The sequence below is a fragment of the Micromonospora sp. B9E7 genome (assembly GCF_039871815.1).
Taxonomy (GTDB): Bacteria; Actinomycetota; Actinomycetes; order Mycobacteriales; family Micromonosporaceae; genus Micromonospora.
The window spans coordinates 517,306-573,610 of sequence record NZ_JBDPLX010000001.1; the positions used below are offsets into that span (position 1 = coordinate 517,306).

General features: G+C 70.2%; 52 protein-coding genes and 1 riboswitch (2 of these 53 running past the window's edge). Of the genes, 25 read left to right on the plus strand and 27 right to left on the minus strand.

All coding sequences use genetic code 11. The features are described 5' to 3' along the window. A riboswitch (cobalamin riboswitch) is annotated at positions 1–175 on the minus strand; it reaches 40 nt to the left of the window's first position. A gap of 129 nt (positions 176–304) precedes the next feature. The 5 genes from ABGB10_RS02245 to ABGB10_RS02265 all read left to right on the plus strand — a co-directional run bounded on the left by ABGB10_RS02245 (position 305) and on the right by ABGB10_RS02265 (position 6,493). Then, positions 305–2,380: a copper resistance protein CopC gene (locus ABGB10_RS02245; RefSeq protein WP_347659129.1), complete on the plus strand. Its 2,076-nt coding sequence runs from the start codon at positions 305–307 to the stop codon at positions 2,378–2,380. Between the two features lie 65 nt (positions 2,381–2,445). Continuing rightward, on the plus strand, positions 2,446–3,048 hold the full coding sequence (locus ABGB10_RS02250) for a copper chaperone PCu(A)C (RefSeq protein WP_347659130.1): 603 nt from the start codon (positions 2,446–2,448) through the stop codon (positions 3,046–3,048). Next, positions 3,045–4,283: a Dyp-type peroxidase gene (locus ABGB10_RS02255; RefSeq protein ID WP_347659131.1), complete on the plus strand. Its 1,239-nt coding sequence runs from the start codon at positions 3,045–3,047 to the stop codon at positions 4,281–4,283. Before ABGB10_RS02250 ends, ABGB10_RS02255 begins: the two co-directional genes overlap by 4 nt. A gap of 23 nt (positions 4,284–4,306) precedes the next feature. Beyond that, positions 4,307–4,864, plus strand: coding sequence for a copper resistance CopC family protein (locus ABGB10_RS02260; RefSeq protein WP_347659234.1), 558 nt, complete (start codon positions 4,307–4,309; stop codon positions 4,862–4,864). 156 nt (positions 4,865–5,020) lie between these two features. Then, positions 5,021–6,493, plus strand: coding sequence for a PepSY domain-containing protein (locus ABGB10_RS02265; RefSeq protein ID WP_347659132.1), 1,473 nt, complete (start codon positions 5,021–5,023; stop codon positions 6,491–6,493). A 114-nt stretch (positions 6,494–6,607) separates the two neighbouring features. Here ABGB10_RS02265 and ABGB10_RS02270 read toward each other — a convergent pair whose 3' ends face one another. Beyond that, the gene (locus tag ABGB10_RS02270; protein ID WP_347659133.1) at positions 6,608–7,741 is read right to left on the minus strand and encodes a cupin domain-containing protein; all 1,134 of its coding nucleotides are present in this window, start codon (positions 7,739–7,741) and stop codon (positions 6,608–6,610) included. A gap of 13 nt (positions 7,742–7,754) precedes the next feature. Further along, on the minus strand, positions 7,755–8,015 hold the full coding sequence (locus ABGB10_RS02275) for a hypothetical protein (RefSeq protein WP_347659134.1): 261 nt from the start codon (positions 8,013–8,015) through the stop codon (positions 7,755–7,757). A gap of 199 nt (positions 8,016–8,214) precedes the next feature. Between ABGB10_RS02275 and ABGB10_RS02280 the strand changes: the two genes are divergently transcribed. Then, entirely contained in the window at positions 8,215–9,801 is a 1,587-nt protein-coding gene (locus ABGB10_RS02280; protein WP_347659135.1) for a helix-turn-helix transcriptional regulator, read from the plus strand. A 32-nt stretch (positions 9,802–9,833) separates the two neighbouring features. On the opposite strand, the gene ABGB10_RS02285 is transcribed toward ABGB10_RS02280, so the two are convergent. Beyond that, positions 9,834–10,844 carry an aldo/keto reductase gene (locus ABGB10_RS02285; protein WP_347659136.1) on the minus strand — a complete coding sequence of 337 codons (1,011 nt, stop codon included), beginning with the start codon at positions 10,842–10,844 and terminating at the stop codon, positions 9,834–9,836. A 91-nt stretch (positions 10,845–10,935) separates the two neighbouring features. Between ABGB10_RS02285 and ABGB10_RS02290 the strand changes: the two genes are divergently transcribed. Then, the gene (locus tag ABGB10_RS02290; RefSeq protein ID WP_347659137.1) at positions 10,936–11,544 is read left to right on the plus strand and encodes a TetR/AcrR family transcriptional regulator; all 609 of its coding nucleotides are present in this window, start codon (positions 10,936–10,938) and stop codon (positions 11,542–11,544) included. 75 nt (positions 11,545–11,619) lie between these two features. Here the strand turns inward: ABGB10_RS02290 and ABGB10_RS02295 are convergent, their stop codons facing one another. Further along, positions 11,620–12,237: a VOC family protein gene (locus ABGB10_RS02295; RefSeq protein WP_347659138.1), complete on the minus strand. Its 618-nt coding sequence runs from the start codon at positions 12,235–12,237 to the stop codon at positions 11,620–11,622. 31 nt (positions 12,238–12,268) lie between these two features. After that, positions 12,269–13,453 (minus strand): MFS transporter, encoded by a 1,185-nt coding sequence (locus ABGB10_RS02300; RefSeq protein ID WP_347659139.1) that lies wholly within the window; start codon positions 13,451–13,453, stop codon positions 12,269–12,271. Positions 13,454–13,644: 191 nt separating this feature from the next. Between ABGB10_RS02300 and ABGB10_RS02305 the strand changes: the two genes are divergently transcribed. Beyond that, the gene (locus tag ABGB10_RS02305) at positions 13,645–14,355 is read left to right on the plus strand and encodes a DNA alkylation repair protein (protein ID WP_347659140.1); all 711 of its coding nucleotides are present in this window, start codon (positions 13,645–13,647) and stop codon (positions 14,353–14,355) included. Here the strand turns inward: ABGB10_RS02305 and ABGB10_RS02310 are convergent. After that, entirely contained in the window at positions 14,352–16,631 is a 2,280-nt protein-coding gene (locus tag ABGB10_RS02310; RefSeq protein WP_347659141.1) for an LLM class flavin-dependent oxidoreductase, read from the minus strand. The two genes, ABGB10_RS02305 and ABGB10_RS02310, sit on opposite strands and share 4 nt — an antisense overlap. Positions 16,632–16,774: 143 nt before the next feature. On the opposite strand from ABGB10_RS02310, the gene ABGB10_RS02315 reads away from it, so the two are divergent. Continuing rightward, positions 16,775–17,302, plus strand: a complete 528-nt coding sequence (locus ABGB10_RS02315; RefSeq protein ID WP_347659142.1) for a MarR family winged helix-turn-helix transcriptional regulator — start codon at positions 16,775–16,777, stop codon at positions 17,300–17,302. Positions 17,303–17,441: 139 nt separating this feature from the next. Continuing rightward, entirely contained in the window at positions 17,442–17,705 is a 264-nt protein-coding gene (locus ABGB10_RS02320; RefSeq protein ID WP_347659143.1) for a hypothetical protein, read from the plus strand. A gap of 361 nt (positions 17,706–18,066) precedes the next feature. Here ABGB10_RS02320 and ABGB10_RS02325 read toward each other — a convergent pair whose 3' ends face one another. The 3 genes from ABGB10_RS02325 to ABGB10_RS02335 form a co-directional block, all read right to left on the minus strand. After that, a complete protein-coding gene (locus ABGB10_RS02325) occupies positions 18,067–19,233 on the minus strand; it encodes a hypothetical protein (RefSeq protein WP_347659144.1) in 1,167 nt (388 codons plus the stop codon). After that, on the minus strand, positions 19,230–19,745 hold the full coding sequence (locus tag ABGB10_RS02330) for a SigE family RNA polymerase sigma factor (RefSeq protein ID WP_347659145.1): 516 nt from the start codon (positions 19,743–19,745) through the stop codon (positions 19,230–19,232). The genes ABGB10_RS02325 and ABGB10_RS02330 overlap by 4 nt, the downstream gene beginning before the upstream one ends. A 193-nt stretch (positions 19,746–19,938) precedes the next feature. Beyond that, positions 19,939–20,667, minus strand: coding sequence for an alpha/beta hydrolase (locus ABGB10_RS02335; RefSeq protein ID WP_347659146.1), 729 nt, complete (start codon positions 20,665–20,667; stop codon positions 19,939–19,941). A gap of 208 nt (positions 20,668–20,875) precedes the next feature. Between ABGB10_RS02335 and ABGB10_RS02340 the strand changes: the two genes are divergently transcribed. Continuing rightward, positions 20,876–22,330 carry an alkaline phosphatase PhoX gene (locus ABGB10_RS02340; RefSeq protein ID WP_347659147.1) on the plus strand — a complete coding sequence of 485 codons (1,455 nt, stop codon included), beginning with the start codon at positions 20,876–20,878 and terminating at the stop codon, positions 22,328–22,330. A gap of 37 nt (positions 22,331–22,367) precedes the next feature. On the opposite strand, the gene ABGB10_RS02345 is transcribed toward ABGB10_RS02340, so the two are convergent. The 3 genes from ABGB10_RS02345 to ABGB10_RS02355 are packed head-to-tail and all read right to left on the minus strand — an operon-like array spanning position 22,368 to position 24,672. After that, positions 22,368–23,027 (minus strand): 4-carboxy-4-hydroxy-2-oxoadipate aldolase/oxaloacetate decarboxylase, encoded by a 660-nt coding sequence (locus tag ABGB10_RS02345; protein ID WP_347659148.1) that lies wholly within the window; start codon positions 23,025–23,027, stop codon positions 22,368–22,370. Continuing rightward, positions 23,024–23,740: a PIG-L deacetylase family protein gene (locus tag ABGB10_RS02350; RefSeq protein ID WP_347659149.1), complete on the minus strand. Its 717-nt coding sequence runs from the start codon at positions 23,738–23,740 to the stop codon at positions 23,024–23,026. Before ABGB10_RS02350 ends, ABGB10_RS02345 begins: the two co-directional genes overlap by 4 nt. Continuing rightward, on the minus strand, positions 23,737–24,672 hold the full coding sequence (locus tag ABGB10_RS02355; protein ID WP_347659150.1) for a DUF6282 family protein: 936 nt from the start codon (positions 24,670–24,672) through the stop codon (positions 23,737–23,739). The genes ABGB10_RS02350 and ABGB10_RS02355 overlap by 4 nt, the downstream gene beginning before the upstream one ends. A gap of 311 nt (positions 24,673–24,983) precedes the next feature. Between ABGB10_RS02355 and ABGB10_RS02360 the strand changes: the two genes are divergently transcribed. Continuing rightward, the gene (locus ABGB10_RS02360; protein ID WP_347659151.1) at positions 24,984–26,000 is read left to right on the plus strand and encodes an ABC transporter substrate-binding protein; all 1,017 of its coding nucleotides are present in this window, start codon (positions 24,984–24,986) and stop codon (positions 25,998–26,000) included. Beyond that, positions 25,997–26,776, plus strand: coding sequence for an ABC transporter permease (locus ABGB10_RS02365; protein ID WP_347659152.1), 780 nt, complete (start codon positions 25,997–25,999; stop codon positions 26,774–26,776). Before ABGB10_RS02360 ends, ABGB10_RS02365 begins: the two co-directional genes overlap by 4 nt. A gap of 94 nt (positions 26,777–26,870) precedes the next feature. Here ABGB10_RS02365 and ABGB10_RS02370 read toward each other — a convergent pair whose 3' ends face one another. The 6 genes from ABGB10_RS02370 to ABGB10_RS02395 form a co-directional block, all read right to left on the minus strand. Further along, positions 26,871–28,598, minus strand: coding sequence for an IlvD/Edd family dehydratase (locus ABGB10_RS02370; RefSeq protein WP_347659153.1), 1,728 nt, complete (start codon positions 28,596–28,598; stop codon positions 26,871–26,873). Positions 28,599–28,687: 89 nt separating this feature from the next. Further along, positions 28,688–29,572 (minus strand): carbohydrate ABC transporter permease, encoded by an 885-nt coding sequence (locus ABGB10_RS02375; protein ID WP_347659154.1) that lies wholly within the window; start codon positions 29,570–29,572, stop codon positions 28,688–28,690. After that, positions 29,572–30,513, minus strand: a complete 942-nt coding sequence (locus ABGB10_RS02380) for a sugar ABC transporter permease (RefSeq protein WP_347659155.1) — start codon at positions 30,511–30,513, stop codon at positions 29,572–29,574. The genes ABGB10_RS02375 and ABGB10_RS02380 overlap by 1 nt, the downstream gene beginning before the upstream one ends. Before the next feature lie 76 nt (positions 30,514–30,589). Continuing rightward, the gene (locus ABGB10_RS02385) at positions 30,590–31,930 is read right to left on the minus strand and encodes an extracellular solute-binding protein (protein WP_347659156.1); all 1,341 of its coding nucleotides are present in this window, start codon (positions 31,928–31,930) and stop codon (positions 30,590–30,592) included. A gap of 101 nt (positions 31,931–32,031) precedes the next feature. After that, complete coding sequence (locus ABGB10_RS02390) at positions 32,032–34,206, minus strand: alpha/beta hydrolase-fold protein (RefSeq protein WP_347659157.1); 2,175 nt, start codon at positions 34,204–34,206, stop codon at positions 32,032–32,034. Positions 34,207–34,291: 85 nt separating this feature from the next. Further along, positions 34,292–35,308, minus strand: coding sequence for a LacI family DNA-binding transcriptional regulator (locus ABGB10_RS02395; protein WP_347659158.1), 1,017 nt, complete (start codon positions 35,306–35,308; stop codon positions 34,292–34,294). Between the two features lie 775 nt (positions 35,309–36,083). Between ABGB10_RS02395 and ABGB10_RS02400 the strand changes: the two genes are divergently transcribed. Further along, entirely contained in the window at positions 36,084–37,559 is a 1,476-nt protein-coding gene (locus ABGB10_RS02400) for an alpha-N-arabinofuranosidase (protein ID WP_347659159.1), read from the plus strand. 404 nt (positions 37,560–37,963) lie between these two features. Here the strand turns inward: ABGB10_RS02400 and ABGB10_RS02405 are convergent, their stop codons facing one another. The 6 genes from ABGB10_RS02405 to ABGB10_RS02430 form a co-directional block, all read right to left on the minus strand. Continuing rightward, a complete protein-coding gene (locus ABGB10_RS02405; RefSeq protein WP_347659160.1) occupies positions 37,964–39,481 on the minus strand; it encodes an aldehyde dehydrogenase (NADP(+)) in 1,518 nt (505 codons plus the stop codon). After that, entirely contained in the window at positions 39,478–40,689 is a 1,212-nt protein-coding gene (locus ABGB10_RS02410) for a fumarylacetoacetate hydrolase family protein (RefSeq protein WP_347659161.1), read from the minus strand. The genes ABGB10_RS02405 and ABGB10_RS02410 overlap by 4 nt, the downstream gene beginning before the upstream one ends. Next, the gene (locus tag ABGB10_RS02415; protein ID WP_347659162.1) at positions 40,686–41,867 is read right to left on the minus strand and encodes a mandelate racemase/muconate lactonizing enzyme family protein; all 1,182 of its coding nucleotides are present in this window, start codon (positions 41,865–41,867) and stop codon (positions 40,686–40,688) included. Before ABGB10_RS02415 ends, ABGB10_RS02410 begins: the two co-directional genes overlap by 4 nt. Before the next feature lie 8 nt (positions 41,868–41,875). Then, the gene (locus ABGB10_RS02420) at positions 41,876–42,706 is read right to left on the minus strand and encodes a carbohydrate ABC transporter permease (RefSeq protein WP_347659163.1); all 831 of its coding nucleotides are present in this window, start codon (positions 42,704–42,706) and stop codon (positions 41,876–41,878) included. Continuing rightward, a complete protein-coding gene (locus tag ABGB10_RS02425; RefSeq protein ID WP_347659164.1) occupies positions 42,703–43,656 on the minus strand; it encodes a sugar ABC transporter permease in 954 nt (317 codons plus the stop codon). The genes ABGB10_RS02420 and ABGB10_RS02425 overlap by 4 nt, the downstream gene beginning before the upstream one ends. Positions 43,657–43,732: 76 nt before the next feature. Beyond that, entirely contained in the window at positions 43,733–45,010 is a 1,278-nt protein-coding gene (locus ABGB10_RS02430; protein ID WP_347659165.1) for a sugar ABC transporter substrate-binding protein, read from the minus strand. Positions 45,011–45,144: 134 nt separating this feature from the next. On the opposite strand from ABGB10_RS02430, the gene ABGB10_RS02435 reads away from it, so the two are divergent. Together ABGB10_RS02435 and ABGB10_RS02440 are read left to right on the plus strand one after the other, a co-directional pair. Then, positions 45,145–45,951, plus strand: a complete 807-nt coding sequence (locus ABGB10_RS02435; protein WP_347659166.1) for an IclR family transcriptional regulator — start codon at positions 45,145–45,147, stop codon at positions 45,949–45,951. A 254-nt stretch (positions 45,952–46,205) separates the two neighbouring features. Continuing rightward, a complete protein-coding gene (locus tag ABGB10_RS02440) occupies positions 46,206–47,219 on the plus strand; it encodes a hypothetical protein (RefSeq protein WP_347659167.1) in 1,014 nt (337 codons plus the stop codon). A gap of 27 nt (positions 47,220–47,246) precedes the next feature. On the opposite strand, the gene ABGB10_RS02445 is transcribed toward ABGB10_RS02440, so the two are convergent. After that, positions 47,247–47,681: a VOC family protein gene (locus ABGB10_RS02445; RefSeq protein ID WP_347659168.1), complete on the minus strand. Its 435-nt coding sequence runs from the start codon at positions 47,679–47,681 to the stop codon at positions 47,247–47,249. Positions 47,682–47,881: 200 nt separating this feature from the next. Between ABGB10_RS02445 and ABGB10_RS02450 the strand changes: the two genes are divergently transcribed. From ABGB10_RS02450 to ABGB10_RS02480, 7 genes are all read left to right on the plus strand, one after another. After that, on the plus strand, positions 47,882–48,718 hold the full coding sequence (locus tag ABGB10_RS02450; RefSeq protein WP_347659169.1) for a hypothetical protein: 837 nt from the start codon (positions 47,882–47,884) through the stop codon (positions 48,716–48,718). A gap of 12 nt (positions 48,719–48,730) precedes the next feature. Then, on the plus strand, positions 48,731–49,015 hold the full coding sequence (locus ABGB10_RS02455; protein WP_347659170.1) for a hypothetical protein: 285 nt from the start codon (positions 48,731–48,733) through the stop codon (positions 49,013–49,015). Between the two features lie 145 nt (positions 49,016–49,160). Further along, entirely contained in the window at positions 49,161–49,907 is a 747-nt protein-coding gene (locus tag ABGB10_RS02460) for an aminoglycoside phosphotransferase family protein (RefSeq protein ID WP_347659171.1), read from the plus strand. Positions 49,908–50,018: 111 nt separating this feature from the next. Further along, positions 50,019–51,257 (plus strand): MFS transporter, encoded by a 1,239-nt coding sequence (locus ABGB10_RS02465; RefSeq protein ID WP_347659172.1) that lies wholly within the window; start codon positions 50,019–50,021, stop codon positions 51,255–51,257. 156 nt (positions 51,258–51,413) lie between these two features. Beyond that, complete coding sequence (locus tag ABGB10_RS02470) at positions 51,414–51,770, plus strand: YciI family protein (protein WP_347659173.1); 357 nt, start codon at positions 51,414–51,416, stop codon at positions 51,768–51,770. Beyond that, positions 51,767–53,032, plus strand: coding sequence for a sigma-70 family RNA polymerase sigma factor (locus ABGB10_RS02475; protein WP_347659174.1), 1,266 nt, complete (start codon positions 51,767–51,769; stop codon positions 53,030–53,032). The genes ABGB10_RS02470 and ABGB10_RS02475 overlap by 4 nt, the downstream gene beginning before the upstream one ends. Next, complete coding sequence (locus ABGB10_RS02480; protein WP_347659175.1) at positions 53,029–53,535, plus strand: SRPBCC family protein; 507 nt, start codon at positions 53,029–53,031, stop codon at positions 53,533–53,535. The genes ABGB10_RS02475 and ABGB10_RS02480 overlap by 4 nt, the downstream gene beginning before the upstream one ends. Positions 53,536–53,558: 23 nt before the next feature. On the opposite strand, the gene ABGB10_RS02485 is transcribed toward ABGB10_RS02480, so the two are convergent. Both ABGB10_RS02485 and ABGB10_RS02490 read right to left on the minus strand, forming a co-directional pair. Beyond that, complete coding sequence (locus ABGB10_RS02485) at positions 53,559–53,774, minus strand: DNA-binding protein (RefSeq protein ID WP_347659176.1); 216 nt, start codon at positions 53,772–53,774, stop codon at positions 53,559–53,561. Between the two features lie 38 nt (positions 53,775–53,812). Next, positions 53,813–54,205 carry a nuclear transport factor 2 family protein gene (locus ABGB10_RS02490; protein ID WP_347659177.1) on the minus strand — a complete coding sequence of 131 codons (393 nt, stop codon included), beginning with the start codon at positions 54,203–54,205 and terminating at the stop codon, positions 53,813–53,815. A gap of 157 nt (positions 54,206–54,362) precedes the next feature. On the opposite strand from ABGB10_RS02490, the gene ABGB10_RS02495 reads away from it, so the two are divergent. Next, entirely contained in the window at positions 54,363–55,004 is a 642-nt protein-coding gene (locus ABGB10_RS02495) for a DNA alkylation repair protein (protein WP_347659235.1), read from the plus strand. 296 nt (positions 55,005–55,300) lie between these two features. Next, positions 55,301–56,305: the 5' portion of a family 43 glycosylhydrolase gene (locus ABGB10_RS02500; protein WP_347659178.1), read on the plus strand. Its footprint extends 510 nt past the window's final position; only the first 1,005 of its 1,515 coding nucleotides appear in the window; its start codon is at positions 55,301–55,303; its stop codon lies off the right edge, out of view.

Consider the following 56,305-nt stretch of genomic DNA (forward strand, 5'->3'; position numbering starts at 1 on the left):
CCTGACCGGTCGTGCCGGTCTCCTACCGGCCGTCGCTTCCCAGGCCGACGGCCCAGTGCTGATGACGGCGTTCGTTCCCACTCACCGCTGCGGGGCAGTCCCGGACTTCCACCGGGTTCCCTCTTACGACGCCCTGCCGGTCACGACGGGGCGAACCAGCGCCGCCCGCAGCATAGCTGGCCAGGGAAGTCGCGGCACCGGGGGCACGGTGCGGAGACAGCGGCGCGGCATCGTCGGCTTTTGCCATGTGAGGAAAAAGATCGCCAGCTCTTGAAAAAAGCCTCACTCCGGTCAGGATATTCAGATGCGTCGTCTCCCTCAGACTCCGGGGCGGGTGCTCTCGGGCGTCCTCGCGCTCCTCCTCGCCTCGGCGGTCGCTCTCCTCGCGTCCGCCCAACCCGCCGCGGCTCACGGGACTCTCGCCATGTCCACGCCGGCGGGTGGCGCCACGGTGAGCGAGCCGTTGACGTCGGTGCAGCTCTTCTTCACCGAGAAGGCCGCGCCCAACGCGTTCTTCACGGTCACCGCTCCGGGCGGCGTCCGCGTCGACAACGGCTGGTCGTACGGGGAGCCGAAGCCGCTGGACCAGCCGGTACGGGAGTACTTCCTGGTCAACGGGCAGTTCGAGCCACGTGAGTACACCACCGGGTTCCCTGCGGCGGTGGCCGTCACCCACCTGCCGGCCAAGGGCCAGTACTCGGTGAGCTACCTGTCGGTCGCCTCGGACGGCGACACCGTGCGGGGCACGCTGACCTTCCGCTACAACGGGCGGGTGACGGCGGCACCCAAGGGGTGGAGCCCACCGACGACCCAGCCGGACCCGGCGTTGGTGGCCGCCAGCGAGCAGCACGGGTCGTCCGGGCAGGCGTCGGCGGTGCCGACCACCTCGGCGCAGCCGGTGACCCCGCCGTCCGGGGCCGCGGCGGCCCCGCCGACCGGGTCGACCGACGAGGGCGGCTCCGGAGCACCGGCCTGGGTCGGCTGGGCGGTGGCGGTCGCGGCGGCCGTGGCGGTGGCCGGATTCGTCGTCTGGCGTCGGCGGACGGGGTCCACCGGCCAACCCACCGGCCGGGGCCGCACCTCGCCGGCGACCTCCGGTCGACGCGGCGGCGGTGCCCGTACCACGAACAAGGCCGCCGCCGGCAAGACCAGCGGGGGCAGGGCCGTCGCGGGAAAGACGGCTGCGGGCAAGACCTCCGCGGGCAGTGCCGGCGTGGCGAGCGGCGTCGGTGCGCAGCCCACGGGCGGTAAGCGGCGACCCGTCACCGTGCCGGCGGCGCGCACGGGCACCGCGGTCGTCACGGCCCGCGCGGGCGTCGCGGCCGATCCGACGCCTACCGATCAGGAGGCGAAGGCCACCGCCACCGCTGACGACGAGTCGACTGTCGACCCCAGAGCACGGCCCGACACGGACCTCACCGCCGTGACACCCGGGTCGCGGCTGAGCAACGGCCACCTGGCGCTGCTCGTCGGCGGGCTGGTGATCGCGCTGCTTGCCGGGTTCGGGCTGGCCCGCATCGGCACCGGCGACCAGAGCCCGGCGACCACCGCCCGACAGCCGTCGGGCGGTCCGCCCGACTCGGGGCAGGCGGCGTCCGCGACCGACGGGCACCAACACCCGGCGGGCACCGGGCCGCACACGCATCGCGGTGACGGCGCGGCGGGCGAGACGCTGGCGACCGGCACGACGGTCAGCGCCGGTGGGTACACCCTGCAACCGCTGGAGCGGTCCCAACCCGCCGGGGTACGCGCCGACTACCGCTTCCGGATCGTCGGGACCGACCGGCAGCCGGCGACCCGCTTCGCGGTCGTACACGACAAGCCGTTGCACATGATCGTGGTCGGCCGCGACCTGACCGGCTACCAGCACGTGCACCCGACGATGGCCCCCGACGGCACCTGGAGCGTCCCCCTGACGCTGGCCCAACCCGGCGGCTACCGCGTCTACGCCGACTTCTCCGTCACCGCGGCCAACGGCGCGCAGTTGCCTCTCGTGCTGGGCGTCGACCACACCGTGCCCGGGGCACACACCCCCGCCGCGCTGCCGCCCGCGCAGGCACAGGCGACGGCCGGACCGTACGCGGTGTCGATGGGCGGCACCCCGACCGTGGGAGTGACGGCGCCGATGCAGTTCCAGGTCCAGCGCGCCGGCTCGACGGCGCCCGTGCAGTTGGAGCGCTACCTGGGCGCGTACGGGCACCTGGTCGTCGTCCGTGAGGGCGACCTCGGCTACGTGCACGTCCACCCCGAGCAGGAACTGGTCGACGGAGCTGTCCAGTTCTGGCTGACCGCGCCCAGCTCGGGCCGGTACCGGGCCTTCTTCGACTTCCAGGTGGAGGGGAAGGTGCACACCGCCGAGTACACGATCAACGTGCCCTGAGCCCGGAACTTTCTCCCTGCTGCGGCCGACCAACCAGCCAGCAGCAATCATCGGAGGAAGAACACATGCTCAGCACCAGCCCGCTCGGTCCGCGCCGCCGCTCGGCCGCCGTCCTCGCCGCCGCGATCCTCGCGGTGGGCGCCGCCGGATGCGGATCGTCCGACTCTCCGTCGACCGGGCAGGCGAGTCCGTCCGTGTCGACCTCGGCCAAACCGGACGCCGGGGTGCTCGGCATTCGTGACCCGTGGGTGAAGGCCGCCGACAGGGGGATGACGGCGGCCTTCGGGACCCTGGTCAACGACGGCGACAGCGATGTCACGGTGACCAGCGCCGCGACCTCGGTGTCGCCGATGGAGCTGCACGAGATGACCATGAAGGACGGCAAGATGGTCATGCAGGCCAAGCAGGGCGGCATCGTGATCAAGGCCGGGAGCACGCACGCGCTGGAGCCCGGCGGTGACCACCTGATGCTGATGAACCTGGCCAAGCCCGTGCAGGCCGGGGACGAGTTGACCTTCACTCTCAGCTTCGCCGACGGCAGGACCCAGCAGTTCACCGCAGTGGCCAAGCCGTTCACCGGCGCGCAGGAGAGCTACGCCCCCGGGCACGGCCAGCCCATGCCCGGCATGAGCGTCACGCCGGAGATGAGCATGAGCCCGGCATCGTGACCGGGACGCCCCCTGCCCGGCCGCTGAGCAGGCGTGGCCTGCTCGCCGGTGGGGCACTGGCCGCCGGCGGGGCCCTCGCCGGCGGGGCCACCATCGCCGTGACCCGTGGCGTCGACAGCGGGCAACCACAGGCCGCCGCCGACGCCACGCCGGTGGCGAGCGTCGGCGCACTGGTCGAGCCGTTCCACGGCGTCCGACAGGCCGGCGTGGCCACCGAACCGCAGGCCCATGCGGCCTTCGTGGCGCTCACGCTGCGGGCCGGCTCCGACCGGGCCGCGTTGGGTCGGATGCTGCGGCTGCTCACCGACGACGCCGCCCGCCTCACCCAGGGCAAGCCGGCCCTGGCCGACACCGAGGCCGAACTCGGGCTGCTGCCCGCACGCCTCACCGTGACCTTCGGCTTCGGCCCCGGCCTCTACCGTGCCGCCCGCGTCGACGACCGGCGGCCGGCCTCGGTCGTCGACCTGCCCGCGTTCCGCGTCGACCGGCTGCAGCCGGCCTGGTCGGGTGGCGACCTGCTGCTCCAGATCTGCGCCGACGACCCGATCAGCGTCGCCCACGCCCAACGGGTCCTGATCAAGGACAGCCGGCCGTTCGCCACCGTCCGGTGGGTCCAGCAGGGCTTCCGACGCAGTCCCGGCGTCGAGCCGGGCGGCCACACCCAACGCAACCTGTTCGGTCAGCTCGACGGCACCGCCAACCCCCGGCCAGGGCTGCCGATGGACTCCGCCGTCTGGGTGCCGGACGGACCCGCGTGGCTGCGCGACAGCACCACCCTCGTCGTACGCCGCATCAGCATGAACATGGAGACCTGGGACCTGCTCGGCCGCACCGACCGGGAGCTCGCCGTCGGCCGGCGGCTCGACACCGGCGCCCCGCTCACCGGCAACGCCGAACACGACGAGCCCGACTTCGCCGCCACCGGGCCGGACGGGCTCACCGTCATCCCCGACTTCTCCCACCTGACCCGTGCGCACGTCACCGACGACCGGCTGAAGATCCTGCGTCGGCCCTACAACTACGACGGCGCGCCGACCGCGGAGGGGCACGCCGACAGCGGGTTGATCTTCACCTCGTACCAGGCGGACATCGCCCGGCAGTTCCTGCCGATCCAACGCCGGCTGGCCGACCGGGACCTGCTCAACGAATGGACCACCCCGATCGGGTCCGCCGTCTTCGCCATCCCACCCGGCTGTCGACCGGGCGGATGGGTCGGCGAGCAGGTGCTCGGATGAGGCACACCAACCGGAGTGTCGTCATGCCCGTACCGCCGTCCCGCCGCAGCGTCGTCCGACTCGGCGCGGCGGCGCTCGCCGTCCTCGTCGCGCTGCTCATTCCGGCCACCCCGGCGTGGGCGCACAACACGCTGCGGTCGGCAACGCCGATCCAGCAGTCGACGGTCTCCAGCGCACCAACGGAGATCGTGCTCGAATTCATGCAGCGGCTCGACCCGACGTTCACCACCATCGTGCTCACCGATGCCGCCAAGCGGAAGGTCGTCACGGGCGAGCCGGTGGTCGCCGGGGCGAAGAGCACGGTCCAGGTGACCGACACCCTGCCGAACGGGACGTACACGGTCGCCTACCGGGTGGTCTCCGCCGACGGGCACCCGGTGCAGGGGTCGTACCCGTTCACGGTGGCCGACCCCACGTCCAAGGCCACGCCGGTTGCCGGAGCCGCCACGTCGGCCGTGCCGGCCGCCGCCGTCGAGCCCGACGGCGGCCCGGGTGCCGGCGTACTCGGAGCGGGTGCCACGCTGGCCGCCCTCGTCGCGGTGGCGGCGGTGCTGTTGTGGCGGCGGACGTCCCGCCGCTGATCCGACCGGCTGCCCGCACCTGACCATCCGTGGGAACCCATGGGTCCCGCTGTCCGACTACCCCTCAGGGCCGGAACGACGCGACACCACACCGGGCGACCACGTCAGTACGGGAGACACCCTCGGGGGTATCCCGACTATCCCGATCGGATCACCATGTCTCTCACCGAGCTGTCCGGCGCGGCGACGCCGGAACCCTCCACAAGCGCCGAACCCCCGGGCCGACCGGCCCGGCGCGCGTCGCCGTTCGGCGCGCTGCTGCTCCGGCTGCACTTCTACGCCGGCATCCTCGTCGCTCCGTTCCTGGTGACAGCCGCCCTGACCGGGCTGGCCTTCACCGTCACCCCGCAGCTCGACCAGGTCCTCTACGGCGACCAGTTGACCGTCGCGCAGGTGGGTGACCGTCCGCTGTCCCTGGCCGAGCAGGTCGGGGCCGCCCGCAACGCCCACCCCGAGGGCAGTATCACCGCCGTGCAGCCCGGCGACGGGGACCAGACCACCCGGGTGACGTTCTCCCTGCCGGAACTCGGCGAGAACCAGCACACCGTCTACATCAACCCGTACACGGCCGAGTCGCAGGGGCAGCTCACCACCTGGTTCGGCTCCACCCCGGCCACCACCTGGCTGGACGACCTGCACCGCCACCTGCACCTCGGCGTGGTGGGCGAGAACTACTCCGAGCTGGCCGCGAGTTGGCTCTGGGTGCTCGCGCTCGGCGGGGTCGTCCTCTGGTGGCGCCGCCGCGGCACCGCCCGGGCCACCGCCCGCCACCTGCTCGTGCCGGACCTGTCCGCCGGCAGGGGTGTGCGCCGCACCCGGGGCTGGCACGCCACCACCGGCATCTGGCTCACCGTCGGCCTGCTCTTCCTCTCGGCGACCGGCCTGACCTGGTCCCGCTACGCCGGGGCCAACTTCAGCGCCGGCCTCGACGCGCTCGACGCCCGCACCCCGGAGATCTCCACCAGCCTCCTCGCCGATCCCGTCGCCCCCGACGAGACCGGCGGCGGCCACCACGGCGCCTCCGGGGCGGGCGGGGTGGTCGAGTCGGCGGCCTTCGACCGGGTGGTGACGGCCGCCCGTGCGGCCGGTCTGTCCGGCCCGGTCGAGATCGCCCCGGCGGCCGAGCCGGGCTCGGCCTGGACCGTCACCCAGGTCGACAACACCTGGCCGGTCGCGAAGGACCGGGTCGCCGTCGACCCCGCCGGGGGTACGATCACCGCCCGCAGCGACTTCGCCGACTGGCCCCTGCTGGCCCAGCTCAGCGGCCTGGGCATCCAGGCCCACATGGGGATCCTCTTCGGACCGATCAACCAGATCCTGCTCGCCGCGCTCGCCCTCGGGCTGCTCTGCGTCATCGTCTGGGGCTACCGCATGTGGTGGCAACGCCGGCCCACCCGCACCGACCGACGCGCCCTCGTCGGCACCCCGCCGGCCCGTGGTGGCGTCCGTGGTCTGCCGCTCTGGGCTCTGCTCGTCGGCGTACCGGTGGTCGTGGCGGTCGGCTGGGCGCTGCCGCTGTTCGGGCTCACCCTGCTGGCCTTCCTCGTCATCGACGTCGTCGTCGGCGCGGTGTCCCGACGCCGACGACCTGCCGAGGCGCCGACGTCTCCGGCACCCGCCGGCTCCTGACCCACCGGTCCGGCCGCCCGTCCGACGACGGGCGGCCGGATGCCGTACCCGACCAGTTCGTCAGGCCCGGACGGGCGCACGCGGTGACGGCCGCACGAGAGCCGGCCACCGTGGTCAGATCACCGTTTGTTTGGTGGTCGGCAGCGCGTCGACGATGGACTTCTGCACGTTGATCGTGTCCGCGATGATCTCGTGGGGCGTGTTGGCCATCCACTGCATCACCGAGATGTCCTCGAACCGCGGGTGCCGGAACATCTCCAGGAGCACCAACGGCTCGTCGCCGGTGTTCTCGATGTAGTGGCCGTACGCGAAGGGCACGTAACCCACGTCGCCGGCCTGGAAGTCGAACGTCCGGGCAGCGGCCTGCGACGCGAAGACACCCATCCGTCCGGTGCCGGAGATGTAGTACTGCCATTCGTCGGTGGTGGGATGCCAGTGCAGCTCGCGCATCCCTCCCGGCTCGACCTCCACCAAGGCCGCGGCGGTGGTCACGGACGCGGCGAAGTTGGTCGAGTCGGTGATCCGGACCGTCCCACCCCGGAAACGCTGCGGGGTCTGCGCGAGCATCCGGTGCTTGAAGCTTCGCGGGATGTCGCCGGTCGGGCTGACCACCCGGTCCTGTTGCAGGGGTGGCGGGACGTCGCCCTGGAAGATGTACTTCTCCCGCTCCGGGAGGTTCTCCATCTGCTCCATCGTCCAGCCGAAGTTCTTGGCCAGGACGTGCCGAGGCGTGTGGGCGAAGAAGTCACTGAGCAGGAACGTGTTGTTCTCCGAGAACGCACCGTCGTCGAAGACCAGCAGGAACTGGCAGCCGTCCGCCAGCGCCTGGATGTTGTGCGGGACACCCTGCGGAAAGAACCACAGGTCACCCTCCTTGACGTCCTCGATGAAGTTGCGCCCCTCCTGATCGACCGCGCTGATCCGGCAACTGCCGCTGAGCACGTACGCCCACTCCGACTGCTGATGCCAGTGGATCTCCCGGTACGCGCCCGGTTCGAGACCGAACTGGACACCCGACAGCTGGCTGGCGACCGGCAGGTCCCGGTTGGTGACCTCACGGGTCCAGCCACCCTTCTCCACCCGGGTGTGCGCCTGGGAGAACGAGAACTTCAGATTGGGCACCAGCCGGCTGTCCGTCGTCGGTGGCACCAACAGGTCGGGGTTCTGCCGTTCGAGTTCGACGTTGCGGCCTGCGAAGGGCGGTCCGCCCTGATCGCCGCGCCGCGGCTGAGGATCGCTGTTCGCCATGATCGCTGACTCCTCACTCGGGTTGGATCGGACCGGACGCGGAAACGGATCCGCCCCGCAGCCGTAGCCGGGACGACAGCCCCAGCAGGGCACGCACCCCGGTCCAGCCGTGCTGGACCGCGATCGCGACCGGAATTGCCGCTGCGGTCGCCACCAGCACCAGGCGGGTCCACAGCGGGGCGTGACCACCGGCCCCGGTGCTGGCAAGGAGTACGAACATCAGCAGGACGACGCGGAGCCGGTGCAGGCCGGGAAGTTCGGTCGAGTGGGCCATGCCTTCGATGATCGGCGGCCGGACGTCGTCGTCGCATCACGTGATCGCGCCATTGCGGCACGGCCGATCCCGGACGCCGCGGGCGAATCACCGCAGTCCCGCCGGTTCGTCGATCTGGACGCCCGGCCCTGCCGCCGTGGCTAGGCTCGGTCGCAGGACGGCAATTCGACGCGCCGGGTAACAACCGGGGAGAACGCCATTGTCCGGATCATCCTTCGACGCCGGCACGTTCCCGGCCGACCACGACGACGCGGAGCGACGACGCCAGCAGGTGACCGCCACGGCGGATCAGCTCCGACTCACCGGACGCGGGACGGCAGCGCTCGCCGTCCTGGCGGCGGAGATCGCCGCGAACCGGCACGGCCAGCGCCACCGCGGCCATCTGCTCGGTCACCTCGCGCAGGTCGCGGCGCTGGAGCAGCCCACGGTCGCCCTCGCCGGTCTGCGCGAGGCGCTCGACCAGCGGCTGGACGCCCACAGCCACAGCACCCTGCTCGCGCTGATCGCCGCGATCGCCGCCCGCGTGGGCCATCCGGACGCCGACGCCCTGCTCCGCGACGCGGGAACCGCGCACGCCGCGTCGGGGGACCACTCGTCAGCCCGCCACCTCGCCCTCGGCCGGGCCGCTCGCTCGCTGTCGCACGGCGATCTGCCGGGGGCTCACGCCGTGCTGGCAGCCCTGGACCCGGAATCCCCGGCGGCACGACACGACGCTCCGTCCATCCGGGCCGAACGAATCCTCGTGCAGCTCGGCCTGGGCCGGCACCAGGACGCCCGGACCGCTACCCGCCAGGCGCCCGACGGGACCGGGTCGCCCGACGCCCGGCTCAGCAGCAGGCTGACCGCGTTGGACTGCCTGCGGATGGTCGCCGTGGGAGAGCTGCCCGAGGCCGCCGCCCTCGCGGTCACCACGCTCAGCTCAGGCCGGGCGGACCTGAGCCCGGAGGTGCGGGCCCTGTTCGTCGCGGTGATCGGCGAGGTTCGCTACCGCCGCGGCGAGCACGACGACGCCCGGGCGGTCCTCCGCCCGTGCCTCGCGGAGGGCCGCTGGCCCGACAGCACGCTGTGGACGCCCGCCTTCTGTGCCGCCGTGCGCGACCCTGCCCTCAGCGTGCCGGCGAACCTGCTCACCAGGGTCGTCGCCGACCTGCACCGGTCGGTGCGGTCGCTCCTGCCCGTGCCGCACTTCGGCCCCCGGCTGGTACGCGCCGCGGTGGCCGCCGGCGACACCCCGGCCGCCCGCCGGGTCACCGAACTGGTCGAGTTGGTCGCCACCCGCACCCCTGTTCCGCTGTGGCGGGCACTGGCCGACCAGGCCAGGGGGCTGCGCGATCGTGACCCCGACGCACTGCGGTCGGCGGTCGTGGGGCTGCGTACCACCGCCGCGTGGCCGGCGCTTGCCGACGCGTTGCTCGACGTGGCGAACAGCCCGGGGCTGCGGTCCGTGGAGGCACGCGACGCCGCGCAGGAGGCGGCGGCCCTCTACGCCCGGATCGGCGCACCGGGTGACCAGTCGACAGCCGACCGCCGGTGCGCCGAACTCGCCGGCACCCCGCGCCACCGACAGTCGAGTGACGAGGCGCCGCGCACGGGCATCGAGGCGCTCACCCCGGCCGAGGAACGGGTGGCCGAGATGCTCGCCTCGGGCGCCACGAAGAAGGAGGCGGCGAGGAGCCTCTTCGTCTCCTTCCACACCGTCGACACCCAGCTCCGATCGATCTACCACAAGCTGGGGATCCACAACCGGATGCAGCTGGTGCGGGCCTGGGACAGCACCAGACGGTGATCAGCGGCGGACGGACCTGGCTGCTGGTCGGGTCACTTCTCGCTGTCGAGGAGGGACATCATCGCGGTCGCGTACCGCTGACCGGACGCCGCGCCGGCCGGTACGGCACGCTCGATCTCGTCCAACACGTCCCGGTCCAGCACCAGGTCGACCGCGGCCAGCGACTCGGCCAGCCGATCGCGCCGCCGTGCCCCGACCAGTGGAACGATCTGCTCGCCCTGCGCCGCCACCCAGGCGATCGCCACCTGACTGGTGGTCGCCCCCAGCCGCTGCGCGACCCGGCCGAGCGCGTCCACGAGTCGCAGGTTCGCGGCCAGGTGCTCGCCCTGGAACCGGGGGCTGTTCGCCCGGAAGTCCGTGCCGGGCAGCTCACGCTCGGCCGACCAGTGCCCGCTCAGCAGGCCTCGGGACAGCACCCCGTAGGCGGTCAACCCGATGCCCAGCTCCCGCAGTGTCGGCAGGATCGTGGCCTCGGGGCCACGGGACAGCAGCGAGTACTCGATCTGCACGTCGCTGATCGGTGCCACCGCCGCCGCTCGGCGGATGCTGTCCGCGCCCACCTCGGAGAGCCCGATGTGCCGGATGTAGCCGGCCTCCCGCATCTCGAGCAGCGCGCCCACGGTCTCCTCGATCGGCACCTGCGGGTTGAGCCGTGAGGGTCGGTAGATGTCGATGTGGTCGGTGCCCAACCGGCGCAGCGAGTACGCGAGCCGGTCCTTCACCGCCGCCGCCGACACGTCGTACGGTGCTGCCTGGAACCCGCCCTGCGGCGTCTTGCGCGCGCCGAACTTCACGCTGAGCACCACCTCGTCGCGGCGACGTTCCCGCAGCACCCGCCCGATCAGCATCTCGTTGTGACCCGACCCGTAGAAGTCCGCGGTGTCGACGAGGTTCACACCGGCGTCGATCGCCGCGTGAAGTGTGGCGACGCCCTCCTCCTCGTCTGCCGGCCCGTACAGGTCCGACATGCCCATCGCGCCGAGCCCGATGATCGACACCTCCGGCCCGGAGACACCCAACCGTCGCTGTCGTAGACCCGCCATGTCTCTCGTCTCCTTCGGTGGTCGCCACACTGTGTACGCTGTGTCCATATAACCAGCATGAAGACATCCTGTCCATATAACCGGAGGACCAGTGGCCCAGCTCACCCCGGACGCCAACACGCCACCCCGCCGGGGTCGTGGCCGCCGGCCCGCAGACCAGGTGCGGACCGAGATCCTCACGGCCGCGGGTGGTCTTCTGCTGGCCGAGGGCATGGCCGGCTTCACCATCGAGAAGGTCGCGGCCATCGCCGGGGCCAGCCGGATGACGATCTACAAGTGGTGGCCCTCCAAGGGAGCGCTCGCCCTGGACGGCTACTTCACCGTCGTCGCACCCACCCTGGCGTTCCCGGACACCGGCGACATCGTCGCCGACCTGACCGATCAGCTCGTCGCCTTCGTCCACCTCGTCCGGGACACCGCCGCCGGACGGATCATCAGTCAACTCATCGGGCAGGCGCAGACCGACCCGGAGTTGGCCGCCGCCTACCGGGAGCGCTACTCGTGGCCCCGCCGCGCCATCGCCGTCGAAACCCTCACCCGGGCGATGGCCCGTGGGCAGCTACGCGCCGACGTCGACCCGGAATCCGTGGTGGACCAACTCTGGGGTGCCTGCTACCACCGACTGCTCATCGCCGACCTCCCGCTCACCGAGGACTTCGCCCGCACCCTGGTCGACAACCTCGTCCGCGGGCTGCGCTGACCGGCCGACATGAAGGCGACGTTCATCGGAACGACTCACCGGCATCGCGCCGACCGACGAAGAGGGCGCGGGGGCTCACTCGGGCAGCTTGGCCCCCGACTGCTCGCTGACCATGTACGTCGCGTACCAGTCGGGCCAGTTCTCGTCCCGCTCGCCGGTGCGCTCCTCGTGCCTGCCGTGCGCGGCGGCCGCGCGTCGAAGGGCGCTCGCCAGGTCGCTCGCTGATCCGAACGACGTCAGCCCACCCTCGATGCGCCCCGGCAGCCTGGTCGTGATCTCCTGCATGAGCCAGGTGTTGCCGTCCGGGTCGCGGAACGTTGCGCGCGAGACGTAGCTGCGCCGCTCGGGGTCGAGCCCGTCGACCGGTCCGTCCGGGCTGACGTGGAAGAGCCCACCCACCTCGACGCCGGCGGCGACCAGGGCGTTGCGGGCCGCCTCAAGGTCGGAGACGACCAGGTACGCCATTGCCGAACCGGGCGCCGCCGGAGTGAGACCCGGGCCGAACTGTACGGAGCATCCGGATCCGTGCGGCGTCAACTGGACGATGCCGGGCGGTGTCTGGTCGAGCCGCCACCCCAGGCTCACGTAGAACGCCTTCGCGCGGTCGACGTCCGACACCGGGATGACCATCACCTCGAGTCCGACGTCGACGTCCTCGATACTCGCCTCGCCCTGGGCGCTCTTCGGGCTCATCTCGTTCCCCTTCCGGTCGCTGTGCTGCTGGCTAGGTGGTCCTCGTGGCCCGGCGCACCCCGAAGAGGGCAACCAGGGCGAGGAGGATGACGGCGACGGAGTACTCGTCGGCGGTCTGTGGCAGGCCGCCCGCGTACACCACGAGGAAGCCGGCGATCACCGTCGGGAGGCCGAACCCGATGTAGCAGATGATGTAGAGCAGCGACAGCACGCTGGCACGCTCGTGTGCCTCCACCAGGGGTGTGATCGTCTTGAGGCTGCCCTGGAAGCCGCCACCGAAGCCGATGCCGCCGAGTGCGAGACCGACGAAGAATCCCGGGACGGACTCCGCCATGACCGACACCAAGGTGACGATCATGCCCAGCACGAGGGCGACGATCCCGGTCACGATCACCGTCCGGGCGGCGGCGTTGCGCATCAACAGGACGGCGATCGACCCGAAGAGGGCGAAGACGAAGAGGACCAGGCCGCCGACCACGATCGACGTGTTCATGAGGCTGCGCACCAGCGCCGGTCCGAGCGCCCCGAAGAAGCCGGCCAGCGCCCAGACCGCGAACAGCACCGGAACGACGACCAGCAGCGGTCCGCGTACGGCGCGCGGCAGCGTGATCTCGGGCCGCAGACTTCGTCGCGCTCCCGCCATCGGCGTGACCGTCTCCGGCATCAGCGCCACCCCGACGATCTGGACCAGGAGGATCACGAGGAGGACGACGTACACCAGCCGCGTCGGGGCGGGCAGGAAGTCGATGAGCAGCGCCGAGAGCAGTGCGCCACTCCCGGTGCCGATGCCGGGGGCGATCGAGTTCGCGAGCGTCCCGCGGGCCCGGTCGATGTCGAGCATCCCGGCGCCGACGGCGCCGGTGGCGGCACCGGCGGCGAGCCCCTGGAGCAGGCGGGCGGCCAGCAGTGTGGGTACGCCGTTGGCGAAGATGAAGACGACAAGCGAGAGCATCTGCACCGCGATCGCCACGGCCAGGACCGGTCGGCGACCCACATGGTCCGACAACTTGCCGAACGTGAGCAGCGACGCCAGCACCGCGAGCGCGTAGACGGCGAACACCACGGTCGTCGTGACCGGTGAGAAGTGCCAGCGTTCCTGGTAGATGCCGTAGAGCGGGGTCGGCGCGGCCGACGCGGCCAGGAACGACACGAGAATCGACGCCAGCAGGACCAGGGAGACGCTCGGCGAGAGTCGGGCCCTCCCTGCGATGGGCATGTCGGTGCTCCTCGGCTGCGCTGACGACGGTGGAACCCGGAGGTCCCGTTGGTGAGCGACGGCCGCGTACCCGCTCTGCGCCGTCACATGCGGGCGCGACGGGCGACTCCGTCTGCCGGCCTCCGTCGTGGCCACCGGCTCGCCGTGGGAGCGGCGCCGTCGCGACCGGCCGTCGCGGTAGCTTGCACGTCATGGCCAGCAGCGTCGACGTCCGTCGAGACCTCGCCGGCCTCGCCGACCCACGTCGCGCCGAGGCGTCGAGCCGGTTCCTGCAGATGGTCCCCGGCGGGTACGGCGAGGGCGACCGGGCCATCGGTGTCACCGTGCCGGACCAACGCAGGGTGGCCGCCCGGTACTGGCGCGACCTCTCTCTGGTGGAGACGACGGACCTGCTCACCGGTGACGTGCACGAGGAGCGGCTGACGTCGCTGCTCATCCTGGTGCGAAAGTTCGCCAAGGGCGACGAGCAGGAACGCGGCGAGGTCTTCCGCATCGTCCTGGCCAACACCGGCCGCCTCAACAACTGGGACCTGGTGGACTCGTCCGCGCCGTACATCGTCGGCCCCTGGCTGATCGACAAGGAGCGCGGCGTCCTGGATCGGTTGGCCGAGTCGAGCCTGGTGTGGGACCGGCGCATCGCCATCATGGCGACCTTCGCCTTCATCAAGGCTGGGGACTACGAGTGGACCTTCCGCCTCGGCGACAAGCTCCTGCACGACCCGCACGACCTCGTCCGGAAGGCGGTGGGCTGGATGCTGCGCGAGGTGGGCAATCGTGACCGAGCGGCGGAGGAGGAGTTCCTGCTCCGCCGCTACCGCGTCATGCCCCGGGTCATGCTGCGGTACGCGATCGAGAAGTTCGAACCGCAGCGACGTCGGGACTACCTGTCCGGCGCGCTCTAGGCGGCTGGCTCGGCAGGTGGGATCGGGAAGTTCCGGTTGAAGACGTTCTCCGGGTCGTAGGTGGCCTTGATGGCGCGCAGTCGACTCAGGGTGGGCTCGGGCCAGGCATCCAGCAGTCGCGCCGGATCCGTGTCGGACTCGAAGCTGAGATACAGGCCGTCGAGGTGCGGGTACAGCTCGGCCCAGAGCTTGTCGAGTTGGGGCCTCCGCTCCGGGACCGTGGCGGCGATCACCGAGAAGTTCTGGTCCCGGTGTGGGTAGGCCGTCGCGTCTCGGGCGACGTCGTTGACCGCCGCGCCGACGGACCGAAGCTGCATGATCATCACGTCGCCGGAGTTGATCATCTGTGCCATCAGGTCGGCCGCCTGCGGGGTGATGTGGTGCGACAGACCGCTTCGGGTGTCCCGGAGTCCCTGACCTCGATGCTGGTTGCCCGGCGGGACGACGATCGCCGGGTACGGCACGAGCTGCGCCTGTTGGTCGAGAATCGGGCCGATCTCCAGGAACGGGCTCAGGGCGGACTGCGCCGCCTCGATGTCGTCACCGGCGTGGACCAGGGTGACCTGGGCCATCGGCGGGTTGCCCCGCCGGCCCGGGAAGAGCGACAGGAAGCTCGTCAGGTCCCGCGGCGCGTCCTCGACGAGTTGACCCCAACGGTGGAGCAGGTGCGCGGAGTCGGTCGCGTCCACGACGAGTTGGGCGTAGACGATCTTGTCGACCTCGTACGCCTCGAGTTCGAGGGCGGTGACGACGCCGAAGTTGCCGCCGGCGCCACGGATGGCCCAGAACAGATCGGGGTGATGCTCTTCGTCCACGCGGAGCAGGCGACCGTCCGCGGTGACGATCTCGGCGGCGACGACGTGGTCGATGGTCAGACCGTGCTTGCGCGTCAGGTAGCCGACCCCGGCGGTGGTGGCGAGACCACCGACGCCCACGTCGCCATAGTCGCCCGAACTCATCGCCAGGCCGTACGGGGCGAGCGTCTGGGCCACGTGCCCCCACCGGGCGCCCGGCTCCAACCGGATCCGCCGAGTCGCCCGGTCGAGCACCTCGACCCTGTTCATCCTCGACATGTCGATGACGATTCCGCCGTCGTTCGTCGACCGGCCGCTGATGCCGTGCCCGCCACTACGCACGGACAACGGGACGTCCTGGGTTCGCGCATACGACACGGCCTCGGCCACCTCGGCGGAGGTCTCCGGGCGGAGCACCAGGGCTGGTGCTCCCTGCCAGCTGTAGCTGTGGCGCGCACCCTCGTACTCCCGGTCCCCGGGCTGCACGGCACGGGCGGCCAGCGATGCCGGCAGCGCCTCGCGGTCCGGACCCGGGCGACCCTCGGACCGGGCGGCGACCGCACCGGCCCGTCCGGTGTCCGGTTCGCTCGTCGCACGCTCCTTGGCGACCGCCTCCCGCAGCGCCGGGGCGATCTCCTGCCCGAGCGTCTGGATCAGTCGCGGGTCGTCGCGGCCGACCAGGAAGGTGCTGAAGCCCTCCTCGACGACCAGCGGGAGGAGTTGCTCGACCCACTGCTCCGGTGGCCCCTGGAGGAAGCCACGACTGCGCGACGACACGTCGACCTTGAACAGGTTGAGGAGCCGCCGGATCTGCCGTGGGTCGCGTCCTGCCGCGACCGCCGCCTCGTCGATGAGTCGGTTGGCCGTCACCCGGTCCGGGGACCGTAGGTACTCCAGCGTCGGCAGCCAGCCGTTCGCCTTCTGACCGGTCAACGCCAGCATCTTCGGCTGGTACGCGCCGAGCCAGATGTCGATGTCGTGTGCCGGCGCGGGGCCGCGCTGCATGCCGGGGATCGGGTAGTACTTCCCGTCGTGGCGCAGCGGCCCGGCTGCGGCGTCGTCCCAGACCCCGCGCAGGACGTCGATCGCCTCGCGCAGCGCCTCGACGCCCTGCCCCGCCGTCAGCCGGCGGGCGCCCATGCCCTCGACCCCGTCCCAGAACGCGCCCGCGCCGAGGCCCAGCTCGAACCGGCCGTGGGACAACCGGTCCAGGCTCGCCGCCGCCCTGGCCAGGACGGCCGGCGGGCGCAGCGGGAGGCTGAGCACGTTTCCCGAGATCCGCAACCGTTCCGTACGGGCGGCGACCCAGCTCAGCAGGGTCCAGGTGTCGAGGTAGTCGGCGTTGTACGGGTGGTCCTGGAAGGTGGTGAGGTCCAGGCCGGCCGCCTCGGTCAGCTCGGCGAGGGCCACCACGTGATCCGGGTCCTGGGCACTGGGTGTCAGGAACGTCCCGAACTGGATTTCGTGACCGTAATCAGCCATTGCGTCAGCATCTCCGTGGTCGTGGTGCCAAAATATGATCTGTTCAGCAGATCGTATGCCTCACAACGCAGTTGCTCACCCACGCATTCCAGGCGACTCGGAACGTCGTTTCGATCAACACATCGCCTGTTAGCGTCCGGTGCATGGCCGCCACCGACCCGTGCGAACTGCCGGCTGACCGCAAGCGCGGTTCGACCTTCGGCTGGTCCCTCGGGGTGGTGCTGCGCCGCTGGCACGAGTACGTCGAGGAGATGTTGAACGACCTTCCGCACGGCAGCCGGGGCTACCACATCCTGGCCGTCGTCGTACACGAGGACGTGCCCACGCAGGGCGCCCTGGCGACCCGCCTGGCCATCGACCGCAGCGTTCTGACGTACGTGATCGACGACCTGGAGAACGCCGGTCTCATCGAACGGAAGCTCGACCCCCAGGATCGGCGCGCCCGCCGGGTGGTGGCCACCGACCAAGGGCGTGCGGCGCTCGCCGACGCCGAGCTGCGGGTCGCGCACGCCGAGGACCACGTGCTGGGCGGGCTGCCCGAGGATCAGCGCGGCGCCTTTCGCGACTTCGCCGCCCGCGCCGCCGAGGCGATCCACGCCGCCGCGCCCGCGACGGACCCCTGCGTCGCGGTGCGCAGCGTCCTTCCGCCGGACGAGCAGTCAGCCGGGTAACGCGGAGCCGCCGCACGACCGCCACCGCAGCGAACGCCCCGGACATCCTCCCGGGGAGGTCCTCGGCGATGACCGCGGGTTGACCGGCTCAGCATGCTGGAACGAGAAGCCCTCCTTCCCGCAGCCCCGAGGATGTGCCATGCGAAAGCCAGTCAAGACCGCAGCCGTCCTCTTCGGACTCGGCGTCGGTGCGAGCGTCGGGCCGTCTCTCGGGCCGGCCGCCCTGTGGTCCGGAGTCGCGGTCGCCGCGGCCAGCGACCACCGCGCCGAAGCGAAGCGCGAATGCGAGGAGATCGTGGCTGCCGCCCGGCAGGAGGCGGAGGCCATCCTGAGTCGGGCCCACGACCAGGCCACCGGGATCACCGACGACGAGCGGGAACGGGATTCGGGGCAACCCACCTGAGGTCCGACAGTCCCTCCCGCGAGGGAGCACCCTCCCCTGCCGGCGGGAGCCGGCCCCGCCCCGGTGCCGCGACGATCAGAGGCACGACGACATCGACACCGATCGTCGGCCGGGCCGGCCACGGCCTGACGTACGCAGTGCTCGGCTGGGCCGTGGCATACGGGGGCGTGCGTCCGGCGTGTGGCCTGCCGGGTCCGACGAGGACGCCAGCCATCCGCTTCGGCTGGCCCGCCAGGTCGATGTGCCGCTGAGCGATATACCTCAGGGTCAATATTTATGACTCTGAGGTATATCGCTCACAGTCGCATCCGCCCCCCACGGAAGTGACCGACGGTCGCCGCCCAGCAGGTTGAAAACCAAGCTAGCGGTGGCAGCGCCACACCAAGGGCCGGTACGCCTCCTTCTCGTGGACGGCACCGACCACGGTCATGGCGTCGTCGCTGATCCCATGGGCCGAGTAGGTGCCCGCCTCGGTCGCCCGGACCTCGGCCCTACCCGGCAACCGGCGGGACGTGCCGTCCGGGGCGACGAGCAGCGGCGCACCGTCGTCGACCAGCACCTCACCGCTGCCGGCGACCCCGGTGATACTCGGGAACGGCATCAGGCTCACCACCCCGGTGGTGAAGTTCCACCGCACCGGGAGCATCCGCACGCTACCGCCCTGCCGCTCACCGGGAGCCATGCCGACCGCCCACTCGCCGCGCGCCGCCTCCACCGAGGCGTACGGGACACCGGAGGGCACCGCCAGCGCGATCGCGGTCCCCTCCGGTGTCCAGCGGTAGGGCAGATCACCCATCGCGCCGACGACGGAACCGTCCTCGGTGATCGCGGTCGCGGCGGATCCCGGCCGCCCGACCAGCCGGTACTCCTGCGGTCGGTCCGCCGACCACAGCACCGCCTGGTGAGAATCGCGGGCTCCGCGGGCGGTGCCGACGATGTCACCCCGGCCATTGAGCGCGTACACGAGAACCGCCTCGTAGCCGGGCGGAATGGCCAGGAAGCGCAGTTTCCCGGCGCGGTAGACCCAGCCGATGCCGTTGCCGCCGGTGCCGACCACGTCGCCCCGGGCGTTGACCGCCGCCGCGTGTCGCGCCCCGGCCGGCAGGACCGTCGCCTTACCGTCGGTCCAGAGCACGACCCTGCCGTCCTCGTTCCCGGTGCCGATGTCGCCGACGATGTACCGCCCGGTGGGGTCCACGCCGTTCGCCACCGCGACCGGCCCCCCGATCGGCTGCGGCAACCACGACGCCTCGCAGGTGACCGGCGGGGCCGTCGCGGTCGACGCGACGGCGGTCGGTGCCGCCACCACGGACGGCGTGTCCGGGGCCGGCGGCCTGGCGGCCCCGCCGAGCCCGACGGCACCCACGACGCCGAGCCCGGCCAGCGCGGTCACCGCGGCGACCACGCCGGTGCGACGGCGTCGACGGCGACGCCTACCGTCGCGGATCGCCCGCGCCACGTCGACCCGTGGCTCGGGAACCGACGCCGAATGCAGCAGCGTGGCGATCCGCTGCTCGTCCACCGTCATCTCGTACCCCTCCCGGACATCTCGGTGACGTCGAGCACCTGGCGGACTGCCGCCAGCGCCCGAGCCGTCTGCGACTTCACGTTGCCTTCGGAACAGCCCATCGCCGCTGCCGTCTCGACCAGCGACAGGTCGCACAGGAACCGCAGGACCAGTACGGTGCGCTGGCCGCGAGGAAGACGGGCCAGCGCGGTGACCACGCTGTCCCGCTCGGCCACCTCGTCGTGCGGTGTGACAGGCACCCGCGGCGGTTCTGGCACCGACCCGAAGAGTCGGACCTTCGCCCAGCTCAACCGCTTCTCGTCGACGAGTTTGTGGACCAGCATCCGGTGCACGTACGCGTCGACGTTGTCGACCCGGCTGACCCGACGCCAGTTCACGTACAACGCGGTTATCGTCTGCTGCACCACGTCGTCGGCCAGATGGGCGTCTCCGCACATCAGGAACGCGGTCCGATGCAGGCTCGGCAGTCGCGCGGAGACGTACTCCACGAACTCACCTTCGGCATCCGCCATCGAGGCTCCCTCCTCCGCACCCTCGACGGGTCAGGATGACCGTCAGGTTGCGTCGTGCCGGAGAAGGTTCTGACAACGACCAACGACGGACGGCCCCGCCGCGCCGGGAACCGGCGGCTGGGGCCGTACGTCGAGATGATCGGTGGGTTCGCGCGCCGCCCTGCCCGGTGTGCGCGAACCGGTCACGCCGGTGCTATCCAGCCCCGACGCCCCGCACCGCCTCGATGATGGACTCGGCGACCTCGCCGGGCTGGGACATCGACATCGCGTGGGAGGCGCCGGCGACCTCGCGGGTGCCCCGGGCACCGGCGCGTTCGGCCATGAAGCGGTGGGCGGCGACCGGGATGTTGCGGTCCGCGTCGCCGAAGACGAACCAGCTGGGCAACGACTTCCACGGCGGCGACGATGTCGCGAGTCCCCCGCCGAGCGCCTGCTCGGTGATCGGCCGCTGCGTCCGGGCCATCAACGCCGCCGTGTCCTCGGAGACGTCCGCGACGAACTGTTTGTGGAAGGCGTCCTGCGCGATGGCCACCTCGTTTCCACCGCTCGCCACCGGGTAGGAGACCAGCGTGTCGGCGAGCGTGCTGCCGGGAAACTTGCCGGACAGCGCTATCGCCGACTCACCCGTCTCCGGGGCGAACGCGTTGACGTAGACCAGGCCGCGCACCATCGGTTCGTCGGCTCCCGCCTCGGTGATGACCATGCCGCCGTACGAGTGGCCGACGAGCAGGACCGGTCCGCCGACCCCCCGCACCACGTCCTGGACGTAGGCGGCGTCTCCGGCGACGCTGCGGAGCGGGTTGGCGGCGGCCACCACGGAGTAGCCAGCACCGAGCCGCTCGATCACACCGTTCCAACTCGCCGATTCGGCGAACGCTCCGTGAACGAGGACAACGGTGATGTTCTGATCTGACACGGCCATCGGCTCCTTCGCCTGAGGGGTGTGCACCCCGTACGGACTGGGTGGGCGCGGCTGATTACCCACCGTGCGCCCGGGAAACGTCGCGTCGCGGGTGGCCCTGTTTCTTCACCCCGATGTCACCGATCGATCCCGTCGACGACGTGTTGCTGTTCGTCCGCACGGGTTGGCTCCGACTCGTCGCCCTTGTCCTGACCAGGAGCTGATCCACGTGCCTTCCTCTCGTCGTACCTTCCTCGCCGGTGGCGCCGCCGCCGGTGTGGGCCTTGCCGTCGCGGGCGGCCTGCCGTCCCTTGCGCAGGCCAGCCCGGGCCGGCCGCACCCGCCGGTCAAGTCCGGCCACGTGCCGTTCCCGCCGCTCGTGGACGACCCCAAGGGCATCCTCGCCCTGCCCAAGGGCTTCAGCTACACGGTGGTCACCAGGACCGGCGTCACCCGGCTGGACCGCGGTCAGGGCATGACCCCGGCCGACCACGACGGCATGGCCGTCTACGACGCCGGCCACGGGCGTTACACCCTGATCCAGAACCACGAGATCGACCCGGGGGCCGAGTTCGGGGTACCGCACGTGAAGGGGACGGTCTACGACCCGGGCGCCGTCGACGCCGGCGGTTGCACCGTGATCAAGACCGACGGTGCGGGCCGGAACCTGGGAGAGTTCGTCGCCCTCTCCGGCACCATCTCCAACTGCGCGGGCGGCCCGACCCCCTGGGGGACCTGGCTGACCTGCGAGGAGACCGAGGACCGCGCCGGCGACGAGTGGGAAGAGGGCGGCCGGACCGGCACCTACCAGAAGGACCACGGCTACGTCTTCGAGGTCTGGGCCGACGGCAGCGCGGACCCGCGGCCGATCAAGTGCCTGGGCCGCTACTCCCACGAGGCCCTGGCGATCGACAAGGACCGCACCAACATCTACCTGTCCGAGGACGCCGACGAGCCGAACGGGCTCTTCTACCGCTGGTCGGCGCCGCGCGGCGTCAAGGTCGGCCCCGGTGTGCTGACCCGCCTCGCGCCGAACGCGGGCGTCCTCGCCGCGATGCAGATCATCATGGACGACGGTTCGGTGCTGCCGGACGTCGCCTACCTGACCTCCGCCCAGCTGGGCCGGCCCTTCCCCGTCCGGTGGATCGAGGTGCCGGACCGCGACGCGCGGCACAAGCCCGTGCGCGAGCAGTTCACCGACGGTCAGGTCACCCGCGGACGCAAGTTCGAGGGTGTGTGGGGCACCAACGAGGGCGTGTACGTGGTCAACTCCTACGCCTGGGACGAGGGTGACCTGCCGTCCGACGCGGCGCCGCACGACGGCATGGTCTGGTTCTACAACTTCAAGGACCAGACCATCCAGCTGGTGACGTACTTCCCGCACCAGACCGCCTCCGAGGAGGGGACGCCGGTCAAGTACACCGACATCACCTTCGACGGCCCGGACAACGTGACCGTCACCCCGTGGGGAAGCCTGGTCCTCGCCGAGGACGGCAGCGGCGCGTCCCACGTGCTCAGCACGATCCCGGGCGGCCCGACGTACGCGATCGCCCGCAACATGCTCAACGACTCGGAGTTCTGCGGGCCGACCTTCAGCGCCGACGGCAGGGTGCTCTTCGTCAACATGCAGGACCCGGGCCTCACGCTGGCCATCACCGGCCCGTGGGAGAAGTACCTGGGCTGAACGGGTCGGGCGGCGGGGTCGGGCGGTCCGCCCGGTCCTACCGCCCGCCGGGCTCGTCCTCCGCACGCATCCCGTGCAGGTCGTAACTGAACTCGCCAGCCTCCAACCGGGCCCGCAATCCGGTCTCCTTGGCCATCCGGCTCCTCGTCGCAGCGGCCACGGCGTCCGCGCTCGTCCGCTGCACCACAACGGCCCCGTCGGCGTCGAGCACCACGATGTCCCCCGACTCGACTGTCGCACCGCCCACCGGCACCGGCACGTCGAGCGAACCCCGCTCGCGTTTGGTCGCTCCGCGCACCCGACACCAGCGGGCCCAGACCGGCAGTCCGAGCGCCCGGAGTTCGTCCACGTCCCGCACCGCGGCGTCGACCAGGACGCCGGCCGCGCCGGCGACCTTGGCCTGCGTGGCCAGCAGCTCGCCGATCAGCGCGACGGGGGCCGGCTCGGGCATGGTGAGCACGAGCACCTCGCCGGGGCGGACGAGCGTCATGGCCTCGTGCACGGCCCGGTTGTCACCCTGGCCGCAGACGACGGTCCGGGCGGCACCGGCGACCCGGGAACCCGGCACCACCTGCACGAGGTGCACGTCGATCAGGCCACGTCGGCCGGCGGCCTCGTAGACCGTGGCCACCCCGGCCGTGGTCAGCGTCCCGATCACCGCGGGGTCGACGTCCGCCGCGTCGCGGGCGGAGTTCACAGCGCCACCACGACGTTCGGGATCAACCGTTGGAACGCCTCCGCCTGCCGGATGGCCGCGTTACCGGTCACCCGGCGGGCGTGGTTGCCACGATGGTCGGCGCGCTGGGTGTAGTACTCGCGCAGGTAGCCCTGCGCCGCCATCGCCGCCATCGCCTCCCGCTTGGCCGGCATCGCCTCGGTGATGTCGACGAACACGGTGGGGACGAACCCGCAGAGTTCAGGCTGGTGTGGTTCGAAGGCCAGGAACTCCGAGGGCAGGACGGTTCGGAAGCCGCTGGAGACGCCGGCGCCCGCGGTGAGCTGCCGGGCGGTCGCCACCGCGGCGTGCGTCGCCGGGTGGTCCGGATTGAACGGGTCGCGCTCGGGGTGGGTGAGCACCACGTGCGGCGCGTACTCGCGCATCAGCGTCGCCAGCCGGTCGATGTCCTCGTCCCGGATCCGAAGCGGGTAGTCACCCAGGTCGAACGCCTCGAACCGGGCGCCGACCGCGGCGGCGGACCGCTCCGCCTCGGCGTGCCGCAGTCGTTTGACGTTCTCCACCGTCTGCTGCGGGTCCTTCCACAGCTCGCCGGACTCGCCCCGCTCGCCGTAGGAGAGCGCCAACACGACGGCCTCGCCGCCGGCCCGTGTGTGCGTGGCGATGGCTCCGGCGGCCCGCCAGACGAAGTCGGCCGAGTGGGCGCCCACCACCAGCATCCGCCGCCCGCTCATGCCGGCGCCGCTTCGGCCGGCGTCACCAGACGGCGCGAATTGACCACCGCCATGACGTGGATCTCCTCTTCGGTGAAGCCGGCGTCGAACAGACGGTCGGCGAAGAGCGCCAGACCGTCTTCCACCGGCGGGTTGAACGGTTGCCCCAGGTCGCTGGAGAGGACGGAGTACGCGACACCTACCGACCTGATGGTGGCGAACAGGTCCGCCCAGTCGACCTTGCCCGAGTGCGGGGTCGTGAAGCAGCGTTCCAACAGGGCGCCCGCCTCGGCCAGCTCGCGCTGGCGCGCGGGCGTCAGTCGCTGCGAGGTGAACTCGGGATGGGTGACCACGGTCCGGCGTACCCCCTCCTCCCCCGCGGCCCGGACCACGGCGGCGATCTCGGCGCCGCTCAGGTGCCCGGTGGCGAGCGTGATGTCGTGTCGGGCGATCACCCGCAGCACCTGGCGTACGCGGTCGAGGACCCGCCCCTCGGCGTCGACGACCTCGACCGGGTCCGGCACGATGCCCTGGCTGTGCAGGTCGGATTGGAAGGCTCCCCACATCGCCGGTGTGGCACCTGGCAGATCGGTGGCGGTGCTGCGCCGCTGGTTTCCGGAGTCCACCGTCGGCATCCAGACGATCCGGGCACCCTGGCGCGCGGCGACCTCGACCGCGACCGGGTTGATGCCGCCCATCGCGCCGTTGAGGGTGATGGCACCGAGGACGTCGACCTCGGGCACCACCTTGCGGACCACCGCTGCCCGCTCGGCCGTCGCCACGTAGTGGGACTTGAGGACGAAACCGGCGAGCCCGACCTCGGCGCAGCGGTGCGCCAGGTCGACGTCGTCGATGCGCCGGGCCATCACGTCGGGGGCCACGTGCACGTGCGTGTCATAGGCGCCGCGGACCACGGCACGGGCGCGGTCGGAGGGAACCAGAGGGTCAGGCATCGCGCTCCTCTGTGCCCTGAGAGCGGGGGTCGTACGGGTGCACTCGGACGAGTGCGCGGCGGTCACGAGCCGGGAACCGCCGAGCGCCAGCATATCGGTGCTCATGGCTATTTCAAGGTGCAAGCACGATAGCCCTCCACTGTGGAGTCGACGAATCCGTTGCCCGGCAATCCCTTTGCCGGGCGACGGGACTGACGAACACGGCCCGTCTGATCTAAAATCGTCTATCGATACCGGCCTCGCGTCGTCCCGCCGATTCCCGCCGACAGGGTTGGGCCAAGCCTCGCGAGCCCGAAAGCTGGAGGCACCGCATGGGTAAGCGCTTCTACACGCTCGTGGCGGCCTGGCTGACCGTGGCTCTCGCGGTCGGTGGCTGCGGCGACACCGGTGACAGCGGCGGCGACCCACCCGGCGGTGAAATCGACAAGGTCGCCTACATCACCGCGTTCGGCGCGGTGGGCCGGGACGCCTTCGCGTGGGTGGCCAAGGAGAAGGGCTACTTCGCCGAGGTCGGCATCGAGGTCGACATCAAGGAGGGCGCCGGCAACCAGCAGAACCTGACGGCGCTCAAGTCGGGGCAGGTCCAGTTCGGGGCTCTCGACTTCACCGGTGCCGTGATCCAGGCGGGCAAGGGCGAGTTCACCGACTGGCGGGCGATCGCCGCCGTGCACCAGCAGACACTGATCTCGGTGATGACCACCAAGGACACCAACATCACCACCCCGAAGGACCTCCGGGGCAAGACGATCGCGACCGGCACCGGCTCCGTGACGGAGCTGCTCTTCCCGGCGTACGCGCGGCTGGCCGGGCTCGATCCGGCGACGGTGAAGATCGAGGGCGTGCAACCCACCGCCCTCAACGGGCTCATGGCGAGCCGGCGGGTCGACGCACTGGGCACGTTCCTGCTCAGCCGCGGCGCCCTGCAGACGGCCGCCCGGAAGGACGTCGTCGTCCTGCCCTACAGCGACTACCTACCGGACCTGTTCGGCAACGCGATCATCACCACCCCGTCGCTCATCAGCGAGGACCCCGACCTCGTGCAGCGGTTCACCAAGGCCGCACTCAAGGGCCTGGCGTACAGCATCGAGCACCCGGACGAGGCAGCGACGATCCTCAACAAGGCGAAGCCCACCTACACGGTGGCGGCGGGCAAGGGCGAGATCGAGGCGATGACCCCGCACGTCCGTCCCGCCGACGGAGCCCCGATCGGGTTCATGGACGAGTCGCGGGTGGCCCAGACCATCGCCGTCCTCGAACGCGCCAACCTGATTCCGTCGGGCCTGGCACCGGCCGCCGTCGTGGACCCGGCCTTCGTCAAGAAGTCGTGACCGGCGACTCCCGGGCACAACGAGGCTGGCACACCCTCGGGCTGCCGGCCCTGGGCGCGGTGCTCGCGACCGGGCTCTGGTGGCTCTCCACCTGGGCCTTCGACATCGAACCGTTCTTCCTGCCGGCGCCCCCGGACGTGGTCGACGCGTTCCTGCGGCTCCCCGGCCACCTGGCCCAGCAGACCTGGATCACCTTCCTGGAGACGATCATCGGGTTCGGGATCGCGGCGGTGGGCGGGCTCCTGCTCGCTGTCCTGCTCGCCGCGTCGCGGACCGTCGAGCGGATGGTCCTACCGATGATCGCCGGCATCAACGCGGTGCCGAAGGTGGCGCTCGCACCGCTGCTCCTGGTCTGGATCGGCTTCGGTTATGAGGCCAAGATCGTGATGGTGGTGCTGCTCTGCTTCTTTCCGATCCTGATCTCGACCATGGCGGGCCTGACCTCGACACCGAACGACCTCGGTGAGCTGGCCCGCTCCCTCTCCGCCTCGTGGTGGCAGACCTTCCTCAAGGTCCGACTTCCGTGGGCCCTGCCGCAGATCTTCGTCGGTCTGAAGGTGGCGACCTCACTCGCCATCATCGGCGCGATCATCGGCGAAGTGATCAACCCGCAGGCCGGGCTCGGCGCGGTGATCGCAAGCTCCGGCCAGTCCGCCGACACCCCGCTCGCGTTCGCGGCGCTGATCCTGCTCGCGCTCATGGGCGCGCTGCTCTTCTACCTGATGGCCGGCCTCGAACGCCTCCTCGTGCCGTGGGCGCGGGCGATCACCTCCTGAAGTGGAAACCTCCGTCGGCTGCTGGGCCCTCCGCGCGAACTCGCGCCCGCGAGCAACCCCCCCTCCCCCGCGATCGGCTCCCCTGGCGTCGTAGTCAGTGCGAGTGCCGGGGCACGTCGCTGCCGCTGCCACCGACGAGGAAGTCCAGGTCCGCACCCTGGTCGGCCTGCAGGACGTGCTCGCTGTACAGCCGTACCCATCCCCGGTCGGCGACCGGCGGTGGTGGCTGCCAGGCGGCGCGACGTTGGGCGAGTTCCGCGTCGTCGACCAGCAGGTCCAGGGATCGCGTCACCACGTCGACGCGGACCAGGTCGCCGGTGCGCACCAACGCGAGCGGGCCGCCCACCGACGCCTCCGGGGCCACGTGCAGGACGCAGGTGCCGTACCCGGTGCCACTCATCCGGGCGTCGGAGATCCGCACCATGTCCGTGATGCCGTCGGCGAGCAGCCGTCGTGGCATGGGCACGTTGCCCACCTCGGGGAAACCGGGGTACCCCCGTGGCCCGGCGTTCCGGACCACGATCACCGTGTCGGGGGTGACGTCGAGGTCCGGATCGTCGGCGGCGACGACGTACTCCTCGATCCGGTCGAAGACCAGCGCCGGCCCGGTGTGCGTAAGGAGGTGCGCGGAGGCCGCGGAGACCTTCAGCACGGCCCCGGACGGCGCGAGCGATCCGCGCAGCACCACGGTGCCCGAGCCGGCGGGTTGGAACGGCTCCGCCATGGTGGCGATGACGTCCCGGTTCCAGCACTGGGCGCCGGCGACGTTGTCGGCCACGCTCTTCCCGCTGACGGTGACATGGTCCATGTGCAGCAGCGGGGCGATCTCCGCCATCACGGCCGGGACGCCGCCCGCGTAGGCGAAGTCCTCCATGAGGTACGCCCCGGACGGCATGAGGTTGACCAGCATGGGTACGTCGGCGGTGAGGGCGTCGAAGTCCTCCAGCGACAGCGGGACACCGAGGCGTCCGGCAACCGCGAGCAGGTGTACGACGGCGTTCGTCGAACCGCCGATCGCGGCGTTGACCCGGACCGCGTTCTCGAACGCCTGCCTGGTGAGCACCGTGGACAACCGTTGGTCCTGCTCGACCATGGCGACGATCCGGCGTCCGGCGGCGTGGGCGAGCGCGTACCGCCGGGAGTCGACCGCGGGCACGGCGGCGGCCCCCGGGAGCTGCACGCCCAGCGCCTCGGTCACGCAGGCCATCGTGGAGGCGGTCCCCATGGTCATGCAGTGCCCCCGGCTGCGGGACATGCCGACCTCGGCCTCCGCGCAGTCGGCCGCGCTCATCCGGCCCGCCCGCATCTCCTCGGTGAAGCGCCAGACGACGGTGCCCGAGCCGATGTCCTGGCCCCGGAACTTGCCGTTCAACATCGGGCCACCGGTCAGCATCAGGGTCGGCAGGTCGACGCTCGCCGCTCCCATCAGCAGGCCGGGGGTGGTCTTGTCACAGCCGGAGAGCAGGATGACCCCGTCGAGCGGGTTGGCCCGGACCGACTCCTCCAACTCCATGGCCAGCAGGTTGCGGTAGAGCATGGTGGTGGGGCGCATGAGAGGCTCGCCCAGGCTCATCGCCGGGAACTCCAGGGGAAGGCCACCGCTCTCCCACACGCCCCGCTTCACCGACTCGGCCAAGTCCCGAAGGTGGGCGTTGCAGGGGGTCAACTCCGACCAGGTGGTGGCGATGCCGATCACCGGGCGACCGTCGAAGACGTCGTCGGCGAACCCCTGGTTGCGCATCCAGGACCGATGGATGAAACCGTTGCGGCCCTCGGCACCGAACCACTGCCCGCTGCGCAGCGGTCGATTCGTCGTCGACATCAGCACACCTCTCTGTCATCCGTTCGCGCCGCGGGGGTACGCGGCGATCCTCTAGCGGGTGGTGAACTGGCTGGTGACACCTGCGCGGCCTAGCGGAGGCCTCCGACGGACAGTCCGCCGCGCCAGTGTCGTTGCAGGCTGAAGAACGCGATGATCAGCGGAATCACGGACACGAGCGAGCCCAGGATGATGAGGCTCCACAGTGAGGTGCCTCCCGCGTTGTTCGCCGACGCGATCCCCTGCCAGAGGCCGAGGCCGACGGTGACCGGGAAGAGCCGGTTGTCGGAGAGCATCGCCAGGGGAAGGAAGTAGTTGTTCCAGGACGCCACGGCGGACAGCAGCAGCACGGTGACCACCGCGGGGCGCATCATCGGGAGGGCGATCTGGACAAACGTGCGCACCTCTCCCGCGCCGTCGACCCGGGCCGCGTCCAGGAGTTCGTCCGGCACCGCGTCGCGCGCGTACACGTGCATCAGGTAGACGCCGAACGGATTGAGCAGCGACGGGAGGATCACCGCCCAGACCGTGTTCGTCAGGCCGAGCCGGGAGAACATGATGAAGGTCGGGATGACCAGCGCGGTGGCGGGGACCATCAACGCGCCGAGCACGACGGCGAAGCTGAAGCGCCGGGCGGCGAAGCGGTACTTGGCGAAGCCGTAGCCGGCCATCACCGCCAGGATCGTGGCGCCGATGCCGCCGGCGATGGCGTACAGCGTGGAGTTGAGGATCCACCGCAGGTAGATGCCCCCGTCGTAGGTGAAGAGCTGCCTGAGGTTGCCGAGATAGTCGACCTGGTCGGTGAACCACAGGGTGTTGCCGCCGCCGAACAGGCCCGGCGCGTCCTTGGAGCTGTTGACGATGACCCACCAGAACGGCACGAGGAAATAGATCACCAGGAAGCCGAGGAGGATCTGCAGAGGGAGATAGCGCTGCGGCCGGCGGGAGCCTGCGCGGACGCTCGTGGGGTCGGCCATCAGAGGAAGCTCCTCCGCTTGCGGGTGAAGAACAGGAAGACGTACACGCAGATGAAGACGATGCCGCCGAGGGCGAACGAGATCGCCGACCCGTAGTTGAAGTTGGCCAGCGAGAACGCCTGCTGGTACGCGTACATGTTGGGGGTGAAGTCCGCCCCGATCGTGCCCGCGGCGAGGTACCGCAGGATCTGCGGTTCGTTGAAGAACTGCAGGGTGCCGATGAGCGAGAAGACCAGAATCAGGATCAGCGCGGGCGCGATCAGCGGGATCTTGATCCGGGTCGCGATCTGCCATCGCCCGGCGCCGTCCATCCGGGCGGCCTCGTAGAGCGTGGGGTCGACGCCCTGCAGCGCCGCGTACAGGATGATCATGTAGTAGCCGGCCCACTGCCAGGTGACGACGTTGAGCAGGCCGTAGAAGATCAGGTCACTGCCCAGGAAGTCCGGTGCGGTGGCACCGAACAGCCCGAAGATGTCGGTGAGTGGGCCGAAGCCCTTGCTGTAGAGGAACCCCCACATCACGGCTCCGATGACTGTCGGAATCGCGTACGGGAGGAAGATCATGAGGCGGGAGAAGCGCGCGAACAGCGTGGTCACCGCGTCCAGGATGAGCGCCATCGCGAGCGCGAGGACGATCTGGATCGGGATGGAGACCAGCGAGAAGCGGATGACGAACCACGCCCCGGACAGGAAGCTCGGGTCGGTGAACGCCTTCACGTAGTTGTCGAAGAGGACGAAGCTGGTGCCGCCGATCAGCTTCTTCTGGAAGAGACTGAGATACAGCGCGTACGCCAGCGGCGCGATGAGGAACGCCAGGAAGACGACCCCGAATGGCCCGACGAAGAGCCACCCCATCAGGTGCTCGCGGAGGTGCACCTTGCCACGGATCTTGCGCGTCTCGTTACGGGCACGCGGTGCGCGCTTCTCGGTCAGGAGTGTCATCTTGGTCTCCGGGACGTGGACGCCGAGGGTCGAGGGTGGGCCGCCCGTTCGGTGACGGCGCGGCCCACCCCTCCGGTCACTGAACGGTGAAGCCTTGTTCCTTGGCGTACTTCGCCACGTCCTCCTGGAGCCGGTCGGCAGCCTGAGATCCGGTGATGGACCCCTTGATGACCTCGCTGACCTGCTTCGTCATGGCGTCGAGGTAGTACTGGCCGAACGGGGCGTACGCGACGCCCTTGTAGGCGTCGGCGGCGGGGACGTAGACCTCCTTGTTCGCCTGCTGGCCGTCGAAGAACGCCACCTTCAGGTCGATGAACGCGGGATCCTTGAGCGCCGTGAGGTTCAGCGGGAAGATGATCTGGTTGGTCCAGCCGTCGGTGAGCGACTCCTTGTCGGCGTAGAGCCCGTAGGCGACCTTCGCCGCCAGCTCCGGCTTCTTGGCCTGCTTGGTCACCGAGAACGCCGACCCGCCCCAGTTCACCTGCACCGGGTTGGCCTCGTCCCACTGCGGCAGCGGCGCCACCGCGAACTTGCCGGTGTCCTGACCCTTGCCGACGCCCGCGCCGGTGAGGTAGCCGGGCGCCCACGCCGCCGAGATGTACGTCGCGTAGTTGCCGTTGATCACGCCGGAGATGTACTCCGGGGTGAACTGGTCCTGCGTGCCGACCAGGCCCTTCTTGGCGAGGCCACCCCAGTAGTCCAGCACGTCCTTGGACGCCTGGTCGTTGAGCTTCACGCCGATCGACTTCGGCTGCGCCGGATCGAAGGTGAAGGGCGCGGCGCCCTTCTGGATCTGCAGGGCCATCAGGACCGCCGGGACGTTCGCGCCGAGGTCCCCGAAGAGCGGACCCCCGGCGTCCTTCATCTTCTGCGCGGCCTGCTCGTACTCGGCCCAGGTCTTCGGTGGAGTGATCTTGTACTTGTCGAAGATGTCCTTCCGGTAGATCATGCCCATCGGGCCACCGTCGACGGGAACGCCGTAGACCGCGTCACCGACCGACACGTCCTTCCAGGCGCCCTCGCTGTAGTTGGCCTTGACCGCGTCGAAGCCGTACTTCCTGATGTCGACGAGCGCGCCCTGGATCTGGAAGGTCGGGATCCGGTCCGCCTCGACCATGATCACGTCAGGCGCGCCGGTGCCCGCCGAGATCGCCGTCTGGAACTTGTCGTACTCGTCGCCGCCCTGCCCGACGTTGGTCCAGCAGACCTGCACCTCGTTGTTCAGCTTGTTGAAGTTGTCGACGACGAGTTGGGTGTTGGGGTACCAACCCCACATCGTCACGACCGGCAGGTCCTTCTTCGTGATGGTGTTCGTGCAGTTGCTCGCGTCGTTTCCGCCCTCGTCGGAGGAGCAGGCGACGAGGCCGGTACCGACCGCGAGCATGGCGACCGTGGCGAGAATCCGTCTTCTCTTCATTGAGGTGGTTCCCTTCGGGGTGGCGGTGCGGAGGCATCCGTGCGCTGGCGGGGCCACCGGGGCAGGAGACCTGCACCCGGTGGCGTCGCCTGGAACGGCTCCTAGCGCTTGAACAGTCGCGGCGCCAGGTCGATGAGGTTCTTCTGCCACACGTCCCAGCCGTGCGGCCCGGGGGTCACCCCGTCGAACTCGTAGCGGATACCGAGGTTGTCCAGCGTGGTCAGGGACGCCATGAAGCTCGGGTACACGAAGTCGGTCTGGTCACCGACGTACAGGCGCAGCATCTTCGTCCCGCTGTTGATCGCCTCCACGTCGACGCCGGTGCCGCTGCCGAACCCGGCCGAGAACGCCGCGACGTAGGCGAACTCGCCGGGGTACGCCCGCAGCACCCCGAACGCCTGCCCGCCGCCCATCGACAGGCCGGCGAGCGCCTGCTGCGACGACTCGCTGGAGATGTGGTAGCGGGCACGGGCCGTGGGGACGATGTTCTCCAGCAACTCCCGGTTGAAGTTGGACGAGTTGCCGTTGCCCATCACGACCACCATGGGCACCAGGTCACCGTCGAGGAACTGGTGGTCGAGGATCTGCTTGGCACGTCCCATCTCGACCCAGTCCGTGTAGTTCTGGCCCCCGCCGTGCTGGAGGTAGAGGACGGGGTAGGGCTCGGCCCGGCCCGGGTCGTACCCGGGTGGGGTCCACACCAGCGCCGTGCGGTCCTGGCCTGCCACGGTGCTGGCATAGGTCATGCTCTCGACCTTCCCGCCCTGGCCGGCGGGGACGTCCGACAGCAGGCGGGCACCCGGCCCCGGGATGAAGAAGGTGCTCCACATCGGTTCGGTGGTCACCTTCGTCGGGTTCGAGGTGTCCTTGAACGGAACACGGTCGACGATCAGCCGGTAGTAGTAGAACCAGGGGTCGAGGGGCCCCACTGTCGCTCGCCACCGGTCACCGTCGCGAGCCAGCGGCACGCGCAGCCAGCTACCGCCCGGCGCGATGTTCGCCCACACCGTGACGTGCTGGGCGTCCGCGAAGTCGGTGGTGGTCTCGAAGGTGACGAACCCGTCCTCGCTGACGAAGGGCGTCGGGGTGGTGCCTGCCGGCGGCGGGTTGAACTCCCGCTTCAACTGGCCGTGACCGGGGCTCGGCCCGTGGTCCGACACGTGCCGGAACAGCCGCGGCACGAAGTCGACGAGGTTCTCCTGCCAGGTGTCCCAGTTCGCGCCGCCGTCCGGGTTGACCCCGTCGGACTCGAACCTGACGTCGGCCCGACCCAACGCCTTCGCCAGCCGGAAGGTGGCGTTGTACGCCGGATCGGTCACGTTGCCCGTGTAGAGACGCAGCACCTTGACGGTGCGGTTGACCGTCCTGGCGTCCTTCCGGTCGACATCCGGGACCGACCGACCCGAGAACCAGCCGACGTAGCCGAACTGACCCGGCTTGGCCAGCGCCGCCTTCACCGCCAACGTCGCGCCGTCGGACACTCCGGCGATCGCCTGGTGTGCCGGATCGCGAAGGACCCGGTACCGGTCGGCGACCGCCCTGCGCAGGTCCTTCAGCTCCTTGTCACCCGAGCCGGCGCTGATCACGACCACCATCGGCCGCATGGCGCCGGCGGCGGAGAGGTTGTCGAGACTCTGCTTGGTCCGCCCGAGATCGAGCCAGTCGGTGGCGGCCACACCGTCACCCGACTGCAGGTAGAGCGCCGGGTAACCCTTCGGACCCTTGGCCGGGTAACCCGGTGGTGTCCAGACCAGGGCCGACCGCTGCCCGTCCTTGGTCCGGTAGGTGAGCGTGGCGACCGCACCGCCGGTGCCGGGTGGCGCGTCGACCAGCCACCGTGCCGAGTCGCCGGTGACGAGGAAGGTGCTCAGCAGCGGGTCGGACGCCACACTGGTGTCGTTCGTCGGATCCTTGATGCTCTTGGTGTCGTCGGCGGTGAACTGGTAGTGGTACAGCCCGGGCTCGAGCGCGCCGAGAACACCGGACCACACGTCGCCACGGCGGGTCAGTCCGAACTCCGCCGTGGCCGAGGACGGACCGAAGTTGCCCTCCACCACGACCTGCGACACCGTGCCCAGGTGCTCCTGGACGTAGGCGGCCGGGACGGTGAAGGAGGCGTAGCGATCTGGGGAGACGGTCAGCCACGGGGTATCGGCCGCCGCCGGTTGCGGTGTGAGCAGGACCGCCGCGGCGGCGATGACTCCGGCGGTGAAGACCGCCGCGAGCCGACGCCCGCCCAGTCGGCGTAAGCGCCCATGGTACGGTTCGGTTGTCACGCTCCACTCCTCTCTGCGCCGGCAGCGGATGCGACCCGACTGACCGGCTCGATTCACTGGTGGATCTGGCCGTGGTTCTGCACGGTCATCCCGTGTTCTTCGGTGGCGCGGTCGAGCTGCGGACCACGAGGCTGGTCGGAAGCACCATCCGGCGCGGCCCCTCCCAATCGCCGGTCACCAGTGACTTCAGCATCCGCGCGGCTTCGTATCCCAGCTGGTACATCGACTGGTCCACGGTGGTCAGACCCGGGGCGGTCGACGCCGACTCCGGAATGTTGTCGAACCCGACGACGGACAGGTCTGCGGGGACGTCAATTCCCAGCTCCCTGGCGACCTCCAGGACCTTGAGGGCCATCCCGTCGCTGGCCGCGAAGATCGCCGTCGGACGGTCGGCCCGTTGCAGGAGTGCGCGCGCCAACGGCACCGCCGACTCTGGGTTGAAGTCCCCTCGGCCGATCAACGTCGGGTCGACCGGGACGCCGGCGTCGGTCAGCGCAGCGCGGTAGCCCTCCTCGCGGGACCAGGCCGCCTCCAGGCTGGAACGACCCGCGATGAACCCGATGCGCCGGTGGCCCAGGGCGAGCAGATGCTCGACGGCGGTGGTGGCGCCCGCGAGGTTGTCGGCCATCACCGAGGGCCCGGTCGAGCCCCTAGCCGGGTCGATGGCCACCACGGGCGTGCGGCTCTGCACCTCACCCCAGGGCGTCACCACGATGCAGCCGTCGGTCAGGGTGCCCGACAGGCGGGTCAGATGCCGCCGCTCCCAGCCCTCCGAGTACGACCCGTAGAGGTCACTGTTGGCGTAGATGATCAGGTCGAAGCCCGAGCGGCTCAACGCCTTCATCGCTCCCTTGAGCACCTCCGCCGTGTACGACTGGAAGCTGTGGGTCACGAGACCGAGGACGTTGGTGCGGCTGCGCCGGAGGCTCGTGGCGACCAGGCTCGACTCGTAGCCGAGTTGCTCGATGGTCGAACGGACGTGGGCCACGGTGTTGGCGCTGACGCCGTAGTGCCCGTTGACCACCCGCGAGACGGTCGCGGTGGAAACACCGGCGACCCGAGCGACATCACTCATTGTCACGGGCGCATTGACCTCGGTCATGCCGCTCCCTCTGGACTGCAATCGTTATCGGTTACGTTTCCAGGGTGTTGCCAACGTAACGGACAAGTATTACGAACACAAGACCTCTTCACCCCCGCGTCAACCGTCCTACCAGGACGGCCGTACGGTCATGGTTCGTCCTTTGTCATCACCGTGGGCACGCTAACAACGATTGCTGTCGGTGACGGACGACAACATGGTCGGCGACCGTGGTTCGACCCGTTGGCATCGAGACGCCACCGTCCGCCAACAACCATTCCCCGCCGGCGGTGGAGTGGGCATGGCGCGCAATGCGCCGACCCGACGACTCGTCCGTCCACCCCGCCGCCGGACGTGCATCGGGACCCACCTGGCGCACTTCCCCGCGTCGCCGACTCAGTCGGGCAGGCCGCGAACCTCGGCCGCACCCCTGAGGACCTTCGACATTGGCGATCGTCCTGCCTGAAGGGACACGAGACACTCGACCCACACCGGGGCGACGCGGGACGGGCTGCTGGCACAGACATTGATCATGGGCATCGGATTCCCTTACGTAAACGTGATCGGTAACGTTTACATAGATCAAGAACGTAATCGGCGATCATCATGTTGTCCAGAGCTCGCATCGACCCACCACCCCCGGGCCCCGTCGCGACGTCCACGTCGGCGGCGGGACCTCGCACGAAGGGAGCCAGCCCTGAACACCCAGCTCGACGGAGCGCCGGAGCACCCGGCCGGCACGAACAGTCCACTCCCCTACCGCCTGAGCCTCGACCCGCGCCGCCGCGTCGCGCCGGTGCCGCGCCGGCTCTTCGGCTCCTTCGTGGAGCACCTGGGTCGTTGTGTCTACACCGGCCTCTACGAGCCGGGGCATCCGACGGCCGACCCGGACGGCTTCCGGCGCGACGTTCTCGCGCTGGTCCGGGAGTTGGGCGTCACCACGGTCCGCTATCCGGGCGGCAACTTCGTCTCCTCCTACCGGTGGGAGGACGGCGTCGGCCCGGTCGACCAACGACCCGCGAGGTTGGACCTCGCCTGGCACAGCCTGGAGACCAACCAGTTCGGGCTGGACGAGTTCATGCGCTGGGTCGACAAGGCGGACGTCGACCCGATCATGGCGGTCAACCTCGGCACCCGCGGCACCGCCGACGCCGTCGACCTGCTCGAGTACGCCAATCACCGCGGCGGCAGTCACCTCGCCGACCGGCGTCGCGACAACGGCGCGGCCGACCCGTACGGGATCAAGCTGTGGTGCCTCGGCAACGAGATGGACGGCCCGTGGCAGGTCGGCCAGCGGAGCGCGACCGAGTACGGGCGCCTCGCGTCGCAGACCGCGAAGGCAATGCGCCGCTTCGATCCCGACCTCGAACTCGTCGCCTGCGGCTCGTCGCACCTCGGCATGCCGACGTTCGGCAGTTGGGAACGTGACGTGCTCACCGAGGCGTACGACGACGTCGACCTGATCTCGTTGCACGCCTACTACCAGCCGGTCGACGACGACCTGCCCAGCTTCCTCGCCTCCGCCGAGGAGATGGACCGCTACATCGACGCGGTCACCGCCATCGCCGACTCCGTCGGGGCGATCCGCAGGTCGACCAAGAAGATCATGATCGCGTTCGACGAGTGGAACGTCTGGTACCAGTCCGCCGCTCCGTCCACCCCGCCGAGCGGCGAGGACTGGCCGATCGCCCCGCCCCTGCTGGAGGACCACTACAGCGTGGCCGACGCGGTCGTCGTCGGGGGTCTGCTGATCAGCCTGCTTCGGCACAGCGACCGGGTGACCGCGGCCTGCCAGGCCCAACTGGTCAACGTGATCGCACCGATCATGACCGAGCCGGGCGGGCCGGCCTGGCGGCAGACCATCTTCCACCCCTTCGCCCGGACCGCCCGGCACGCCCGGGGAGCCGTGCTCGACGTGCTCCGCGACGGCGGCACGACGTCCACCGACCGCTTCGGCGAGATCGACGCGGTCGACGCGGTCTCCACCTGGGACGACAGCACCGGGGAGATGACCGTCTTCCTCGTCAACCGCGTCGTCACCACCCCGGCCGAGGTGACCGTCGACGTCACCGGCGCTCGGCTGGCCGGCATCATCGAGTGCGTCACCGTCGGCGGCACCGACCTGCACGCGAAGAACACGGCCGATGGTCCGGACCACGCCGAGCCGCGCCCCAACGGCACGGCACACAGCGCCGACACCAGCGTCCAGCTGACCCTCCCGCCCGCGTCCTGGACCATGCTGCGGCTTCGGGCCACCGACGTGACCCCGTGATCGGCTGACGAACCACCCCGGCCGCGCACACCCTGGGTTCACCAGGGGGTACGCGGCCGGGGCTTCCCCACCACAGGGAGTTCGCCGTCGAGCCCGGGATTACCGGGCGTCGACAGGGGAGCTGTGGGAACCGTTGAAGAGCTTGTCGCCCTGGTACCGGGCGACCACCGGAGCGTCCAGTTCACCGTGCGAGCGTTAACATTCCGGCCCCTGTCCAGAACAGAACCATGAAATGCGATGACGGTCAACGACGCCTTTTGCCGGGCGGAACGACGACAATTGAGGGCACGTTCCGGCAGCACCAGGACGACCGGCGCGCGAATCCATTCGGGCTCAATTCGCGGAACTGCTCGCCGGCCGGCCTGGCGCCACCAGAAAACATGCGGCTGCGACCTACGTCGCGACTATTCCCCCTTCGATTCCAGCCTCCCGTCCACCCGGCGGGGAATGGCGGCGTACTCGTCTCGAAGCTCCTCGGGCAGGATCCACTCCGGGGCGTCCTGCCACGCCAGCGGGCGCAGGAATCGCCGGATCGCCGTGGCGCCCACCGAGGTGTGTACGGCGTTCGTCGACGGCCAGGGTCCGCCGTGGTGCTGGGCCCAGGACACCCGGACACCGGTGGGGTAACCGTCGAAGACGATGCGACCGGCGCGGGCCGCGAGCACGTCGACCAGCCGGCGTACCACCTCGGTCTGGTCCGTCGGTCCACGGTGGACGGCGCCGGTCAGCGACGGTGGAACGGTCACCAGAGCGGCGTCGAGTTCGGTGACGTCGCGATACCGGACCACGATCAGCAGCGGCCCGAAGCACTCGTCGGCGATCTCGGCCGTCAGGCCCGACAGGCTGACCTCCAGCAGTGTCGGCGCGACCGTGAAGCCCTCGCCGGGATCGACCTGGGATCGCGCCGATACCCGAGCGCCGGCTCGTTCGAACGCCGCCGCCTGGTTCTCGTAGGCGTCCCGGATGCGCTCGTTGAGCAGGACCGCGCCCCCCGCCGCGGCGACCCGCTCCCGCAGCGCGTCGACGAGCTGGTCGCCAGCCGGGTCGGACGGGACGAACGCGAGGCCGGGCTTGGTGCACAGCTGACCGCCCGAGGCCGTGAAGGAGGTGAACAGCCCTTCGGCGATCCGGTCGCTACGGTCCACGGCCGCGCCGGGCAGGACGACGATCGGGTTCACGCTGCTCAGCTCGGCGTAGAACGGAATCGGGTCGGGCCGTTCGTCGATGGCCGCCTGGATGGCACGGGCGGCTCCGACGGAACCGGTCAGGGCCGCCGCGCGGATCGCGGGGTGCCGCACCAGCGACCGTCCGGCCTGTTCCCCGTACACGATGCCGATCACACCGTCGGGCCCACCCAGGTCGCGGATAGCCGACTCGATCGCGTCGGCGGAGGCGTGCGACGTCAGCGGGTGCGACGGGTGGGCCTTCAGGACCGTGGGACAACCCGCCGCGAGCGCGGAGGCGGTGTCGCCCCCGGCGACCGAGAAGGCGAACGGGAAGTTGCTGGCCCCGAAGACCGCGACCGGTCCGAGGGGTACGAGCATCCGTCGCAGGTCCGGACCGGGCCCGAGGGGTGTGTTGGCGGCGTGGTCGATGGCCGCCTCGACGTACGCCCCGTCGCGCAACACGTCACCGAACATCCGGAACTGGAGTGCCGCCCGCGTGAGTTCCTGGTCGAGCCGCGCGGTGCTGAGCCCGGTCTCCGCCTCCGCGGCGGCGACCAGGTCCGCGCGGCGAGACTCCAGGGAGGCGGCGATGCGGTCGAGCATCTCCGCCCGGCCGAGTCTGCCCAGCCCGGACAGCCACTGCGCCGCCTGGGACGCCCGGTCGGCGATGGCTCCCAGCTGAGATTCGTCCGTCTCGCTGAGATCCGTCGAACGCCGCCGGCCGTCGCGTGGATCGACCGTGATGACCACGTTCACAGCAGTCCTCTCCTCACCAGATTGCCCATCAGATCGCGGACGCCGAAGTGCCAGGGCTCGCACTCCTCCGCGTGCCACACCCGGTTGACCAGGGTGCCGAGTGCCGGGCAGCCGATCCGCACCACGTCGTCGACCTTGTGGGTGAAGCCCTCACCGGGGCGGTCGCGGTCCTGGATCGGCGCGAACATGGTGCCGAGCATCAGGGCGGCACCGTCCGGATAGTGGTGGTGCGGGCCGATCAACTGCCGTACCAGCTCCTCCGGGTCACGCGACATCCGCGTCATCTCGGAGACTGCCTCCAGCAGGAAGCCGTCCACGCCGCGGACCTCCAGGCTGACCTCGAGCTGACGCACCTGGTCCATTCCGAACCGCTCGTCGAAGAGCCGGATCAGGGGACCGAGGGCGCACGAGGCGTTGTTGTCCTTCGCCAGCGGAAGCAGCAGCGCCGAGCGACCCTCCACGTCGCGCAGGTTCACGTCGTTGCCGAGGGTGGCGCCGACGATCCGCCCGCTGGACTGGACGATGAGCGTGACCTCGGGTTCCGGATTGTTCCAGGTCGACGCGGCGAGCACTCCGACCGGAACGGCCGTGCCGACGGCGGAGAGGACCTGCCCCTTGGTGAAGATCTCGGCGTCCGGGCCGATCCCCACCTCCAGGTACTGACTCCACATGCCCTCGGCGACCAGCAGGCTCTTGAGCCGGTCCGCCTCCGCCGAGCCCGGCACCAGGCTGTGCAGGTCGACGCCCACGTCGGCGAGCATCCGGTGACGAATGTCCGCCGCGAGTGCCAGGTCTCCCCGCGCCCGTTCCTCGATGACGCGTTCGATCATCGAGATGGGGAAGGTCACCCCGGCGGCCTTGAGCACCTGGAGGTCGACCGGCGCGAGCAACCACGGCCGGGTACGGTCCCGGGTCGCGGCCTCGGTGTTGGCCAGGATCTCCCCGAAGTAGCCGACCGGCGGCCCGTCGAGTCCGGCGACCACCGCGGCGGGATCGGGCAGTTCGCAGATGTCCCGGACGGTCGGGAACCGACGGCTGACATCGATGACGACACCGTCGCGGACGACCACCGGCGTCGGGCCGTCGACGGACGGATCCCAGATGCGACCGACGAGGACGCTGGCGTCGACGTCGTTCGGCAGCGCCTCGGCGGCGGTGCCGGACCACCCCGCGCCCGGGGCCGCCCCCCGGGGCCGTGGCACCGTCATGAGCCGCTCTCCAGGTTGAAGAAGGACCGCTCGTCCCGGGGGCGGATGTCGTAGACGGCGTCCTCGAACATCCGCAGCGGGTGCGGTGTGAACGGATGCTGCTCGATCGCGGCGAGGTCCAGCTCGATGCCCAGTCCGACCCCGGTCGGGATCAGCACGTCGCCCTCGGCGGTCAGCACCAGCCGCTCGTTGGTGATCTCGGGCCGCCAGGGAACGTCCGTCGCCATGATCTCCAGATACCTGAAGTTGGGTAGTGTCGCCCCGAGTTGCAGCGTCGCGGCCGTGCTGAGCGGACCGCTGGGGTTGTGCGGCGCGAACCCGACGTAGCTGGTCGCGGCGAGCGTCGAGATGAAGGCCAGCTCGGCGATCCCGCCGGCGTGCGTCACATCGGGTTGGACGAAGTCGACCGCCTGGCGGGCCAACGCCGGCGCGAAACCCTGCCGGCCGTACCACCGCTCCCCCGCCGCGATCGGCACGGGCGACGAGCGGCGGATGTCGACAAGCGCGTCGAGGTTGTCCGGTGGGCAGGGCTCCTCGAACCACACCGGGTCGAACTGGGCGATCTCCTTCGCCACCCTGATGGCGTGGCGGACGTCGAAGCGACCGTGCCCCTCGACGAACAGCTCGACGTCACGGCCCACCGCGGAACGGACGGCGTCGATCTGGGCGAGCACCCGGTCCAGTTGCTGGGTGGAGATGGTGAGGTCGTAGTTCTCGAACGGGTCCCACTTGAGCCCCCGGAAGCCGGACTCCACGGTCCGACGCGCCGCCGCCGCGTAGTCCTCCGGGGTGACGGCGCCGGAGAACCAACCGTTCGCGTACGCGCGGACCCGGTCCCGGGTCGCACCGCCGAGAAGCCGGGAGACCGGTACGCCGAGCTCGCGCGCCGAGATGTCCCAGAGGGCCATCTCCAGCGAGCTCAACGCCGTCATGATCACCGGCCCGCCGCGCCAGTACCAGTCCCGCGCGGTCTCGTAGAGGATCTTGGAGATGCTTGTCGGGTCCAGGCCCACCACCGCCTCGGCCAGCTCGGCGATGGCACCCTGGACGGCGCGCTCCTTACCCTCCAGGGTGGCCTCACCGAGCCCGAGGATCCCCTCGTCGGTGTGCACGCGCACGATGACGAGATTCGTGCGGTAGAAGTCGACGACCACCGTGTCGACGGAGACGATCTTCATGTTTCGGCTCAACCCTTCACCGCACCGGCGGTCATGCCGGACACCACGTACTTCTGGACCAGGAGATAGAAGGCGACGGCGGGCAGCGTGAACAGGAAGGCGACGGCCATCACCGTCTGGATCGGTGTACCCAGTTCGCCGATGAAGTTCGCGATGCCGACGGACGCCGGCTGCAGGTCCGGGTTGAAGATGAACGTCACCGCGAACACGTACTCGTTCCAGGCGTGGAAGAAGGCGATGACCGCGGTGGCCGCGATCGACGGCGCGATGAGCGGGACGTTGATGCGGGTCAGGGTGGTGAAGGGCCGGGCACCGTCGGCACGCGCGGCTTCCTCCAACTCCTTCGGGATGCCATCGATGGCGCCCTTGAGGATCAGCGCGACGATCGGCAGGACGAAGGCGGAGTTCACCAGGACGAGGCCGGTCAGCGAGTCGAGCAGGTCGAAGCGGCGGAACAGCGCGAACAGTGGCACGACCATGAGCGCCTCGGGGAGCATCTGGGTGAACAGCAGTACGACGGTCAGCGCGGCCTTGCCCCAGAACGAGAACCGGGACAGCGCGTAACCGAGCGGGATACCCAGCCCGACGGAGAGGACCATCGTCCCCAGGGCGATGACCAGGCTGTTGAGCAACCACCCGGCCGCCTTGCCCTCGGCCAGCGCGTCGACGAACACCCCGAACTGGCCGAGGTCCGGCGTGAGCCGGGGCCGATCGGCGAAGAGGTCGCTGTTGCTGGACAAGGCCGTGACGAACATCCAGTACAGCGGAAACACCGCGATGCCCAGCACGACGAGTACGGCCACGATCCGCGCGGTGACACCGAACCGGAAGCGCCTCATCGGACGTCCCCCTTCTCCACAGCACGCCCGACCAGTCGGCTGCCGATGATGACGATGAGCGAGATGACGACGCCGACCATCCCGATGGCCGCCGCCGATCCGAGTTCCTTCGAGTCGAACGCCTGCGAGTAGAGGTCGATGACGAGCGTCTCGGTGGCACCCACCGGCCCGCCCTTGGTCATCAGCCAGATGAGTTCGAACCGCCGTAGCGACCAGATCGTCATCAGCAGGGCCAGCAGTCCCACGGTCGGCTTGATGACCTGCCAGGTGACGGCGCGGAAGGTCGCCCATCGCCCGGCGCCGTCCACGCTGGCGGCCTCGTTGAGCTCCTGGGGCACGGACTGCAGTGCGGAGAGCAGCACCACCGAGGTGAACGGGAACAGCTGCCAGATGGTCGTCGCGAGCACCGCCGGGAGCGCGTAACGCGGGCTGTCCAGGATGGCGCCACCGGGCACGCCGAGGCCCACCGCGTCGAGGAAGCGGTTCACGATGCCGTACTGCGCGTTGAGCATCCAGGTGGCGATGAGCGCGACGGCGATGCCCGGAGCGGCCCAGGGGACGGTCACCAACGCCCGTGCCACACCACGGCCCCGGAAGTTCCTGTTGAGCAGGAGCGCGACGCCGAGCCCGGCGCCGATCGCGCCGAGGACGCAGGCGACGACGTAGACGAAGGTGATCAGCAGGGTGCGGTGGAAGTCGGGGTCACCGAAGATCCGGTTGAAGTTGTCCAGCCCGACCCACTCGCTGCGGGTGGGGTTGAGCAGCCTCGTCCTGGTGAAGCTGAGGTACACCTCCTGGGCGAGGGGCACCGCCTGGAAGACGAATATGAACAGCGCGGCGGGTGCCAGGAACAGGTACGGCGTCCACTTGCTGCCGAGAGGGCTGGGTCCACGCCGCGCCCCGGGTCGGCGGGATGTCTTCGGTGCTCCGGTCTGCTCGACCACAGTCATCGGGTTCGATCCTTCTGAGAAAGGACGCTGCCGGCGCACGGCCCTTCGCGCCGGCAGCGTCGCCTTTGTCGAGCCGTCAGCGGACCAGCTCGGTCGCCTGTTGCTGGGCGCGGTCCAGCGCCGATTTGAGGTCGGCCTTGCCCTGCAACGCCGCGATCACGTTCTGCACGACCACCTTGCGGATGTCCGGCGTCTTGGCTTCGAATCCCAGGACGATCTGCGGCAGGCTGGTCTCGGTGAGCCCGTCGAAGACCGGGAGGAACGGGGTCGCCTTGAGCGACTCGGCGCTGCGCTGCGTGGTGGTGGCGACGCTGCTCGCGCCGAGGATCTCCTGCAGCTTCACCTGGTTCTGCGGCTCCAACGCCCACTTGATGAAGGTGGCCGCCTCGTCCTTGCCCTCGCTCGCCTCGTTGATCACGATCGGCGCCAGGATCGCGCCCTGCTTGCGTACCGGGAACGGGATGGGCGCGACGGTGAAGTTCAGCTTCGCGTTCTGACCGCGCGTCGCGGTCACGTATCCGCCGTTGTTGAGCTCCATCCCGACCTTGCCCTCGGCGAACATCCGCCGGAACGTCGCGGCGTCGGCACCGCGCGGGATCACCTTGGCGTCGTACAGATCCTTGTACGCCTGCAGGCCCTTGAGGTTCTCCGCTGAGTTGATCGTCAGGTTCTTGCCGTCGGACCACGCGCCGCCGAAGCCGTAGACGTAGTTGAAGATGTCCTGCCACACGCCGGCCTCTTCGGCCTCCGTCTGGCGGAACGCCAGGCCGTAGACGTCACCCTTGGTGAGCGACTTCGCGGTGGACGTGAACTGTTCGTAGGTGGACGGCGGCGTCGGGATCAGGTCCGCGTTGTAGAACATCGCGTAGTTCGACGCCTCGAAGATGAAACCGTGCCGGACACCGTCGTGGACCATGAACTGGTCCGGCTGCTTGAGCAGGTCGTACTTGCCGGCGTCGATCAGCTTGTCCAGCGGTGCGACGAGACCGGCGTCCGAGGCGGCCTCGAACTCGGGCATGTCGAAGCGGACCAGGTCAGGCCCCTTGCCGCTGCCCATCTGGGTGAGCACCGTCTGGCCGAAGGTCGGGTACGGCACCGCGGCGGCGGAGACCTGGACCTTGTCCTGGCTGTTGTTGAACTCGTCGAGCCACTTCGTCAACTGGGGCCCGCGGCCCGGGTCGCCGAAGGTCGAGGCGGCGAAGGTCAGTTTGGTGACGCCATCACTTGAGCCACCGTCAGAGCCGCAGCCGGTCAGGAGGGCGGCGACCAAGCCGAGTGCACATGTCGCACCGGCAATGCCGAAGCGAGCGCGCTGATTACCCATAGTTACTCCACTGTTACGAGTCAGCGTCATAGGGATTAATTTGCAACGATCGTAGCGTCATGTGCAACGGTGTCAAGTAGCGGTTGCGCATCGCGTGAACTATATTGCGTAATACGCAATGGCAGCGGCGGCAACAGACCGGCGCAGCGAGGGGAGACAGGGCCTTGGCGCAATCGATTCGCCGCGCGATCGACCTCATCCGTCGATCGGCGGAGCACCCGCTGTCGCTCACCGAGGCGGCGGACGTGCTCGGCGTCCACAAGTCCACAGCCCTGCGCATCCTGCAGACGCTGGAGTCCGCACGCTTCGTACGCCGCACCGGCGCGGGCACCTATGTGCTCGGTAGCGGCGTCATCGAGTTGTCCGAACTCGCGCTCGGTTCGATGGACCTGCGCCAGTTCGCTGCCGTACACCTGCGGGCGCTGCAACGGGAAACCAGCCACACCGTGCACCTGGCGCAACTGACCGGCGACGAGATCATCTATATCGACAAGGTGGACAGCCCGGCGTTCGACGCCGTCAAGCTGCCGTCGCGGGTGGGGCGCGCGGTGTCGATATACGCGAGCGCCGTCGGTAAGACGATCCTGGCCTACCTGCCCTCGGCGGAGCGCGACCGTCTCCTCTCCCACGTCGTCTTCGAGAGGTTCACCGACACCACCTTCGCCGACCAGGAATCCCTGGAGGCCGAACTCGCCCGCATCCGCGAACACGGCTGGGCCACCGACAACGGCGAACACGACGCCTACGTCATGTGTGTCGCCGCTCCCATCAGGGACTCACGAGGGCAGGTCATCGCCGCCGCCTCGATGACGGCCATCGAGGTCATCGCGAGCCTCGACAAGTTGAAGAAGGCACTTCCGCTCCTGCTGGAGACCGCGAACCAGATCTCGTCCGAGCTGGGATACACACCCCCGCCATCCGCGAACGTGGACGACTCAGGCGACGACCGGTTGCTGGGCGCAACCCCCTGACGCGGTGCCCACTCACGGCTGGGTGTCCGCCGTCAGGTGCCCGGCTGCACCGCTCGCCATCCGCTTCGGCTGGCCCGCCATGTCGATGTGCAGGTGAGCGACGGTCATCGCCGGCCGCGCCCACAGCCCCGGTCAGGGTCGAGACCTGATCGATCCAGGCCACGTCCAGACCCGTCGGCCACGTTCCACCTCGCAATCTGGTTGCTCCGAGTGGGCGCACGGGTGACCATGGTCGGCATGGTGGGAACCCGGGTGTGAGATCACCACTTCAGGGCGGTATGCCACTCAGGGACGCCGTGGTCGGCGCAGTCGTGGAGATCGCCTGCGACGAGTCCGGATTCTCTGGCACCAACCTGCTGCGCTCGACCGCCCCGGTGATCACACACGCGAGTGTCGACCTGACCGTCGACGAGGCCGTCGCGCTCATCGCCACGCTGCGGTCGAGCTTCCGGTTCTCACCGCACGAGCTCAAGTCCGGGCGGTTCCTGCGCGGCTCGGGTGCGGACGAGGCCCTGGGGTGGCTCCGGACGGCGCTGACCGGCCGTGCGCACGTCCACCTGATCGACAAGGAGTTCTTCCTCGTCACCCGGATCGTCGATCTCCTGCTGGTCGAGCCGTCGTACGCGGCCGGCACCCGCCTGGCGGGTGAGCACCGTCCGGCCGCTCTCGCCCTGTACGACGCCAGACACGCGGCCGGAAACGACTGGGACGCCTTCCTGACCGCGTTCGTCGATTGTGTCCGGATGAAGCGGCGGCTCCCCGTCCACCAGACGGTGCGGCGGTTCTTCGAGGCCCGCGACGCGCTGCTCCGACACCGCCTCGGCGCGGCGGTCGACGACGTTCTCGCGGGGCTCAGCCCGGGCCACGTGCGGGCTGTCCTGGCCCGGCTCGACAACGACGACAGGGCGATCCCCCCACCGCTGGAACCGCTGCTGCCGGCGCTGGCCGAGACGGTCCTGTCCTGGAGCAGTGGCCGGCGGCAGGTGCTGGTGACCCACGACGAGCAGAGTGCCCTGACGGCCGATCGGTTGACCCGCCTTCAGCGGATACTGGCCGACGGCAGCAGCGCGTGGCCGGCAAACGCCGGCCGGGCCGGGGCGTTGCCGGACGGAGTGTCACCGCTCGCTGGGCTGGTGATGGTCGACTCCCGCGACGACCCGCGCGTCCAGGTCGCGGACCTCCTCGCCGGGGTGGCCCGGCGGATGCCGGGAATCATCGACGACGCCCTCCGGCAGCCGCCCCCGACGCCGCCACGCACCGGGCGTTGACTCGTGCAGACGCCTCGTACGCGGTCGTCAGTCGAGGCAGAACTCGTTGCCCTCGACATCCTGCATCACGAGGCACGACTCGTTCACGCCGTCGGCGCGCAGCAGTTGTACGCGTACCGCGCCGAGCGGGACCAATCGCGCGCACTCGGCTTCGAGTGCGGCCAGCCGATCCTCCCCCACGAGCCCGGTGCCGACCCGCACGTCGAGGTGCAACCGGTTCTTGACCACCTTGCCCTCGGGGACGCGCTGGAAGAACAGCCGAGGGCCCACGCCTGAGGGATCCTCGCACGCGAACGCCGTGCCCTGATGTTCGGCCGGCAGGGTGCGATCGAAGTCGTCCCAGGTCGCGAAACCCTCCGGCGGCGGGGGAACGACATATCCCAGCACCTCGCACCAGAAGCGAGCGACACGCTCCGGGTCCGCGCAGTCGAAGGTGATCTGGACCTGCTTGACCGTCGCCATCGGACCACCATAGTGGAGCCTTCCCTCCTTCACGGCCGGGCAACACATCGACGGGAGGTGTAGTCCACGTTTTCCGGGGGCAAGAACCCCCGCATGGAACGAACGGCGGGACGCGAGGAGCGACTGCTCGGCCAGCGGCACCGGCCCGGGAGATCGGGCCGGGCAGAGTTGGCGACACGACGTCCCGTAGCCCTCGCGCGATGCGCCTGACGCACAGTCTGCCCGCGGTGGCGCTCGGCGCGGTGGCGCTCGGCGCAACCCTGGGCGCTGACCCCGCCGACGCGCACGCGCCGTCGCCAGTGCCGTCGCCAACCGGTCTCCGCCCGGCGCAGGCCGCTGCCCCGCCGACCAGCGTCGAGGCACTGTTGCCCCGCGTGGTCGAGTCACCCCTGGCCATCGCCCTACCGCTGCCGTCGTCCATCCCGCTGCCGCTGCCGTCCGACAGCCCGCTGCCGCTGCCGCTGCCGTCCGACGTTCCGCTGCCGCTGCCGCTGCCGTCCGACGTTCCCCTGCCCTCGACGTCGGTGAAGCCCTCCGCCGTCATTCCCGACCTGCCTCGTACACCGCCGAGGTCCCCGTCACCCACCGCCCGCGTCGCGTCCCCCGCTGCTTCCCCGGCTGCCCGCTCTGCCTCGTCGCCGTCGCCGTCGCCGCTGCCGCCGTCATCACCTTCGACCTCCGCGACGGTGACGGTGTCCCGCGACGGCTTTGACCGCGCCGACGGGAACCGGACCCGGTCGGCGGACCAGTCGCAGGCGGTGGTGGCCGCTGCCGCAGCGCCGACTCCGGGCTCGCCGGCCCGCCCCGAACCGGGGCCACCGGCGTTCGTGTTGGCGCGGGCCTCCACACCCGGCGGTTTCGGCGCCAGCGGTGTCGACGCGCCGACGTCGACCGGCGAGTGTCCGCCGCACATCTCGCCCCTGTCCCGAGGGCTCACCGTGGCTGCCGTCGACATGCGCGCCACCAGCCGGCCCGTGGAGCGGGGCCCCCCACCGCCACAGCGACTCCTGATCACCCAGCCGCGTCCACGACGTTGATCAGGAGAGATCATGGAGATAGCCGTCATCTGGATCCCCGCCCACATCGAACCCTCGGAGCCTGCCGTCGCAGTGTGTCTTTCGCACCTTCGGCACCACGACTACCGGTTGAAGGGAATCGTCCGGGCACCCTGGGAGACCGTCGAGCAGAATATGGTCGATGGCGAAGTGGACGTGGTCGTGATCGCCGACCTCGCCCACCTTCCGCCGGACCGGTCACCCCGGATCGAGGTAGCTGGCGTCCCGACGTCGACGGCCGGCGAGAACCGATCGGTTTCCGACACACAGTCCGACTGACACGACGAAGCGCCCCGTCCGCAACGGACGGGGCGCTTGGTGCCCACTCGACGCCCGCACCCGCCACACCAGCCTGAACCGGCGACGCTCCGCCACCGACAAAATCCGACGACATCGGCGGCCATCGCCGCCAGGATGGCTCGGTATGGAGGAGGTTGAAGTCGTCGTCGCCCACCGGCAGCGCGCGACGCTCCGCGTCGGCGACGTGTTCCTCAAGGTCGACGGGAACCCGGCGCACGCCGACGTCGAGGTGCGGGCCATGGCGATGGCCCCGATACCGACCCCGGCGATCCTCTGGCACGAGCCGCCCGTGCTCGCGATCGCCGCCGTGCCCGGCAGGGCGCTCGGCCTCCTCGGCGAACCGTCGGCCGCGTCGCCGGAGGCATGGGCTGCGGTGGGTGCCGCCATCCGCAGGCTGCACGATGCGCCGTTGCCACCGTGGCCGGGGCGCAGGCTCGACGACGTGGCTGCGGAACTCGACGGCGAGTGCACGTGGCTGCTCGCCAACGCCGTTCTGCCCGCCGAGGTGATTCGACGCAACCGCGAGATCGCCGAAGCCGCGCTCCGGCCGTGGAAACCGGTGTTCATCCACGGCGACCTGCAGATCACCCACGTGTTCGTCGACGGCGACGAGGTAACCGGCTTCATCGACTGGTCCGAGGCCGCTCCCGGCGACGCCATGTTCGACCTCGCCACCTTGACGCTCGGGCACGAGGAACGCCTGGACGACCTGCTCGCCGGCTACGGCGCCGGCGCTGAGCGGGACGTGATCCGCGCCTGGTGGTCACTGCGCAGCCTGGTGGCGTCGCACTGGCTGATCGAGCACGGCTTCGATCCGGACAAGCCGGGGTGCGAATTCGACGTGCTCAGATCCCGGATGCAGGAACCCTAGTCGACCTGGCCGCCTTGCCGGGTGTTCCCCGAGGGCTGTCGCCTCGCGCGGCCGCAGCCCCGTCGGCGGGGTCACACTCGACCCTCGCCAACCACTATGGTCAGTTCCATTATGAGACTTACTGCTTTCTGGCGCTGGTGGGGCGCCGGCACGACGAGTCACCTCGGCTCGGCGGTCGGCGGGGTGGCCCTGCCGCTGACCGCACTGACCGTTCTGGACGCGTCGGCTTTCGAAATGGGTCTGATCACGGCGGCCGGCTATCTCGCGTACCTCCTGATCAGCCTGCCGGCCGGGGTCGTCGTGCAGCGCCTGCCGCTGCGCGGCATGCAGGTGACCCTGGACCTGATCCGAGCTCTGGCCATCGCGTCCGTCCCCCTGGCCTGGTGGTTCGACGCCCTGACGGTGGCCCAGCTCGTCGGGGTCGCCCTGGTCGTGAGCTTCGCCAACGTGCTGTTCGACGTGGCCAACCAGACCTTCCTGCCGGAGATCGTGCCCGCCACGCAGTTGCAGGCGCGCAACAGCCTCAACTCCGGCACCCACGCTGTCACCCAGCTGGGCGGGCCCTCCCTGGGCGGCCTCGCGGTGCATGTGCTGGGTGCGGTGCCGACACTGTTCGTGGACGCCGCCAGCTATCTGGTCTCCGCCGTGCTGCTGCGTACCCTCCCGGCCCGGCGGGTGCAACGATCGGCCGAACGTCCGCCGATGGTCACCATGATCCGGGAGGGCTGGCACTTCGTGCTCCGACACCCGATCATGGGGCCGGCCATGTGGGACGCCACCGCGACGAACTTCGTCAACGGCGCGCTGCTCGCCCTCTTCCCGTTCTACCTGGTGCGCGAGCTGCACGCCTCGCCACTCCTGGTCGGGCTGCTCCTCGCCGCCGACGGCCTCGGCACGCTCATCGGTGCCACATTGACGACCCGGTTCACCGATCGGGTCGGCACGGCGCGCGGCCTGATCATCGCGGCCTTCGTCGGCGTGGCCGGCGCGCTCGTCATCCCGCTGGGCACCGGCACCGCCGCCTACCTGGCCTTCGCCGCCGGAAACCTCGTCTTCGCCGGCTCCACGGTGGTGCTCAGCGTGACCACCCGCACCTACCGGATGCTCGCCAGCCCGCCGGAGCTCCTGTCGCGGGTGATCGCCACGGTCAAGTTCGTCTCCTGGGGCGCCATCCCGCTCGGCGGTCTGCTGGCCGGCGTCCTGGCCGGGCCGCTCGGTGCGCGTACCACCCTGCTGCTCTTCGGAGCGCTCACCGTGCTGTCCCCGATCATCTATCTGTCGACCCCGATCCGCCGGATGCGCGACCTGCCGCTCGACGCGGTCCCGAAACTTGCCGAGGCCAGGGTGTGAATCTTGCGGCGGAGCGGCGGGCTGCCGTGGGGAGGGCCTCACACGGCTACTGAGTGTCCACTTGTGAAATTGATCTCGCCTGTCGATCGGCGATCAGGTTGACTCGTCGGTGAGGTAGGCGGGCCCGCGCGGGCTCCACACGATGGGATGCGCGACATGGCGAAGTACCTGATCCTCATCCACGGCGACGAGCGGCAGTGGGCCGCGATGTCACCGCAGGAGACGCAGAGGCTCGACGAGGCCCACCGCACCTTCGCCGCGGCAGCCGGGCCGGCCGTCCTCGACGCCCAGCAGTTGGAGCCGGCGGCCGTCGCGACCACATTGCGCGTAGACCCGCATGGTCGGCTGACCATCACGGACGGGCCGTTCCTGGAAACCAAGGAGGCGGTGGGCGGCTACTACCTGGTCGAAGCCCCTGACCTCGACGCGGTGATCAGTATGGCGTCGCGACTGTACGAGGTCTCCGCCGGGCACAGCGGGGTGGAGATCCGACCGGTGGTCGACCACGGATGAGCGCCGAGGTCGTCGCGGCGGTCGCGCAGGCGCACCGCCGCGACTGGGCCCAGTTGCTGGCCGCGACGGCACGCCTGACCCGGAACCTGGATCTCGCGGAGGAGTGCACGCAGGACGCCTACGCCCAGGCGCTGCGGGTCTGGCCCCAGATCGGGATCCCCGATCGCCCCGGTGCGTGGCTGACGACCACCGCCCGCAACCGGGCGCTGGACGTGCTGCGCCGCGAGTCGGCGATGCGTCGGGCTCTACCGCTGCTGGTGACCGACCAGTCGGTGCCCGGCCCCGAGGACGGCCTCGATGACGACAGGCTCCGTCTCGTCTTCACCTGCTGTCATCCGGCCCTGTCCCGCGACGCTCAGGTCGCGCTGACGCTGCGGCTGGTGTGCGGCCTGTCCACGGCCGAGGTGGCCCGCGCGTTCCTGGTGCCGGAACCCACCATGGCCGCACGGATCACGCGGGCCAAGAAGAAGATCACCAAGGCTCGTGTCCCGTACCGTGTGCCGTCACCCGACCAGCTCGCCGGACGCGTCAGCGCCGTCCTCGAAGTCCTCCATCTGATCTTCACTACCGGCCACACGGCGCCGAGCGGCGCGCACCTTGTCCGCCGCGACCTGGTCGACAGCGCAATCAACCTCGCCCGCACGCTGCACCTGCTCATGCCGACCGATACGGAGATCAGCGGCCTGCTCGCGCTGCTGCTGCTCATCCATGCGCGCGACGGCAGTCGCCTCTCCGCCACCGGGCGGCTGCAACTGCTCTCGGAGCAGGACCGCAGGCGTTGGGACACCCAGCTCATCAGCGAGGGTGTCGCCCTGGTGACCGACGCGCTGCGCCGCAGGCCGCCGACACGGTACGCCGTCGAGGCCGCGATCGTCGCCGTGCACGCCGAAGCGCCGACCTGGCAGGACACCGACTGGGCGGAGATCGTCGGGTTGTACGACGTCCTGCTCCAGCTCTGGCCCTCGCCGGTGGTCGAGCTCAACCGTGCCGTGGCCGTGGGTCTTCGCGACGGCCCGCAGGCCGGTCTCGACGCGCTGACGCCACTGCTCGCCGAACCGGTCCTGGCCACCTACGGCTACCTCAGCGCCGCCCGTGGTGACTTCCTGCGCCAGCTGCACCGGTGGGCACCGGCGGCGGACGCCTACCAGGAGGCATTGATCCACACCGACAACGAGGTCGAACGCGCCTTCCTCACCGAACGGCTCGGTGACGTCCAGCACCAGGCGTCGGTGACGATCAGCTTCGAGGAGGCGTACCGGTGACGCGTGGTCAGACCGCGCCCGTCGCGGTGTCCCGGCGGATCGCCGCGCCAGCGGCCGACATCTTCCGGATCCTCGCGGACCCTCGGCGGCACACCGATCTCGACGGCTCCGGGATGCTGCGGGGTGCCGTATCGGGGGCGGTGGTCGGCGGCGTCGGCGAAGTCTTCGTGATGAGAATGCACTACTCGCGGTACGGCGACTACGAGATGGACAACCACGTCGTCGAGTACGAGGTGAACCGGCGCATCGGCTGGAGGCCGGAGCCGGGTCGAGGCCACCCGGACACCGCACCGGGTGCCACGCCTCCGACGCGATGGGGACACCGGTGGACCTACGAGCTGACCCCCGACGGCCCGGACGCGACCATCGTGACCGAAACCTATGACTGCTCCGAGCTGCCGGCCGACGAGCAGGCGGCGATGGACGGCGGCCGCAGCTGGGTCACGAGCATGACCGCGACGCTGGAGCGGTTGGAGGCACTCTGCACCAACGTGCGCGACTGAGGCAGCGGTGCCAGCGGCCCCTCCTACGAAGCCGCGAAGGCCAGCCCATGCTCGGCCAGCGCGGCAGCCAGGATGTCGACCGCCTTCGGCCCCACCCCGTGCACGGCCAGCAGATCGCGGCGGCTGTGGGTGGCCACCTGGGCGAGCGTGGTGATGCCGGCTTCGAGCAGGGCGCTGTTGGCTGGTCGCCCGATCGGCGGCAGGTCACCGACCTGCGGGGGCACGTGGCGGGTACTCACGGAATCACGATAGTCCGCCCCTGCCGCGAGGCCTCGGGTCACGAGCCGTCCGGAGGGTTGGCCGGCTGCTGGCCCGGCCAGAACGGCCACTCCTCGAACGACCGGCACCGTCCGTCGTCGGCGAACCGCATGACCCACAGGTCGCGGTACTCCTGTTCGACCGGGTCGCCGTAGCGGACCTCCTGGCGCGACACCGCGGTGTCACCCTCGACCGCGACGATCTCGCTGGCCATCTGGAACACCTCGTCGGGACCTTTGCGCTGCTTCTCCCACATCTGCGCGATGGCCGGCAGTCCGACGACGGGCGTCCAGTACGGTCCCTGCTGGTAGCTCGCATCCTCGGTGAAGAGGGTGACCAGGGCGTCCGTGCCCGGCGTCCGCCACACCCGCTCGTAGGCGGCGAGCCAATCGTTGACGTGCTTCCTGTCCATGGACATCACTGTGCCATTCGGTGGGCGGCGGGTAGCCGGAACCGACAAGCCGCAGGTCACCGCCGGCCGACCCCGTCGTAAGGTGCATCTCACACCCGAGGAGCTGGAGGCTGCGGTGACCGCTACGACGCCGACCGACACGGTGGTGGCCGAGGTGATGGCCGAACTGGCCGCACTGGCGGACCCCCGGACGCGCGAGGTGAACGCGAAGCACGGTGACGATCACGGCGTGCACCTCGGCAAGCTTCGTGCGCTCGCGAAGCGGCTGAAGACGCAGCAGGAACTCGCGCGTCAGCTCTGGAAGACCGACGACACCGCGGCGAGACTGCTGGCGATCCTGATCTGCCGCCCCCGGGCGTTCGGGCGTGACGAGCTGGACACCATGCTGCGCGAGGCACGCGCACCGAAGGTGCACGACTGGCTCGTGAACTACGTGGTGAAGAAGAACCCGCACTCCGAAGAGCTGCGCCCGGCCTGGTGCGCCGACCCGGATCCGGTGGTCGCGAGCGCCGGCTGGGCGCTGACCACCGAGCGCGTGGCGAAGCAGCCCGAGAGCCTCGACCTCCCGAGACTGCTCGACGTCATCGAGAGCGAGATGAGGGACGCGCCGGACCGCCTCCAGTGGGCGATGAACCACTGCCTGGCCCAGATCGGGATCGAGCACGCCGTGCACCGCGCCCGCGCGATCGACATCGGCGAACGCCTGGCGGTGCTCAAGGACTACCCGACCTCCCCGGGCTGCACATCTCCGTACGCGCCCGCCTGGATCAGCGAAATGGTGCGCCGAGCGCACGCCTGAACAGGGCCTCGACCGGGCGGATGGTGGCGGCGGCGCGGGGAACGCCCCCCGTCGTCGTCAGCCCTCGAGCACCCGGTTCCAGTCGACCGTGCTGGCCCAATCGGCGCAGCCGGAGCCAGCCGGCAACCACGGGACCTTGACACACATCGATGTTAACGCGAACATTGATTCGCCACCTCGACGTAACACCACCGTCATGTCTCCCGGCCCGCTCACGCTCCTTCCCGGCGGGATGCCGCAGGTCGACCGTCCCAGGGTGGCGTCGTCTGGACGCTCACCAACCGCACGGAGGACAGATGTCGCTGCCACTCCCCCGCACCGGGCCGGTCGTCCGCCCAGCAGTTGGTTCCGCGCCGGCCGGCCCCCGTGGCCCACGACGCCTCCGGTCTGCGCTGGCAGCGGTGTTGGTGGTGGTCGCGGTGTCGGCCGGGCTGCCGGTGGCCGGGCCGGCGCAGGCCGCACCGGCCGTGAACTACACCAATCCGCTGGTGAACCAGCGAGCCGATCCGCACATCGTCCGGCACACCGACGGCTACTACTACATGACCGCGACGGTGCCGCAGTACGACCGGATCGTGCTGCGACGTGCGACCACCCTGCAGGGGCTGGCGACGGCGGCGGAGACGACGATCTGGAACCGGCACACCAGCGGAGAGATGGGTGCCCATATCTGGGCACCGGAGATCCACTTCATCAACAACCGGTGGTACGTCTACTTCGCCGCGGGCCGGACCGATGACGTGTGGCGGATCCGGATGTACGTGTTGGAGAACGCCAACGCGAATCCGCTGAGCGGTTCGTGGACCGAACGCGGCCGGATCACCACACCCTGGGACACGTTCAGCCTCGACGCCTCGACCTTCGCCGCCAACGGGGTGCGCTACCTGACCTGGGCACAGCAGGAACCGAGCATGCCCAACAACTCCAACGTCTACCTCGCCCGGATGGGTGCCAACCCCTGGCAGATCACGGGCACGGTGACCCGGCTCGTCGTGCCGACGTACGACTGGGAGACCCGCGGCTACCGGGTCGCCGAGGGGCCGGCGGTGATTCAGCGCAACGGCCGCATCTTCCTGACCTACTCGGCCAGCGCCACCGACGCCAACTACTGCCTCGGGATGCTGAGCGCCTCTGCCACCGCGAACCTGCTCGACGTCGCCTCGTGGAGCAAGAGCCCCACCCCGGTGTTCGCCAGCAACGCGGCCACCGGCCAGTACGGCCCCGGTCACAACTCGTTCACCGTCTCGGAGGACGGGCAGAGCGACATCCTCGTCTACCACGACCGCAACTACCGCGACATC

What these genes read in the sequence shown, in the direction of transcription:
- ABGB10_RS02245 (WP_347659129.1), top strand. Translation starts at nt 305, where the DNA reads ATGCGTCGTCTCCCTCAGACTCCGGGGCGGGTGCTCTCGGGCGTCCTC.
- ABGB10_RS02250 (WP_347659130.1), top strand. Translation starts at nt 2,446, where the DNA reads ATGCTCAGCACCAGCCCGCTCGGTCCGCGCCGCCGCTCGGCCGCCGTC.
- ABGB10_RS02260 (WP_347659234.1), top strand. Translation starts at nt 4,307, where the DNA reads ATGCCCGTACCGCCGTCCCGCCGCAGCGTCGTCCGACTCGGCGCGGCG.
- ABGB10_RS02265 (WP_347659132.1), top strand. Translation starts at nt 5,021, where the DNA reads ATGTCTCTCACCGAGCTGTCCGGCGCGGCGACGCCGGAACCCTCCACA.
- ABGB10_RS02270 (WP_347659133.1), bottom strand. Translation starts at nt 7,741, where the DNA reads ATGGCGAACAGCGATCCTCAGCCGCGGCGCGGCGATCAGGGCGGACCG.
- ABGB10_RS02275 (WP_347659134.1), bottom strand. Translation starts at nt 8,015, where the DNA reads ATGGCCCACTCGACCGAACTTCCCGGCCTGCACCGGCTCCGCGTCGTC.
- ABGB10_RS02285 (WP_347659136.1), bottom strand. Translation starts at nt 10,844, where the DNA reads ATGGCGGGTCTACGACAGCGACGGTTGGGTGTCTCCGGGCCGGAGGTG.
- ABGB10_RS02295 (WP_347659138.1), bottom strand. Translation starts at nt 12,237, where the DNA reads ATGAGCCCGAAGAGCGCCCAGGGCGAGGCGAGTATCGAGGACGTCGAC.
- ABGB10_RS02300 (WP_347659139.1), bottom strand. Translation starts at nt 13,453, where the DNA reads ATGCCCATCGCAGGGAGGGCCCGACTCTCGCCGAGCGTCTCCCTGGTC.
- ABGB10_RS02305 (WP_347659140.1), top strand. Translation starts at nt 13,645, where the DNA reads ATGGCCAGCAGCGTCGACGTCCGTCGAGACCTCGCCGGCCTCGCCGAC.
- ABGB10_RS02310 (WP_347659141.1), bottom strand. Translation starts at nt 16,631, where the DNA reads ATGGCTGATTACGGTCACGAAATCCAGTTCGGGACGTTCCTGACACCC.
- ABGB10_RS02315 (WP_347659142.1), top strand. Translation starts at nt 16,775, where the DNA reads ATGGCCGCCACCGACCCGTGCGAACTGCCGGCTGACCGCAAGCGCGGT.
- ABGB10_RS02320 (WP_347659143.1), top strand. Translation starts at nt 17,442, where the DNA reads ATGCGAAAGCCAGTCAAGACCGCAGCCGTCCTCTTCGGACTCGGCGTC.
- ABGB10_RS02325 (WP_347659144.1), bottom strand. Translation starts at nt 19,233, where the DNA reads ATGACGGTGGACGAGCAGCGGATCGCCACGCTGCTGCATTCGGCGTCG.
- ABGB10_RS02330 (WP_347659145.1), bottom strand. Translation starts at nt 19,745, where the DNA reads ATGGCGGATGCCGAAGGTGAGTTCGTGGAGTACGTCTCCGCGCGACTG.
- ABGB10_RS02335 (WP_347659146.1), bottom strand. Translation starts at nt 20,667, where the DNA reads ATGGCCGTGTCAGATCAGAACATCACCGTTGTCCTCGTTCACGGAGCG.
- ABGB10_RS02350 (WP_347659149.1), bottom strand. Translation starts at nt 23,740, where the DNA reads ATGAGCGGGCGGCGGATGCTGGTGGTGGGCGCCCACTCGGCCGACTTC.
- ABGB10_RS02355 (WP_347659150.1), bottom strand. Translation starts at nt 24,672, where the DNA reads ATGCCTGACCCTCTGGTTCCCTCCGACCGCGCCCGTGCCGTGGTCCGC.
- ABGB10_RS02360 (WP_347659151.1), top strand. Translation starts at nt 24,984, where the DNA reads ATGGGTAAGCGCTTCTACACGCTCGTGGCGGCCTGGCTGACCGTGGCT.
- ABGB10_RS02370 (WP_347659153.1), bottom strand. Translation starts at nt 28,598, where the DNA reads ATGTCGACGACGAATCGACCGCTGCGCAGCGGGCAGTGGTTCGGTGCC.
- ABGB10_RS02375 (WP_347659154.1), bottom strand. Translation starts at nt 29,572, where the DNA reads ATGGCCGACCCCACGAGCGTCCGCGCAGGCTCCCGCCGGCCGCAGCGC.
- ABGB10_RS02380 (WP_347659155.1), bottom strand. Translation starts at nt 30,513, where the DNA reads ATGACACTCCTGACCGAGAAGCGCGCACCGCGTGCCCGTAACGAGACG.
- ABGB10_RS02385 (WP_347659156.1), bottom strand. Translation starts at nt 31,930, where the DNA reads ATGAAGAGAAGACGGATTCTCGCCACGGTCGCCATGCTCGCGGTCGGT.
- ABGB10_RS02395 (WP_347659158.1), bottom strand. Translation starts at nt 35,308, where the DNA reads ATGACCGAGGTCAATGCGCCCGTGACAATGAGTGATGTCGCTCGGGTC.
- ABGB10_RS02410 (WP_347659161.1), bottom strand. Translation starts at nt 40,689, where the DNA reads ATGACGGTGCCACGGCCCCGGGGGGCGGCCCCGGGCGCGGGGTGGTCC.
- ABGB10_RS02415 (WP_347659162.1), bottom strand. Translation starts at nt 41,867, where the DNA reads ATGAAGATCGTCTCCGTCGACACGGTGGTCGTCGACTTCTACCGCACG.
- ABGB10_RS02420 (WP_347659163.1), bottom strand. Translation starts at nt 42,706, where the DNA reads ATGAGGCGCTTCCGGTTCGGTGTCACCGCGCGGATCGTGGCCGTACTC.
- ABGB10_RS02425 (WP_347659164.1), bottom strand. Translation starts at nt 43,656, where the DNA reads ATGACTGTGGTCGAGCAGACCGGAGCACCGAAGACATCCCGCCGACCC.
- ABGB10_RS02430 (WP_347659165.1), bottom strand. Translation starts at nt 45,010, where the DNA reads ATGACGCTGACTCGTAACAGTGGAGTAACTATGGGTAATCAGCGCGCT.
- ABGB10_RS02445 (WP_347659168.1), bottom strand. Translation starts at nt 47,681, where the DNA reads ATGGCGACGGTCAAGCAGGTCCAGATCACCTTCGACTGCGCGGACCCG.
- ABGB10_RS02450 (WP_347659169.1), top strand. Translation starts at nt 47,882, where the DNA reads ATGCGCCTGACGCACAGTCTGCCCGCGGTGGCGCTCGGCGCGGTGGCG.
- ABGB10_RS02455 (WP_347659170.1), top strand. Translation starts at nt 48,731, where the DNA reads ATGGAGATAGCCGTCATCTGGATCCCCGCCCACATCGAACCCTCGGAG.
- ABGB10_RS02460 (WP_347659171.1), top strand. Translation starts at nt 49,161, where the DNA reads ATGGAGGAGGTTGAAGTCGTCGTCGCCCACCGGCAGCGCGCGACGCTC.
- ABGB10_RS02465 (WP_347659172.1), top strand. Translation starts at nt 50,019, where the DNA reads ATGAGACTTACTGCTTTCTGGCGCTGGTGGGGCGCCGGCACGACGAGT.
- ABGB10_RS02470 (WP_347659173.1), top strand. Translation starts at nt 51,414, where the DNA reads ATGGCGAAGTACCTGATCCTCATCCACGGCGACGAGCGGCAGTGGGCC.
- ABGB10_RS02475 (WP_347659174.1), top strand. Translation starts at nt 51,767, where the DNA reads ATGAGCGCCGAGGTCGTCGCGGCGGTCGCGCAGGCGCACCGCCGCGAC.
- ABGB10_RS02490 (WP_347659177.1), bottom strand. Translation starts at nt 54,205, where the DNA reads ATGGACAGGAAGCACGTCAACGATTGGCTCGCCGCCTACGAGCGGGTG.
- ABGB10_RS02495 (WP_347659235.1), top strand. Translation starts at nt 54,363, where the DNA reads ATGGCCGAACTGGCCGCACTGGCGGACCCCCGGACGCGCGAGGTGAAC.